Consider the following 54,618-nt stretch of genomic DNA (forward strand, 5'->3'; position numbering starts at 1 on the left):
GGCGGAGGCGCCGGTCGCCGCGGTCGCCGCGGCCGCCCCGCCGCGGGCCAACGGACACGCGGCCGCCGCCCGCCCGCCGTCGTCGCCGCTGGCGCGCCGGCTGGCCCGCGACCACGGCATCGACCTGGCCACGCTCACCGGTTCCGGCCCGGGCGGGCGCATCGTCCGCGCCGACATCGAGGCCGCCGTGCGCTCCGCCGGTCCGGCGGCGCCCGCTCCGGCCGCCGCCCAGGCCCCCGCGGCTCCCGCGCCGTCGGCGCCCGCCGTCCAGGCCCGGGCCGACGACCCGGACGTGGAGGCCGTCCCGCTGAACCGCTTCCGCAAGGTCGCGGCCCGGCGGCTGACCGAGAGCAAGCGCGAGGCGCCGCACTTCTACCTCAACCGCGAGGTGGACGCCGAGGCCCTGCTGGCGTTCCGCGCGACGCTCAACGAGGCGCTCGCCCCGGCGAAGGTCAGCGTGAACGACCTGGTCGTGAAGGCGGTGGCGACGGCCCTGCGCGAGCACCCGGCGGTGAACGTCTCCTACACCGAGGAGAACCTGCTCTTCCACAAGCGGGTGCACGTCGGCGTGGCGGTGGCGGTCGAGGACGGCCTGGTCGTGCCGGTCGTCCGCGACGCCGACCGCATGAGCGTCTCGCAGATCGGCCGGGAGACCCGCGAGCTCGCCGCCAAGGCCCGCGACGGCAAGCTGTCCGCCCGGGAGATGAGCGGCGGCACGTTCAGCGTCAGCAACCTCGGCATGTTCGGCGTCGACTCGTTCTCCGCGGTGATCAACCCGCCGGAGGCCGCCATCCTCGCGGTGGGCGCCGTCCGCGACGAACCCGTCGTCCGCGACGGGCAGGTCGTCCCCGGCAAGCGCATGACGGTCACCCTGTCGGTCGACCACCGTGCCACCGACGGCGCGACGGCCGCGAAGTTCCTGGCCCGGCTCGCCGAGCTGCTCCAGAACCCGCTGCTCATCGTCGCGTAGCCGCGCACGGAACGCGGAAGGGCCCTCGCCGGGGTGGCGAGGGCCCTTCCGCGTTCCGCGGGTCAGAGCATGACGCGGCCGCCGGTGACGTCGAGGGTGAGGCCCGTCAGCCAGGCGGACTGGGACGAGGCCAGGAAGAGCGCGGTGGCCGCCACGTCGCCCGGCTCGCCGAGGCGGGCGAGCGGGTGGGAGGCGGCCACGGCGGCCTGGGTCTCCTCGGGCATGAACCGCGCGGTGCGCTCGGTGCGGATCGTTCCCGGGGCGACGCAGTTGACGCGGACGCCGTCCCGCCCGGCTTCGGCGGCGGCGTGGCGGGTGAGGGCCTGGACGCCCGCCTTGGCGGCCTCGTAGGCGACGGGGGCGCCCCACGGGTTGCCCAGTTCGCGGCCGCCGCCGCCCGGCAGGTTCGTCGGCAGCCGCCCGGCCGAGGACGACATCGTGATGATCGACCCCGCCTTCCGCTCCTGCATGCCGGGCAGGAACGCCTTCAGGGTGAGGAAGGTCGCGGTGAGGTTGCCGTCCAGGACCGACCGCCACTCCTGCTCGGTCATGGCCGCGGTCGGGCCCGGGCGCGCGATGCCGCCGCCCGCGAAGGCGCACAGGACGCCGGCCGGGCCGAGCTCGTCCTCGATCCGCAGGCGCGCGGCCTCGACGGCGGCCAGGTCGGTGACGTCGGCCGCGACGCCGATCCCGCCGGTCTCCCCGGCCACCCGGTCGAGCGCCGCCCGGTCTCGTCCGAGGACCGCGACCCTGGCGCCCTCGGCGGCGAACGCGCGTGCCGTGGCGGCGCCGATGCCGCGCGAGCCGCCGGTGACGACCGCGACCATGCCGTTGAGCTCGGGATACATCGGTGCCTCCTCGTCGGGTGCCATGCCCCCGATTCTGAGTGAGCGCTCACTCATTTGTCAAGCGAGCGCCGCCTCCCGCCCCTTGATCCACTTGTCGTCGGACTGACGATATGTGATCATTGCGCTCATGTCGGTGAACGTCCCGCTCGGTCCGCTGCTCGACCCCGCCTTCCATCTCGGGTCGGTCCCCACCACGTGGGCGGAGCTGCTCGGCTTCGCGACCGGCGCCGTCAACGTGTGGCTCGTCGTCCGGCAGAACATCCTCAACTGGCCGATCGGCATCGCGAACGTGATCCTGCTCGGCCTGGTGTTCCTGGACGGCGGCCTCTACGCCGACGCCGGCCTCCAGGTCGTCTACGTCGCGCTCCAGCTCTACGGCTGGTGGGTGTGGCTGTACGGCGGGGACGGCCGCGACCGGCTCCCGGTGCGGCGCACGCGGGGCGCGGAGTGGGCCGCCCTGATCGCCGCGGGCGCCGCCGGCACCGCGTTCCTGACCTGGGCGCTGTCGGCATGGACGGACTCCACAGTCCCGTTCTGGGACGCCCTCACCACCGCGCTCTCCCTCATGGCGACCTACGGGCAGTCGCGCAAGCTGCTGGAGTCGTGGTGGCTGTGGATCGCCGCCGACCTCGTCTACATCCCGCTGTACTTCGCCAAGGACCTCAAGCTCACCAGCGCCCTCTACGTCGTGTTCCTGGCGCTGTGCGTGTCCGGGCTGCTGGCGTGGCGCCGCGACCTGCGCGCGCGGCCCCTCGCCCCGGCGGTGGCCGCGTGAAGCACGAGCACGGCCTGGTCATCGGCAAGTTCTATCCGCCGCACGCCGGGCACCACCATCTGATCGACACGGCCGCCGCGACCTGCGCCCGGGTGAGCGTCGTCGTGGCGGCGTCCACGGCGGAGAGCATCCCGCTGGCGCTGCGCACGGCGTGGCTGCGCGAGGCGCACCGGCAGCCGCACGTGGAGATCGTCCCGGTGGTGGACGACGCGGAGATCGACTACGAGTCCGACGAGGCCTGGTCGGCGCACGTCGCGGCGTTCCGGGCGGGCCTGGCGATGCGGTCGGGGCTCGGCGCGTCCGTCCCGCCGGTGGACGCGGTGTTCAGCTCGGAGGCGTACGGACCGGAACTGGCCGAGCGCTTCTCGGCCGCGCACGTCCCGGTCGACCCGCCGCGCGAGCGCTTCCCGGTGAGCGGCACCGCCGTGCGGGAGGACCCCGCAGCCCACTGGGAGTACCTCTCGCCGCCCGTCCGGGCGTACCTGGCGCGGCGGGTGGTGGTCGTGGGCGCCGAGTCGACCGGCACGACCACGCTGGCCCGCGCGCTCGCGGCCCACTACGCGCGGCGGGGCGGGGTGTGGGAGGCGACCCGGTGGGTGCCGGAGTACGGCCGGACGTTCACCGAGGAGAAGCTGGCCGCCGTCCGGCGGCGGGAGGGCGACCCGTCCCTGCGCCTGGAGGACCTGGTGTGGGAGTCGGCCGAGTTCACCCGGATCGCCGAGCACCACGCGGCCCTGGAGGACGCGGCGGCCCGGTCGGGCTCGCCGCTGCTGGTCTGCGACACCGACGCGTTCGCCACGGTGATCTGGCACGAGCGCTACGTCGGCGCGTCGGCTCCCGAGGTCGAGGCGGTCCACGGGCGGACGCCGCACCACCTGTGGATCGTGACCGATCACACGGGCGTCCCCTTCGAGCAGGACGGCTGGCGCGACGGCGAGCGGATCAGGTCGTGGATGTCGGGGCGCTTCCAGGAGGAACTGGAGAAGCAGGGCCTCCCCCACCTCACCGTGACGGGCCCCCACGAGCGGCGCCTGGCCGCCGCCGTCGAGGCGATCGACGCCCTGCTCGCCGAGGGCTGGCACTTCGACCCCCCGCTCACCCCCTAGCCCCCGCCCACCGAGCCAACCGGCGTCAGGTCAGGCGACGTCGGGTCAGCCGGCCCAGCTGATATCGGTGATGTGGAACTCCTTGATATCGCGGACGACCAGATACTCGATGGACGCGTCGATGTCGTCGAGCGAGACCGCATAAGCGACTCCGGCCTCGTCGAGCGGCTTCCCTGGCGGCGGTAACCCCAGGTCGACCGCGGCACCACCCTGCCAGGCCAGCTCGCAGAGGTACTCGACAAGGCGGTCTTCGATCTGTTTCGGGAGGGAGGAGTGGAGGATCAGGCCCGCCGTCTCAGAGCAGAAGACCGTCCAGCCGCTCTTGCGAGCGGTCACTCGTTTCCGCTGCGAAAGCGGCGTCCGGCCCTGATCTCCTCCAGGGAGATCTTTCTTCCCGCCCTCATCTCCTCGGTCGCCCTCGCGCGACGCTCCTCGCGGTCGGGCACCTGGCCGAACATCGCTTCCGCATGCCATCCCGACAGCAGGTTCGTCAGTTCAGAGCCGAACCTGGCGTCCATGACCTCGCCGAGAAACTGATCCCGCTTCTCCCGGGGCAGGCAGTCGGCGATGCCCTTGATCGTTCTCGGGACGCGGTGGACCTGCCCGGGGAGGAGTGGCTCTACGGGTTGTGCGCTCATGTCGCTCCTGTCCGTTCGTCGTCCCCTCTCCACCAGTACACCGGAGACCTTACCGGGCCCCTCCGACAGCACAGAGGGTCATTTCGCGGTACGCAGCGTCCTGATCTCCTAAGAACTCAAGGGGCGCAAAAGCGGTTTGTAGGCACAGGTTCGTTTCGGGCGGTTTTATCATTCGCGCCGGTCAGCCCTTCACGCCGATGCGGGCGGGCGGGCCCGGGGCTCCTCGCCGGGGTCGGACGGGGGCGCGAGACGGAACAGGTCCTCGTCGATCCTGTCGAGGGCGAGGCGGACGGCGCCGAGGGCCACCGACTCGTCCCCGAGTTCGGAGCCCTCGATCCGGACCGGGCTCAGGGACAGCGGGGCGACCCGCTCGCGCAGCGCGGCGACCAGCGGCGCGCCGGCCCCGGCCAGGGGGCCGCCGACCACGATCGTCTCCGGGTCGAGGGCGAGGGCCATCGCCGCGACGCCGCGCGCCATCCGGGCGGCGAGCCGCTCCACCCGGTCCCGCGCCTCGGCGGACCCGCGCCCGGCCGCGTCCAGGACGCGCTCCGCCTCCTCGACGAGGAGGGGGCCGGATCCGGCGTCCGGCACCAGGGAGGCGGCCGTGTCCCGCAGGCCCAGCTCGTCCAGCATGCCAATCTCGCCCGCCGCCCCCCAGCGGCCCCGGTGCAGGCGGCCGCCGATGATCGCGCCCATGCCGGTGTGCAGGGCGGCGTAGACGCAGACGACGTCGTCGGCGTCGCGGGCGGCGCCGCGCCACCGCTCGGCCATGGCGGCGAGGTTGGCGTCGTTCTCGACGAGGACGGGGCAGGAGAACGAGCGGCCCAGCTCGCGCGCCAGGTGGACGCCCTCCCACCCGGGCACGACCGTGCAGGACGTGATCGTCCCGTCGGGGGCGACGACGCCGGGGGTGCCGACCGCGACGGCCCGCAGCGACCGCCGGTCGACGCCCGCCCCGGCCAGGCACGCCCTGACCGCGGCGCGCACCGCCGCGATCCGCTCGCCGGGCTCCGCGCCCCCGGGGAGGCCGGCGCGGTGCCCGCCGACGACCTCGCCGGAGAGGTCGGCGAGGAGCAGCCGCACCCGGTGCGCGTCGACGTCGACGCCGAGGGCGTGCCCGGCCTCCGCACGGAACCGGTAGCGGCGGGCGGGACGGCCGAGCCCGCCGCCCGGGCGCGGCGCGTCCTCGGCGGCCAGGCCGCGGTCGATCAGCTCGCCCAGCACGCCCTCGGTGGTGGGCCGGGACAGCCCGACGCGCCGGGCCAGCTCCGACAGCGTCGCCTCGCCGCCGTCGCGCAGCGCCCGCAGCGTCGCGGCGGAGTTGAGCCGGCGGAGCACCGAGGGGTCGCCTCCGTGGAGAGAGTGGTGCGGCACGGGTACCCCTTGACAGCGTTCGGCGGACGGACGACATTATGGCCAGACTACTTATGAAAGCACCTTGCGTAAGTCGGCCCCCGGTTCCCCGGCGGCGCGGACGGCCAGGTCGGAAGGGCGCGGCGATGCAGCGGACGGGGCCAACGATCGCGGTGGCCGGAGCGGGGCTGCGCGGCCGCGCTTACGCGGCACGGATCCGGGAGGCCGGGATCGGCCGGATCGTCGCGGTCGCCGAGCCCGACCCCGCGCGGCGCGCCCGGTTCGCGGCCGAGCACGGCCTCGCACCGGATCAGGTCTTTCCCGGCTGGCGGGAGATGGCCGCCGGGGGCCGCCCCGCCGACGGAGTGATCATCGCGACGCAGGACGCCGAGCACGCCGAGCCCGCGATCCGGTTCGCCGGCCTCGGCTGCCACATCCTGCTGGAGAAACCCATGGCGACGTCCGAGGCGGACGCGCTGCGCATCGTCGACGCCGTCGAGCGCGCCGGGGTGATGCTCGCCGTCTGCCACGTGATGCGCTACAGCCGGTACACCCGCGCGTTCAGGAGGCTGATCGAGGACGGCCGGATCGGCGCCCCGGTCAGCGTCCAGCACCTCGAACCGGTCGGCTGGTGGCACCACGCCCATTCCTACGTGCGCGGCAACTGGCGGCGGGCGGACGAGTCCGGGCCGATGCTGATGACGAAGTCGTGCCACGACCTCGACTGGCTGATCCACGTGATGGGCGAGGTCCCCGCGCGGGTGTCCTCGTTCGGGCGGCTGTCGCACTTCCGCCCGCGGGAGCGGCCGCCCGGCGCCGCCGACCGCTGCGTCGACTGCGCCGTGGAGCCCCGCTGCCCCTACTCCGCGACCCGGCTGTACCTGGCGTGCCTCGGCGATCCCGCCCGCGAGAGGTGGCCGCTCGGCGCGGTCACCGACGACCGCACCGAGGCGGGCGTCCTGCGGGCGCTGCGCGAGGGCCCGTACGGGCGCTGCGTCTACGCCTGCGACAACGACGTGGTCGACCACCAGGTCGTGAACATGGAGTTCCCGTCCGGCGCGACCGGCGTGTTCACCATGACCGCGTTCGCGGCGGCCGCCCCGCGCCAGACGCGCGTCTTCGGGACGTCCGGCTCCCTGGAGGGCGACGGCCTCCGCATCACGGTCCGCGACTTCGTCACCGGCGAGAGCGAGACCTTCGAGCCCGGCGCCGCCCCTCCCGGCGGCGCGTCCGACGGACGGCACGACGATGACGACGACGCGCTGGCCGACGCGTTCGTCGCCGCGCTGGCGGCGGGCGACCCCGCCCCGCTCAGCACCGGTCCCCGGGAGAGCCTCGCCTCGCACCGCGTCGTGTGGGCGGCCGAACGGGCCCGGCGGGACGGCGCCGTCATCGAACTGGACCCGCGGTCGTCCCCGGCGAAAGGCGCGGTGAGCCCATGACCACCAGACTCCTGCCGGCCGTCGCCGCGGCGCTGTCCCTGGCCCTCGCGGCGGCCGCGTGCGGCGGCTCGTCCGGCGGGTCGTCGCCCGCGCGCAACGACGGCCGGGGGCCCATCACGGTCGCCACCGGCAAGGACCTCACCGGGACCGTGCAGCGGCTCGTCGCCGCGTGGAACGACGGCCACCCGAAGGAGAGAGTCCGGCTCGTCGAGCTGCCCGAGGACGGCGACCAGGCGCGGCAGCAGCTCGTCCAGAACATGCGGATCGAGTCGGACGCCTACGACGTCGTCCGGCTGGACGCGGTGTGGACGGCGGAGTTCGCCGCGCGCCGCTGGATCCTGCCATTGCCGGACGGGCTGGTCGACGCCTCCTCGTTCGTCCCGGCGGCCCTGGAGACCGGGAAGTACCGCGGCAGGCTGTACGCGGCGCCGTGGCTGACCGGGACCGGCGTCCTCTACTACCGCGAGGACCTCCTCGCCGAGGCCGGGGTGAAGGGTCCGCCGAAGACGTGGGCCGAGCTGCGCGACGCCTGCGCGAAGGTCCGCCGGACGCCCGGGGGCCGGGGCGTCGACTGCTACGCGGGCCAGTACGGGAAGTACGAGGGGCTCACGGTCAACTACTCCGAGGCCGTCCAGTCCGCGGGCGGAGAGGTCTTCGACTCGTCGGGCAGGCCGCGGGTGGACACCCCGCAGGCCAAGGCCGGGCTGAGGTTCCTCGTGGACGCTTTCCGGAACGGCACCGTCCCGCGGAAGGCCATCACCTTCAAGGAGGAGGAGGGCCGCCGCGCGTTCCAGGAGGGGCATCTCGTCTTCCACCGCAACTGGGCCTACGTCTACGCCCTCGCGGCCGGGAAGGACGGCTCGGAGGTGGCCGGGAAGTTCGGCGTCGCGCCGATCCCGGGAGAGGACGGGCCGGGCTCGGGGACGCTCGGCGGCAACAACCTGGCCGTGTCGGCGTTCTCCAGGCACCAGGCCACCGCCCGCGACTTCGTCGCCCACATCGTCAGCCCGGCCGTCCAGAGGGAGTACGGCAGGGCCCAGTCCTTCCCGCTGTCCCTCGCCGCCCTCTACGGCGACCCCGAAATGATCAAGCGGTACCCGTACCTGCCGGTGCTGAGGCAGGGCATGGACAAGGCGCGGCCGCGCCCGGTCGTCGTCCGCTACAGCGAGGTCAGCGCCGCCGTCCAGGAGCACGTCACCGCGGCGCTCACCGGGAAGAAGCCGGCAGACCAGGCGTCCGAGGACCTCCAGAGGGCACTGGCCGCGCTCGCCGACTAGCGGAGCGGTAGGCGCTCGGGGTCACGCCGAGCCTGCGGACGAAGTGCAGGCGCAGGGAGTCGGCGCTGCCGAGGCCGCAGCGGCGGGCGACCTGCTCCATCGGGAGCGCGGTGCCCTCCAGCAGCTCGCGGGCCCGGTCGATCCGCTGGTGCAGCAGCCACTGCAACGGGCTGTGGCCCGTCTCCGCGTGGAACCGGCGCGTCAGCGTGCGGGTGCTGACGCGCGCGTGCCGGGCCAGGTCGGCGAGGGTGAGCGGTTCCCCCAGGCGCCGCACGGCCCAGGCGCGGGTCTCGGCGAGCGACACGTCCGGTCCGGCGGGCAGCGGGTCTTCGAGGCGCTGGACCTGGCCGGCGGGACGCGGGGGCGCCGCGACCGTCAGCCGCGCCGCCCCGGCCGCCACCGCGGCGCCGTGGTCCTCGCGGATCAGGTGCAGGCACAGCTCGATCCCGGCGGCGGCCCCGGCCGAGGTCAGCACGGTTCCGTCCGTGACGTACAGGACGTCGGGGACGACCTTCGCGGCGGGGAAGCGGCGGGCCAGGTCGCCGGTGAGGCCCCAGTGCGTCGTGGCGCGGCGCCCGTCCAGCAGGCCCGCCTCGCCCAGCACGAAGGCCCCCGTGCAGATGGCCGCGACGCGTTTCCCCGTGCCCTCCGCGGCGCGCAGGGCGTCCAGGACGGGCCGCTCGATGCCGGTGCGGCCCCCGCTGCCCACCACGATGACGCTGTCCGCGCCGCGCACGGCGTCCAGCCCGTGCGGGGCGACGACGTCCAGGCCGCCGACGGTCTCCAGCGGACGCCCCGGCTCGGCGGCGCAGAGCAGCAGCTCGTAAGCGGGACCGCCATCCTCCTCGGCGGCGCCCAGCACCATCTCCGGGATCGTCACATCGAAGCTCATCACCGGCGGGACGACGACGACCGCGACCCTGTGCATCTGGCCAGAACCTCCGGACGATTGGCGATCGGGCCCCTGCCGCCCGGGGGCGGCGGACCGCAGAGTGGAGCGTGCGACGGCCGGATGCCCGGCCGCTACCTCACTGGAGTGAATCATGCCGTTTCATGTCGTCGTCGGCAGGGGAGCCACCGCCACCGCCACCGCTCTCCTCCTCGCCGGCGCGGGCGACCGCGTCCGGATGGTGTCCCGCAGCGGAGCGGGGCCGGAGCACCCGCTCATCGAGCGGCTCGCGCTGGACGCCACCGACACCGGCGCGCTCAGCCGGCTCGCCGAGGGCGCCGCGACCGTGTTCAACGCGGCGGCGCCCGCCTACCACACGTGGCCGGACCTGCTGCCCGCGCTGTTCGGCTCGATCCTGACCGCCGCCGAACGGTCCGGCGCGGGGTACGTCATGCTGGGCAACCTCTACGGATACGGGCCGGTGGACGGCCCGGTCACCGAGGAGCGCCCGCTGGAGGCGACCGGGTCCAAGGGGCGGGTGCGCGCCGAGATGTGGCTTCGGGCCAAGGAGGCGCACGACGCCGGTCGGGTGCGGGCCGCGGAGGTGCGCGCCGGCCAGTTCATCGGCGCCGGGGCCTACTCCGTCTTCACGCTCATGGTGCAGCCGAAGGTGCTCGCCGGACGCCCGGCGCTCGTCCCGGCGGAGCTCGACGTCCCGCACGCCTACTCGGCGATCGGCGACACCGCCCGCGCGCTCGTCGCCGTCGCCCGCGACGCGCGCGGATGGGGCCGGCCGTGGCACGCCCCGACGATCACCGCGTCGGTGCGCGAGGTCGCCGGACGCCTCGCCGCGCTCGCCGGCGTCCCCGAACCGCGCCTGGACACCATGACGGACCGCGAACTGACCCTGCTGAGCCTCACGGACCCGTTCTGGGAGGAGATGTGGGAGACGCAGCACATGTCGCACCGGCCGTTCACCGCCGACTCCTCAGCGATCGAGGAGACGTTCGGGGTCGCCGCGTCCCCGCTGGACGACGTCCTGAAGGAGGCGCTCACTCGTACGTGAGGCCGTAGCCGAAGGGGAACAGGGGCTTCTTGCCGTCGCCCCTGTTGATGGGCTGCTGGGAGGCCGCTCGCATCCACGTCACGGGAAGCCTGCCGGTGGGTGCGGCGGCCCCGTACAGGACGTCGGCGACGCCCGCCCCCTCGCTGCCCGGCAGCCACGCCTCGACGAGCGCGCTCCACTTCGGCAGCTGCGAGGCGATGTCCAGCGGACGTCCCGACACCAGCACCACGACCACCGGGACGCCGGACGCCCGCAGCCGGTCGATCGTCTTCAGGTCGGCGTCGTCGAGGCCCATGCCGCCGGTGAGGTCGCCGTGGTACTCGGCGTACGGCTTCTCGCCGACGACCGCGATCGCCGCGTCGTAGGACCTGTCGATGCCCGTCCCGTCCCTGCTGTAGGCGACGGTCGCGGACGGGTCCGCCGCCCTGCGGATGCCCTGCAGGATCGTCGTGCCCTTCGTGACCGGGCCCGGCGCGCCCTGCCAGGTGATCGTCCAGCCGCCCGACTGCATGCCGATGTCGTCGGCGCTGCGGCCCGCGACGAAGACCTTGTCGTCGTCGTCCAGGGGCAGGACGCCGCCGGCGTTCTTCAGCAGCACCTGCGACCGGGCGACCGCGCGCCGGGCGAGCGCGCGGTGCGCGGTGCTCCCCACCGTCCTCAGGTACGAGCGGTCGGCCAGCGGCCGCTCGAACAGGCCCAGCTCGAACTTCTTCGTCAGGATGCGGCGGTTCGCGTCGTCGACACGGGACATCGGGACGGCGCCGTCCTTCACAGCGTCCCGCAGGTGGTCGATGAACCGGCGCCACTCGGCCGGCACCATGACCATGTCGATCCCGGCGTTGACCGCGGCGGCGACCTCCTCCTCGGTGAACCCCCGCTTCCCGTCGATCTCGTCGATGCCGTTGTAGTCGGAGACGACGAAGCCCGTGAAACCCAGCTCGCGCTTGAGGACATCGCTGATCAGATACTTGTTCCGGTGCATCTTCAGCCCGTTCCACGAGCTGTAGGAGACCATCACCGAGCCGACGCCGCGCTTCACGGCCTCGCGGAACGGCGGCAGGTGGACCGCGCGGAGCTCCTTCTCCGAGATCCGGGTATCGCCGCGGTCGTCGCCGCCCTCGGTGCCGCCGTCCCCGAGGTAGTGCTTCGCCGTGGCCAGGACGGACGCGGGGCCGCCCAGCCGGTCCCCCTGGAGCCCCTCGACGAGCGTCGTCATCATCGCGGGCAGCTCGGGCACCTCGCCGAACGACTCGTACGTCCGGCCCCAGCGGTCGTCGCGGACCACGCACACGCAGGGCGCGAAGTCCCAGTCCGCGCCCGTCCCCGTCATCTCCTCCGCGGTCGCCGCGCCGATCCGGCGGACGAGGGCCGGGTCGCGGGCCGCGCCGAGCCCGATGTCGTGCGGGAAGATCGTCGCCCCGGCCACGTTGTTGTGGCCGTGCACCGCGTCGACGCCGTACATCATCGGGACGCGCAGCGGCGCGGCGAGCGCGGCCCGCCGGAGGCCGTCGGTCATGTCCGCCCAGCTCCGCGGCGTGTTCGGGCTGGGCGACGACCCTCCGCTGGACAGCACCGACCCGATCCGGTAGCGGGTGACCTCCTCCGGCGTCACGTAGCGCCGCTCCGGCTGCGTCATCTGGCCGAGCTTGTCGGCCAGGCTCATCCGGTCGAGCAGGTCGTCGACGCGGTCCTCCACCGAGAGCCGCGGGTCGAGGTAGGGCGCGGGGCCCGAGGCCGCCCGGGCGGGACCGCCGTGGACGGTCAGCGCCAGCACGGCGAGCAGGCTCAGGCCGACGACGCGGGTCCGCAACGCCTGCGGGGAGGAACAGTACATGCGGAAGGTTTTTCCAGGTTCGATCAAACGCAACGCAACCGGATACCAGCACCTGAGCAATATCTGCCGGTCACGGTCGGACAAAATACATAGGGCTCTCGGTCGGGATCGAACCGACACTTCCAGGACCACAACCTGGTGTGCAGACCACTACACCACGAAAGCCGTATCTCCGGCAGGAATCGAACCTGCGGCCTCCGGGTCCGCAACCCGGCGCGCTCTCCACTGCGCCACGGAGACGTGTTCTTGCGTGCTGAGCGCAGGAATCGAACCTGCCTGCTGCGGTTTATGAGACCGCCGGACGCACCAGCGTCCCTGCTCAGCGCGGAGGGTGCGAGATTCGAACTCGCGCAGGGGTGACCCTGACGACGGCTTAGCAAGCCGCTGCCTTTCCGCTCGGCCAACCCTCCGGAAACGAAAAAGACCGCCCGTGGTCTTCGGGCGGTCGGCGTCAGGACGTGCGGGTCACGTCCGTCGGCGGCTCCCGAGACCGGAATGGCTGCTGCGCATTCGACGTCGCATCGCGACTCCCCTTCCCGATCCCGTCTTTCCGGCTTTCTTCCCTACGACGTCCATGGTGCCGGGGCGGTTCCGCCCCGGCAACCCATTTATCGGCTCATTCCTCGAAATCGGTGCCCCGGGAGATCGGCTCCCAAGCCGCGAACTCCTTCCGCGCTCCGGCGAGGGCGGCGTCCACGGCGTCCGCGGCGTCGTTGCCCAGCGGCAGCCTGAGCGGCGTGTCATCGGCGTCGAGCGCCTTCAGGATCGCCGCGGCGGCCTTGGCCGGATCGCCCGGCTGCCTGCCGTCGCTGCCCGGCAGGTTCGCCCGGACCGGGCCGACGCTGCCCGCGTACTCCGGCATCGCGGCCGTCTGGTGCAGGCCGCCGCCGGCGAACGACGTCCGGAACGCCCCCGGCTCGACCACCAGAACCTTGATCCCGAAAGGCGCGACCTCCTGCGCCAGCGCCTCCGACAGGCCCTCCAGAGCGAACTTGATCGCCGAGTAGGCGCCCACGCCGGGGAAGGAGAACCGGCCGCCCATGCTCGACATCTGCACGACGGCGCCGCTCCCCTGCCGGCGCATGTGCGGCAGCACCGCCCGGACCAGCGCCGCCGGACCGAAGAAGTGCAGGTCCATCAGCTCGCGCAGCTCACGGTCGGTGGTCTCCTCCACGGCGCCGACGACACCGCGCCCGGCGTTGTTGACCAGCACGTCGATCCGCCCGTGCCACAGCACCGCGTCCGCGACCACGTCCGCGACCCTCGCCTGGTCGGTGACGTCCAGCGCGACCGCGGCGACCCGCCCCGGGTGGCGCGCCACGAGGTCGTCCAGCGTCTCGGGCCGCCGCGCCGCCGCGACCACCGTGTCCCCGGCCGCCAGCGCCGCCTCGGCGATCGCCCTTCCGAAGCCCGAGTTCGCCCCGGTGATCAGCCAGACCCGTCCATTATCAGAAATGTTCGTCATGACCACAGTTATCGCAGCTCAGCGGCCCCGCCGTCCAAGACAGAACTTCTCCCGTCCGATAAAGAGCGTTTATGATGCCCGGATGGAGCTGCGCCAGCTGCGCTACCTCGCCGCGATCGCGGACGCGGGCAACCTCGGCCGGGCGGCCGAGGCCCTCTACGTCAGCCAGCCCGCGCTCTCCTACGCCCTGCGCAGGCTCGAAGCCGAGCTCGGCGTCCGGCTGTTCGACCGGCACGCGGGCGGCGTGACCCCCACCCCGGCCGGCCGCGACGTGATCGCCGAGGCGCGCCGCACCGTCCGGCAGGCCGACCGCGTCGCCGCCGTCGCCGAGCGGCACCGGCGCGGGCAGACCGGCGTCCTGCGCGTCGGGTTCGAGGCCAGCGGCGCCGGCGAGCTGACGACCCGGGCCCGCGCCGAGTTCGCCCGCGCCCACCCCGGCGTCCGCGTCGAGCCCAAGCGCTTCGACTGGGGCGGCGAGACCGCGGCTCTCCGCGCCGGGCAGGTGGACGTGGCGTTCGTGTGGCTCCCCGCCGACCTGGGCGGCCTGCACTCCGAGACCGTCCACACCGAGCCCCGCGTCGTGGGCCTCCCCGCGGGCCATCCGCTCGCCTCCGCCGAGGGCGTCTCCATTATGGACGTCAAGGACGAGCCCCTCATGTGGACCGAGCGCGCCCCCCGCGAGTGGGTGGACTGGTGGGCGGTCAACCCCCGCCCTGACGGGTCCGCCCCGCGCTGGGGGCCCACCAACGACAACGTCGAGGAGATGCTCGAACAGGTCGCCGAGGGCACGGCCATCTGCTTCGCGCCGTCCAGCATGGCGCTGTACTACGCGCGTCCCGGACTGTCCTGGGTGCCGCTCACGGACGTGGAGCCGCTGCGCGTCGCGCTCGCCTGGGCGGACGGAGGCCCGCTCGTCGAGGCGTTCGCCGCCATCGTCCGCAGCCTCGCGGGCGTCACGCGAACGTCCGCGGCGTCTCCACGGCCGCGCTGAGCGCCCGGAGCGCGTGGTAGACGCGGACCTTGACCACGTCGACCGGCACCCCCAGCGAGGCGGCGGCCTCGTTGACCGACCGGTCCCGGAAGACCGTCTCGGTGAGGATCTCGCGGTGCGCGGGCGGCAGCCCCTGGAAGGCCCGGGCGACCACCGCGGGGCGCATCCGCTCCCCCGGCTGACCGAGGGCGAACGAACCGGTGTCTTTGCCCATTCGCAGTGCCACACCACGAACCTCGCACCGTTCCCCGGCCCCGCCGCCCTCCTTATGGCGTCTTTAAGGAAGCGTTGAGGGTCTGGTTCAGGGGGTGGGGCGCAGGGGTTCGCCGGAGGCGAGGAGGGCGAGGGCGGCGGCGCCGTAGAGGCCGGCGTCGCGCTCCAGGGTCGTGGAGGACACGCGCAGGTCGCGCAGGTGCGGCATGCCGGCGCGGGCGGTGATCGCGGCGCGCAGCGGATCGAGGAGCAGGTCGCCCGCGGCCGCGACGCCGCCGCCGATGACGACGTCGCGGACGTCGAGGACGGAGGCGGTGTTGAGGATCGCGGTGGCGAGGGCGCCGGCGGCGCGCCGGAAGGCCGCGAGCGGGACCGGGGCGCCGGCGCGGGCGGCCGCGGCGAGGGCGCGGGCGTCGGGGCGGCCCGTCGCGGGGGCGAGCGTCCAGCCCTGGGCGAGCGCCCAGCGGACCATGCCGAGGCCCCCGGCGACCGTCTCCAGGCAGCCGCGGGCGCCGCAGACGCACGCCTCGCCGTCGAGGTCGACGACGACGTGGCCGATATGGCCCGCGTTGCCGGTGCGTCCCGTCCAGGGGCGGCCGTCCATGACGAGGCCGCCGCCGACGCCGGACGACACCACGACGCCGAGCAGGGACCCGCAGTCGTGGCCGCCGCGCCACCACTCGCCGAGCGCCATGCACTGGGCGTCGCCCGCGAGGGTGACGGGGACGCCGGGGACGAGGCGCTGGACGGCCGCGACGAGCCGGTAGCCGCGCCAGCGGGGGATGTTGCTCGGGCTGACGGTGCCGGCGGCCGCGTCGATCGGGCCGGCCGAGCCGATGCCGACGCCCGTCAGGGAGCGGCGCGTCCGGCCGTCCCCGGCGAAGTCGGCGACGAGGCCGCGCAGGGTGGCGGTGGGCGCCTGGCCGACGGGGTGCTCGGCGCGGTCGAGGAGCCTGCCGGCGGCGTCGACGCGGGCGACGGCGAACTTGGTGCCGCCGATGTCGAGGGCGAGGACGGTCATGACCCGATCCCCGGGAGCACGCGGTAGAGCGTGCCGTTTCCGGTGAGGCGGGTCGCGGGGGCGCCGGCGGGGACGAAGGCGGCCTCGCCCCGGGCGAGCGTCAGGGCCGGCTCCGCGGTGAGGCGGGCCTCGCCCTCCAGGCAGAGGAGCGTCTGCGGAAGGCCGGCGGGCAGGTCCTCGGGGACGCCCGCGAGGTCGTGGCGGACGAGGGTGAACTCCTCGGCCGTCGTGCGGTACCGGTGGTCGGCCGTGGGCTCGACGCGGTGCGGCCGGGACGGGGCGAACTCGACGACGCGCATCAGCTCGGGGACGTCGATGTGCTTGGCGGTGAGACCGCAGCGCACGACGTTGTCGGAGTTGGCCATGACCTCGATCGCGAGGCCGCCCAGGTAGGAGTGGGGCACTCCGGCGCCGAGGAAGAGGGCCTGGCCGGGCTTGAGCTCGACGTGGTCGAGCAGGAGCGCGGCGAGGACCCCCGGGTCGCCGGGGTGGGCGCGGGCGATGTCGGCGTAGACGCCCGTCAGGGCCGGCTCTACCGCGGCCTGGAGGGGGCGGGAGCGCTCGTCCAGCATCTGCGTGAGGACGGTCCGGAGCGCATCGGCGGGCGGCTCGGCGCGGAGCGTCTTGATCCACGCGTCCAGTTCGGGGACCTTCAGGTCTTCGAGGAGCGCGGCGGTCTCGGCCGGGTCGCGGAAGCCGCACAGGCCGTGGAACTCGGTGAGGGCGCAGACCATCTCGGGCTTGTGGAAAGGGTCCTTGTAGGTGCGGGCGGCGTCGTCGACGGGGATGCCCTGCGCCTCCTCACGGGCGAAGCCGGCCTCGGCCTGCGCCGTGGTCGGGTGCACCTGCAGCGACAGCGGCTTCTCGACGGCCAGCACCTTGAGCAGGTAGGGCAGCGTGGGCCCGAACCGCTCCACGCTCGGGGCGCCGAGCATCCCGATGGGGTCGCGGTCGATGAGGACGTCGAGGGGCGTCCCGTCCACGCGGGAGGGGGCGGCCGGGTGTGCGCCCGCCCACAGCTCGGCCTGCGGGCGCCCCGTCGGCTCGACGCCGAGCAGCTCGGCCAGGGCGGTCCGCGATCCCCAGTCGTAGGGACGGATCGCGGTGGTCAGCGGCAATGGCACCAACCTGCGCGATCTCCTTGCTCGGGGCACCGTGACCGGACGACGGCGCGCGTGAGGGACAGCGTACAAGCGTCGGAGGGGAAGGCGAACGCGACTCGGCGGGGCGCGCCGCGACGTCGTCCGGCCCCGGTTCGGGGGTTCGCCGGAGCTCGGGGTGAACCCGGAGGGCCCTGTCAGCGAACTGATAAGCGGGCACGGCATGCGAACTGCCGAGCCCTTAGGATGAACTCCCAGGGGGTGGTGGACTTGGGCAAGCACAACAAACCGGCGACGCGGTCGTGCCCCGGTTGCAACGGCACCGGCACCAGCACCGCCACCCACGAGCGGTGCAACGTCTGCCGCGGCACCGGCCGCATCTGACCCCGGATCACGTCCGTCCGATCTCCTGCCCGGCCTGCTCGGCCCCGGGCGCGCGGCGGCGGGCCTGCCCGGCCGCGACGGCGACGGCCCCGGCGCACGACGCCCAGGCCAGGACGGCGTACCCGCCCGCCGACAGCACCGCCGTGGACAGCAGGCTCGCGGCCGCGGCGATCGTCCAGACGGCCGCGTCGACGGCTCCCTCGACGTGCGGGCGTTCCGCCTCGGGCAGGTCGCGGGCGAGGCGTGCGCTGCCGCCGACGAAGCACAGGTTCCAGCCGTACCCGAGCAGGAAGAGCGCCGCGACGCGCCCCGGCGACCCGGCCGCGACCGCCGCGAGCGCCGTGGACAGGGCGAGCACCGCGAGGCCCGCGAGGATCACCGGGTGCGCGCCGTACCGGTCGGTCATCCGCCCCGTGAGCGGTGACAGGGCGAACATCCCGAGGGTGTGCGCGGACAGCGTCATGCCGACCGTCCCGAGGCCGTCGCCGTGCATGTGCATGTCCAGAGGCGCCGCCGTCATGACGGCCACCATCACGACCTGCGCCGTGACCATCACCGCCAGCGCGGAGCGGGCGGCCGGCGTACGGGCGAGGCGGCGCAGCGGCGGCGGCGAGCCCTGGGCCCCCGACCTGCCGCCGGGTCCGCCGGTCGCGGCGGCGGCGGCGACCGCGCAGGTCAGGACGGCCAGCAGGAACGGGCCGGTGAACGCGGGCAGGCCGGCGTCCGCGGCGGCCTCGCCGGACGGGTCGAGCAGCAGCGGCCCGCCGACCGCGCCGGCGGCCGCGCACCCCACCACGAGCCCGATGGCGAAGCCGCGCCGTCCCGCCGGGTGCAGGTCCGCCGCCGCGTACCGGGAGAGCTGGGCCCCCGCGTTGCCGAGGCCGAGCAGCAGCATCCCGAGGCACAGCCCCGCGACGTCGCCCTTCGCGACCGCGAGGGCGGCCAGGCAGGCGCCCGCCGCCGCGGCGGCGTAGCCGAGGACGAAGGCGCGGCGCCGGCTCGCCCGCGCGAGCCGGGTCAGCGCCAGGGCGCCGGCGCCCGTCCCGACGATGCCGGCGGTGTTCGGCACGCCTCCCCACGCGGCGCCGAGCCGGTCCGCGGCGACCAGGGTCGCGGTCGCGCTCGCCACCGCCATGGACGCGTTCATCAGGGCGGCGCCCGAGCAGAGGGCGGCCATCGGACGGGATCGTTTCTCCATGCCTTAACGCTAGAAAGGCCATTTCCCGGAAGGAATGGATGATCCCTGGCCTTCAGCTCTTTCGGCCTATAGATTGCAAAGCGATTCCCCGAAGGGACCTTCCACATGGACCAGACGGACTGGCGGATCCTCGCCGAGCTGCAGCGGGACGGCCGCCTGTCGTTCAACCGGCTCGCGGCCCTGGTGAACCTGTCGTCCCCGGCGGTCGCCGAGCGGGTGCGGCGCCTTGAGGAGGCCGGTGTCATCACCGGCTACCAGGCGCGCGTCGATCCGGCCAGGGTCGGCCAGCCGCTGACGGCCTTCGTGCAGATGCGGTGCGCCCTCGGCCGCTGCCTGCTCAAGACGTCCGCCGCCGAGGACCTGCCCGAGGTCACCGAGGTCCACAAGCTGAGCGGCGGCTGGTGCTCGATGCTGAAGGTGCGGGTGGCGTCGATGCAGCACCTGGAGGGGCTCCTGGAACGCCTCGGGGAGCACGGGGAGATGAACTCGCACATCGTCCTGTCGACCGCCTACGAGGGCCGCGCGGTGGAGCCGCCCGCCCCCGGCGCCCGTACCGTCACCCGCTCGGAGGGCTGGACGCGCTGAACCGGCGCGCCCGGCGGCCCGCGGGTTCGCGTTTCTTCGCCCGGCGCGACGGTGCCGGAGATGATTCAATCGGGCGTTATGTGGCACTCGTCACTGCGCTCCTCGCCCTGGCACCAGTGGTATCAGCCCGGGGTCCCCCGGGAGGTCGACATCCCGGACGTGCCCGTCACGCGCCTGCTCGACGACGCCGCGGACCGGTTCCCCCGCAACCACGCGCTGATCTTCTTCGGCCGGCGGATCTGCTACCGGGACCTGCGCGAGGCCGTGGACCGGTTCGCCGATGGCCTGCACCGGCTGGGAGTGCAGCCCGGCGACCGGGTGGCGCTGATCCTCCCGAACTGCCCGCAGCAGGTCATCGCGTTCTTCGGCGTGCTGCGCAGGGGCGCGATCGCGGTCCAGCACAACCCCCTCTACACCGAGGAGGAGATGCTCAGGCAGCTCGCCGACTGCGGCGCGCGCGTCGCCGTGGTGCTGGATCGTTCCTACGAGACGGTGAAGGCCGTGCGGTCCCGGGCGGGTCTGGAACACGTCATCGTGACGTCCCTGGCCGACTTCCTCCCGGCCACCAGGCGGCTCGCCCTGCGGCTCCCGCTCGTGCAGATGCAGCGGCGGCGCGCGGCCATCACCGCCGACGTGCCGCGGGAACCCGGCGTCGTCCCGTTCAAGGAGTTGCAGAGGCCGCCCGCGCGCCGCGTCCGGCAACTGCCCCTGGACCCGTCGAGGCATCTTGCCGCCATCCAGTACACCGGCGGGACGGAGGGGCGGCCCAAGGGCGCGATGCTGACGCACCGCAACCTCGTCGCGAACGCCTGCCAGCAGCACGCGTGGGACCTCGAAGGGCGTCCCGGCGAGGACGTGACGCTGGCGGTGCTTCCGCTGTTCCACTCGTTCGGGCTGATGAGCTGCCTCGTCGCGCCCGTCATGACCGCCGGGGCGGTGGTGCTGCTCCCCCGCTACGACGGCGACCGCGTGGTCCGCGCGATACGCAGGTACCGGCCGACGATCTTCCCCGGGGTGTCGACGCTGTACGAGCAGGTGCTCGACAGCCCGCGGTTCCGGCCGGACGACCTGCGCTCCCTGCGCATCTTCATCTCCGGGGCGATGGGGCTGTCGCAGAGCACGATCGACCGGCTCGCCGAGGTCGGGGCCAAGGGCCTGATCAACTGCTACGGGCTGACCGAGGCGTCCCCGGCCGTCACCGCGAACCCGCTGGGCGGCGGGGCGCGCAACCTCACCGTCGGGCTGCCGCTGCCCATGACCGATGCCGTCATCGTCGACCAGGACGAGCCGACGAAGGTCCTGCCGCCGGGCGGGACGGGAGAGGTCGTCGTGCGCGGGCCGCAGGTGTTCGCGGGCTATTGGAACGCGCCGCTCGCCACCGCGCAGACCCTGTCGAAGGGCTGGCTCCGCACGGGTGACATAGGCGTGATGGACGAGAAGGGCTTCATCACCATCGTGGACCGCCAGCGGGACATGATCAAGGTGAGCGGCTTCACCGTGTCCCCGTCCGAGGTGGAGAAGGTGCTGCGCCGCCATTCCGCCGTGCACGACTGCGCCGTGGTCGGCGTGCCGGACGCCCGGCGGGGCGAGCGCATCATCGCCCACGTGGTGGAACACCCCGCCTACCCGTTCTCGGCGGACGAGCTGCGCCGGCATTGCGAACGCTTTCTGTCGCACTACAAGGTGCCCTCCGAGTTCCTGCCCCGGACGGAGCTGCCCCGGAACATGCTGGGCAAAGTCGTCCGGCAGCGGCTGCGGGACGAGTTCGCCGCCTCGTCGGCGCAGCGGATGGGCCCCGCGCGGAGTGGTTGACTGGTCGCGTGCAAACCGAGACCGTCCAGTCAGGGCTCTTCACGCGGCTCGCCGAGATCGGGCGTCAGAGGGCCACCCAGGACGGACGGCCGGAGACCTTGTACGACCGGCACGGTGTGCTCGTCGTCCGCGTCGGCGACGTGGTCGTGAAGGCGCACCAGGCCGACCGGGAACACGGCTCCCCCCTCCTCGCCCGGATAGCGCTGGCGGAGGCGCTGCCCGATCTGGTCGTCGGCGCCTTGGGGCCGCCGCTCACCGTGGACGGCCGCACGGTCACGCTCTCGGCGTTCGGTGAGCCGGTGGATCCGGCCGGCAAACTCCCCTGGGAGGAGGGCGCCCGGCTCCTGGCGGCGCTGCACGCGGTGCCCGTCCCGGCCGACGCGCCGCCGTGGGGACGTCCGACCCGCGTGGCGCGCCTGGTCTCCCGCCTGCAGGACGGCTCCGCCGCGGACGCGGTGCGCCGCGCGTTCACCACTCTCCCCGCCTGGATACGCGGCGAGGAGAAGGAGCCCGAGGAGCGCGCCCGCTGCCTCATCCACGGCGACTGGCATCTGGGCCAGATGGTCCGCGCACCGGACGGGCGGTGGCGGCTCATCGACATCGAGGACCTCGGCGCGGGCGACCCCGCATGGGACCTCGCGCGGCCCGCGGCGCTCTACTCCGGCGGGGTTCTCCCGCCGCGGGACTGGGAGCGCTTCCTGGGCGCGTACAGGGAGACGGGCGGCCCGGCCGTGCCCGCGCAGGGCGATCCCTGGACGGCCCTGGACGTACCCGCGCGAAGTCTTGCGATCCAGATCGCGGCCACGTGCGTCATATCCGCGGGGAGGGAAGGTCGGCCGCTCGACGGCGCGGAGCAGGCGATGGTCGACGCCTGCGTGAGAATATCCGCGGCGGGGGACGCGGCATGACGTGGCGCCCAACCTGTCCTACATTTAGCCTCTACCTGGGGATCCATACCGGAAGGATGACAAGGCGATGCACTGCCCTAAATGTCGTGGCGTGATGCGGACCTACACCCGCAGCGGCGTCCACATCGAGCAATGTGACAGCTGCCGGGGCATCTTCCTCGACTACGGCGAGCTCGAGGCCCTGAGCCAGATGGAGTCGCAGTACCGGGCGGCGCCCCCGCCCGCCGCGGCGCCCGGCTGGGGCGCCCCGGCGCCGGCGGTCCACCACCATCACCACGGCGGGCACCACCGCCCGCACCACGGCAGCGTGTTCCACATGCTCTTCTCGACCTGACCCGCGGCCACGGCCCGCCCCGAGGGCGGCGGGCCGTGGCGCGCGGAACGGTCACAGGCGCGGGTCCACCGGCTCCGACTCCAGCGCCAGGACGGCGAAGACCGCCTGGTGGACGCGCCACAGCGGCTCCCCGCCGGCGAGCCGGTCGAGGGCCTCGACGCCCAGCGCGTGCTCCCGCATCGCCAGCGACCGCTTGCGCCCGAGCGACCTGCGGCGCAGCCGTTCGAGGTGCTCGGGCTCGCGGTAGTCGGGCCCGTAGATGATGCGCAGGTACTCCGGCCCCCGGCACTTGACGCCGGGCTGCACCTTGGCGCCCTCCGGAAGCGGCCCCAGCGGCTTGACGACCATGCCCTCGCCGCCCGCCGCGGTGAGCTTCTCCCACCACTCGGCGGCCGCGGCCTCCGACTCCGGCGACCCCAGGTCGACGGTCATCGACCCCGTCCGCTGGACGAGCCCGCTCACGTCGCCGTCCGCCAGCCGCCCGGCCACGGACATGTGCCACTCGTGGTCGCGCAGGACCGCCCACGAGCGGCCCTCCCCCGCGAGGACCTGGAACGGCGCGAACCGCACGCCGGTCAGCCCGTCCACCGGCCAGCAGTAGCGCGCGTACGCGTCGCGGAACCGGAACGCGTTCGCGGCCCGCCGGTCGACGCGCTCGCGCAGCCCGCCGAGGTCGAGCCCCCGCCCGTCCGCCCGCGCGAGCGCGTCGGCCGCCACGGGCAGGGCGGCCCGGGCCGCCGCGCCGGTCGCCGCGTACTGGGTGCGGATGAGGTCCATCGCCTTCGCCGACCACGGCAGCATCTCGCCGTCGAGGACGAGCCATCCGGTGTCCAGTTCGTCCCAGAGCCCCGCCGCGCCGACGGCGGCGCGGAGCCGGTCCAGGACCTCGGCCGTGCGGGACGGGTCGCGGAAGAAGGACCGCCCGGTGCGGGTGTAGACGGCGCCGGTCGTCCCGTCGTCCACGCCGAACCGCTCGGCGGCCACCGAGGCGTCGCGGCACACGACCGCCACGGCGCGCGAGCCCATGTGCTTCTCCTCGCACACCACGCGCAGGACGCCCTTGTCCCGGTACGCGGCGAGGGCCTCGGCCGGATGCTCCAGGTATCCCGGCAGGGGCGACGTCTCGGCGGGGGCCATGGTGGGCGGCAGGTAGACGAGCCAGCGCGGGTCCACCGCGAACCGGCTCATCACCTCCAGCGCGGCCAGCGCGTTCTCCTCCCGGACCGAGACGCGGCCCATCAGGCGGGTCTCGACGCCCTGGTTCCCGAGGATGTCCCCGATGTTGAGGACGTCGTTCTCCCGGTGGCCGCCCGCGCTCGCCTTGGCCGGCGCCTCCAGCGGACGCGTCGGCTCGTACCAGACCTGCCGCGCCCGAACCGACACCAGCTCGCGCTCCGGATACCGCAGCGCCGTCAGTTTCCCGCCGAACACCGCGCCGGTGTCCAGGCAGATGGTGTTGTTCACCCACTCCGCCTCCGGGACGGGCGTGTGGCCGTACACGACCATCGCCTTGCCCCGGTAGTCGCGCGCCCACGGGTAGCGCACCGGAAGGCCGTACTCGTCGGTCTCCCCGGTCGTGTCGCCGTACAGCGCGAACGAGCGGACCCGTCCGGACGCGCGGCCGTGGTAGTCCTCCTTGAGCCCGGCGTGGGCCACGACCAGGCGTCCGCCGTCCAGGACGTAGTGGCTGATGAGGCCGTCCATGAACCGCAGCGCGCCGTCGCGGAAGTCCTCGTCCTCGGCGGCGAGCTGCTCCAGCGACTCGGCGAGCCCGTGCGCGAGCCGCACCTTGCGCCCGCGCAGCGCGCGGACGAGCTTGGCCTCGTGGTTGCCCGAGACGCACAGCGCGTCGCCAGCGGCCACCATGCCCATCACCAGGCGCAGCACGCCCGGCGAGTCGGGGCCGCGGTCGACCAGGTCGCCGACGAAGACGGCGGTCCGCCCGCCGGGGTGGCTCGCGCCGGCGGCGCGCCCCCGCGCGTCCCGGAGGATCTCGTAGCCGAGGTCGGCGAGGAGGTCCTCCAGCTCCGCGCGGCAGCCGTGCACGTCGCCGATGACGTCGAACGGGCCGGTCAGCTCGCGCCTGTCGTTCCAGGCCTTCTCGTACCGGATCGTCGCGGCGTCGATCTCGTCGGGACCGGTCAGGACGTGGACGCGGCGGAACTCGCGGCCCAGCGAGCGCATGCCGCGCCGCAGCTCGCGGCGCTGGCGCGGGATGACGTGGGGGGCCAGGTCGCGCTCCGGGCGCCCGGCGTTGCGCTCGGCGGCGAGGGCCTCGGGGACGTCCAGCACGATCGCCACCGACAGGACGTCGTGCTCCTTGGCCAGCTTGAGCAGCGACTCCCGCGCCTTGGTCTGCACGTTGGTCGCGTCCACCACGGTCAGCAGTCCGCGCCGCAGGCGCTTGCCCACGATGTAGTGCAGCAGGTCGAACGCGTCGCCGGTGGCCGACTGGTCGTTCTCGTCGTCCGACACGACCCCGCGGCAGAAGTCCGACGACACCACCTGGGTCGGCTTGAAGTGCTTGCGCGCGAAGTGCGACTTGCCCGACCCGGACACGCCGACGAGCACGACGAGCCCCATCTCCGGGACCTTGATCTCGGTCATCTGGATTCCTCCATGGATGCCCCGGCCGTCAGGCCAGGGAGAAAACGCGCCTCTGCGGAGCAGAGCGGCGAAGCCGGGGCGTTACGACTTCCGTCAGGTCGGCTCGCACCGAAGCTGTTAGAACGTGTGGCATGGCGCGGCAGGTCAAGCGGGCGTTCAAATACCGCTTCTACCCGACCGGCGAGCAGGCGGCTGAGCTGTCTCGCACGTTCGGCTGCGTGCGCATGGTCTACAACAAGGCACTGGAGGAGCGGACCCGGGCCTGGTACGGCGAGGGGCGCCGGATCTCCTACCCGCAGTCGTCCGCTCTTCTGACGCAATGGAAGAAGACCGAAGAACTCGCCTTCCTGGCCGAAGTGTCGTGCGTCCCGCTCCAGCAGGCGCTGCGCCATCTGCAGACGGCGTTCGCCAACTTTTTCGCCAAGCGGGCCGCCTATCCGCGGTTCAAGTCGCGCAAGCGGTCGCGTGCGTCGGCCGAGTACACCCGCAGCGCCTTCACCTGGCGCGACGGGCGCCTTACCCTGGCGAAGATGTCCGCGCCGCTGGATATCCGCTGGTCGCGTCCGCTGCCCGAGGGTGTGGAGCCGTCCACGGTGACGGTGTCGCGCGACAGTGCGGGCCGCTGGTTCGTGTCCCTGCTGTGCCAGGACTGCGTCGCCTCCGCCCCCGCCACGGACGCGGCGGTCGGGATCGACGCCGGAATCACTTCGCTGGTGACCCTGTCGACCGGGGAGAAGATCGCCAACCCCCGGCACGAGCGGCGTGACCGCGCCCGCCTGGCCACGGCGCAGCGCGAGCTTGCCCGCAAGGCCCCCGGCTCGGCGAACCGCGACAAGGCCCGCCGCAAACTCGCCCGCTTGCACGCGCGAATCAGCGACCGGCGCCGCGACTTCCTGCACAAGCTGTCGACTCGTCTCGTCCGTGAGAACCAAACGGTCGTGATCGAAGACCTCGCCGTCCACAACCTGCTCAGGAACCGCACGCTCGCGCGCGCCATCTCCGACACGGCGTGGGCGGAACTGCGCGCGATGCTGGAGTACAAGTGCGCCTGGTACGGCCGCGAACTCGTGGTGGTCGACCGCTGGTTCCCCTCCTCCAAGCTGTGCGGAACCTGCGGAACCATCCGCGCCAAGCTGCCGCTGGACGTCCGCGAATGGACGTGCGGCTGCGGCAGCGTGCATGACCGCGACGTCAACGCCGCGCGCAACATCCTGGCCGCCGGGCTGGCGGTGACCGCCTGTGGAGACGGTGTAAGACCTCAACGGGACACCTCCCGGACGAGGCGGTCGTCGGCGAAGCAGGAAACCCAGCGAGCAAACGCTGGAACCCCCTGCCTCTAGGCCGGGGGAGGAAGTCAACGGGTGAACACTCCCATCTGCGTCGGCGCGCCGACCTCGGGGTCGTCGTCGCCGACGGGAACGTGGCGGACGCGGTAGCCGTGCTCGGCGGCGACCCGGTCCGCCCATGCGCGGAACTCCGGGCGCGTCCATTCGAAACGGTGGTCGGGGTGGCGCATCGCCCCGGGCGCCAGCCCCTCGTAGCGGACGTTGTGCTCGGCGTTCGGAGTCGTGACGACCACGACGCGGGGCGCGGCGTGGCCGAACACGACCCGCTCGACGGCGCCGAGGCGCGGCGGGTCGACGTGCTCGATGACCTCCATCAGCACGGCCGCCTCGTACCCGCGGAACCGGTCGTCGGCGTAGGTGAGCGCGCCCTGGAAGACGTCCCGCACGCGGTCGTTCTCGCGGCGCGGCTGCTTGTCCAGCCGCAGGCGGCGGGTGGCGTGGCCGAGCGCGCGGTACGAGACGTCCGAGCCGGAGATCTCGCTGAAGAACTCGTCCTTGGCCAGCCGCGCCATGAGCTTGCCCGAGCCGCAGCCGAGGTCGATGACCCGGCGGGCGTCCTCGTCGTGCAGCGCCTGCACCACCGACCGCAGCCGCAGCTCCGCGAGCGAGACGGGCGCCTCCTCGGGCGCCTCCGCCCGCCCGTCCTCGGCGGCGGCCTCTTCCTCCTCGACCTCCACCGGGTCGAGCTCCTCGTCGGACGCGTCCTCGGCGTCGGCGAGACGGCCCAGCGCGGACTGCACGAGGCTGCGCCGGTTGGCCAGGTACCGGCGCGTGATGGCGCCGCGGTCGGGATGCGCGGCCAGCCAGCCCTCCCCCGCCCGGATGAGCTTGTCGACCTCGTCGGGCGCCATCCAGTAGTGCTTGGCGTCGTCGAGGACAGGCAGCAGGACGTACAGCTGGTTGAGGGCGTCGGCGAGCCGCAGCATCCCGGTCAGGGTGAGCGTCACGTACCGGGAGTCGCCCCACTCGGGGAAGTCGGGGTCGAGCGGCACGGGCACCGCCGACACGTCCCAGCCGAGCGGAGCGAAGAACCGCTCGGCCTGGCCGGGCCCGCCCCTGCACGGGAGGGCGGGCAGGACGATCTCCAGCGGGACGGGCGTCTCCGCCAGTTCGGGGCGCAGGTCGCAGCGTCCCCGCATGGCGGTGCGGAACACGTTCGCCATGGCCGACGCCAGGAGCGACGACGCCGCGTACGGGCGGTCGTTCACGTACTGGCCGAGAGAGAAGTCGGGCGTGCCTCTGCCGCGCGTGCGCACGAGCTGGACCGGGTCGACGTCCAGCAGCAGGGCCGCCGTGCAGCGCCCCTCCTCCGCGTCCGGGTAGAAGACGTGCGCCGTGCCGTAGGACTGCTCGAAGCGCTGCACCCGGTCCGGATGCTTGTGCAGGAGGAACCCCAGGTCGGTCGCCTGGCTCATCGTCGTGGTGATCGTCAGAAGCACGTCCCAAGTGTGGCGGAACGCGCCGAACGCCCCCATCCATTTTCCGGAACGCCGGACTTAAAGGGTTTGCGCCCGGTTCGCCTGACCAGCAGAATCCGGAGCGACATGAGCAGACACCCCCGCCGGATGACCGCGCAGGAGACCGTGGCCATCCTCGAACGCGGCGACTACACCGCGCCGTCCGGCCGCACCGTCCCGATCGCGGACGACCTGGCCGAGGCCGTCCGCCGCACCGTCCTCTACCGGCCGGGCGAGCTGGACACGCTGCTGGAGAACCTTCCTCCGGCCGGCCCCGGCACGCGCACGCGGATCGAGGTGACCGGCGAGACGACGCTCGCCGCCGCGCGACGGCTGCGCGCCCCCGGGACGACGCCGTTCGCGCTCAACTTCGCCTCCGCGAAGAACCCGGGCGGCGGCTTCCTCAACGGGGCGCACGCCCAGGAGGAGGGGCTGGCGCGCTCGTCGGGCCTGTACGAGTCGCTGCGCTCGGCCAGGGAGTACTACGACTTCCACCGCGCCCAGGGCGACCTCCTCTACAGCGACCACATGATCTACTCGCCGGACGTGCCGGTGTTCCGGGACGACTCCGGGCGGCTGCTGGAGGAGCCCTACGGCGTCACGTTCCTGACGTCGCCCGCGCCGAACCGCGGCGCGATCAGGGACGCCGCCAAGGCCGAGCGGGTTCCGGCGGCGCTGCGGCTGCGCGCCCGCAAGGTCCTCGCCGTGGCGCTGGCCAACGGGCACACCCGGATCGTTCTCGGCGCCTGGGGCTGCGGCGTCTTCCGCAACGACCCCGCCGAGGTCGCCGAGGTGTTCGCCGAGGCGCTGCGTCCGGGCGGAGAGTTCGCCGACCGGTTCGAGCACGTGGTCTTCGCCGTCTGGGACACCGCCAAGGGCGCCCCCAGGCACGCGGCCTTCGAGCGCGCCTTCGCCTAACCGTCCTCCTCGGGGCGGGACGCCTCCGCGGCGTAGGAGGCGATTCCCCGGACGAGCATGTCGAGGCCGAACTCGAAGCGCCCGTCGCCGCTCTCCGCGGTGAGCTCGTCCACCATGCCGGAGATCGTCGGGTAGCGGTCCTCGGGCAGGGCGGCGAAGTACTCGCGGATCTGGTCGAGGTACTTCTGGAAGTACGTCCACGGGTCGCCCGCTCCCGGGGGCGTCTTGGCGTGGTGGAGCGTGTCCTCGATGGCGTCGGCGTCGAGGAACATGCCGAGGGTGCTCACGGCCAGCCCGGCGATCCGCTTCGGGACGCCGCCGGCGCGCATGAGGGCGAGCTGCGTCTCGGCGACGTCCAGCAGGTGGGGTCCGGTGGGAATGAGCGCCATCGACACCACCGCGATGTCGCGGTGCGAGGTGTAGACGCGGCGGATCTCGCGCGCCAGCTCCTTCAGCTGCTCCTGCCAGCGCGCCGGGTCGGGGACGGGGAGCCGGATCTCGGCGGCCACCCGGTCGAGCATCAGCTCGCGCAGCTCCTCCTTGCCCGAGACGTGGGCGTAGAGGGACGCCGGACCCGTGCCGAGCTCCTGCGCGACGCGGCGCATGGTCACGGCGTCCAGCCCCTCGGCGTCCAGGACGCGGATCGCCGTGTCGACGACGAGCTCCTGCGTGAGCGGCTGGCGGGCGGGCGCGGCCCTGCGCGGCCTGCGGCCGGGCGGCGTCGGCATGTCCGGGCGTGCGGTGACCACGTCAGGACCTCCTGATCTCGCGATGCATCTTGACTATCGCGAATCGCGATATATCTTCTCTATCGGAGAGAGGATTTCTCGTACACGAACATCGTACTTGACACGAACAGCGTTCGCCCGTAGAACACTGTTCGTAGACAACGAACACTGTTCTCCCGGAGTGACCATGACCGAAACACTGACCTCCCCCGCCCGGGGCACCGCCGACGGCGGCTACCGCTGGCGCTGGGTCGCCCTGTTCGTGATCCTCGCCGGCGAGGTCATGGACATGCTGGACGCCCTGATCACGGCCATCGCCGCCCCCACGATCCGCGCCGAGCTCGGCGGGTCGGCGGCCACCATCCAGTGGCTCGCCGCCGCCTACACCCTCGCCATGGCCGTCGGGCTCATCACCGGCGGACGCCTCGGCGACCTCTACGGCCGCAAGCGGATGTTCCTCATCGGCGCGGCCGGCTTCACGCTCGGCTCGCTGCTGTGCGGCATCGCCGGCTCCCCCGGGATGCTGGTCGGCGCCCGCGGCATGCAGGGCCTGTTCGGCGCGCTGATGCTGCCCCAGGGCATCGGAATGATCAAGCAGATGTTCTCGGCGAAGGAGATGGGCGCCGCGTTCGCCATGTTCGGGCCGGTCATGGGGCTGTCGTCGGTCGGCGGCCCGGTGCTGGCCGGCTGGCTGATCGACGCCGACCTGTTCGGCACCGGCTGGCGGATGATCTTCCTGATCAACCTGCCGCTGGGCGCCGCCGCCGTGCTCGCCGGGCTGAGGTTCCTGCCCGAGGGGCGCGCCGAGCACGCCTCCCGGCTCGACCTCACCGGCGCGGTCCTGGCCTCCCTCGGCGCCGGGCTGCTGATCTACCCCCTCGTCCAGGGCCGCGAGCACGACTGGCCCGCCTGGACGTTCGCCATGATGGCCGCCTCCCTCGTCGTGTGGGGCGTGTTCGCCTGGTACGAGACCCGCAAGCAGCGCCTCGGCGGCGACCCGCTGATCGTGCCGAGCCTGTTCCGCAAGCGGGGCTTCACCGGCGGCCTCGTCGTCGGCCTGGTGTTCTTCTCCGGCGTCGCCGGCCTCGGCCTGGTGCTGGCGCTGTTCTTCCAGCTCGGGCTGGGCTACTCCCCGCTCAAGGCCGGCCTCGCGCAGATCCCGTGGTCGGTCGGCATCGTCATCGGCTTCGGCCTCATGCAGGCCGTGCAGGGCCTCGGCCGCAAGGTGATCCACGCGGGCGCCGTCGTCATGGCCGCCGGGATCGCCGGGCTGTACTTCACCCTCCGGTACGCCGGGACCGACGTCACCCCCTGGCAGCTCATCCCCGCGCTGACCGTCACCGGGATCGGCATGGGCCTGCTGATGGGGCCCTTCTTCGACACCGTGCTGGCGGGCGTCGAACCCGAGGAGACCGGCTCGGCGGGCGGCACGCTCACCGCCGTCCAGCAGCTCGGCAGCGCGCTCGGCGCGGCCGTCCTCGGCACGGTCTTCTTCGGGCTGCTCGGCGGGCACGTCGCGTCCGCCGCCGACGACGGCGCCGCCGCCCTGCGCCGCGACCTCGCCACCGCGTCCGTCCCGGCCGCGCAGCGGGACCGCGTCGTGGACGGCCTGCGCGACTGCGGCCGCGACCGCGCCACCGCCAAGGACGCCGCCGCCGTGCCCGCGTCCTGCGGCCGCCTGGAAAACGCCGTCGGGGCCGCCGTCGCCGCCGCGCCGCAGTCGGCTCCCGCCGTCCAGAAGGCGGTCGCCGGGGCGGGCGAGCACGCGGCCAAGGTCGGGTTCGGCGACGCCATGAAGTTCACGCTGTGGGTCGAGGTCGGGCTCCTCGGCCTGACCTTCCTGGTGACGTTCCTGCTGCCGATGCACGCGCGCCCGGAGGAGGAGACCGCCTGACGTGACGCACGGGGCCCGCGCCCAGGGGACTCCCCCGGGCGCGGGCCCCGCCTCGCCGTCAGAGCTTGCTCATCACCTCGGAGGCCAGCAGCTCCACGTGCTCCAGGTCGCTCATGTCGAGGACCTGGAGGTACAGGCACTCCGCGCCCAGCTCGCCGAACTGGCCGATCTTGTCGACCAGCTCCTGCGGGGTCCCGGCCAGCCCGTTCTCGCGCAGCTCCGGCACCTTCCGCCCGATGGCGTCGGCGCGCCGCTTCAGCTCCGCCTCGTCCCGTCCGCAGCACACGACCTGCGCGGCCGAGTACACCAGCGGCCTCGTCCGGCCCGCCTCGGCGACCGCCGCGCGGACCCGGTCGAACGCGCCGCCGGTGTCCTTGACCTGGTGGAACGGGACGTTGTACTCGTCGGCGTAGCGGGCGGCCAGCCGCGGCGTCCGCTTCGCCCCCGCGCCGCCGATGATGATCGGCGGCCCGCCCGGCCGCACCGGCTTGGGCAGCGCGGGCGACTCGGTCAGGGTGTAGTGCCGCCCGCTGAAGGAGAACGTCTCGCCGGACGGCGTCCCCCACAGCCCGGTGAGGATCTGCAACTGCTCCTCGAGCCGGTCGAAGCGCTCGCCGAGGCTCGGGAACGGGATGCCGTAGGCGGCGTGCTCCTCCTCGAACCACCCCGTCCCGAGGCCCAGGTCGACACGCCCGCCGCTCATCTGGTCGACCTGCGCGACGGAGATCGCCAGCGGCCCCGGATAGCGGAACGTTCCCGCCGTCACCAGCGTGCCGAGCCTGATCCGGCTGGTCTCCCGCGCCAGCGCGCCCAGCGTGATCCAGGAGTCCGTCGGGCCCGGCTCGCCCGAGACGTCCCCCATCTTGACGAAGTGGTCGGAACGGAAGAACGCGTCGAAGCCGAGCTCCTCGGCCGCCTTGGCGACGGCGAGCTGTGTCTCATACGTCGCCCCCTGCTGGGGCTCGGTGAAGATTCGAAGTCGCATGTCCCCATCCTCGTACGAACCGGGCGGCGGTCGCGCGGCGGGTCAGCCCCCGCCCGGCGTCACCCCGAGCGACCGACCCTCCGCACCGCCGCCGGCACCTTCGCCTTGGGCTTCTTGGCCGTCGGCTTTTTCACATGCGGCTTCTTGGCCGTCGGCTTCTTCGCGTCCGGCTTCTTCGCATGCGACTTCTTGGCTTCCGACTTCTTCGCATGCGGCTTCTTGACCGTCGGCTTCTTGGCTTCCGGCTTCTTCGCTTCGGACTCCTTCGCGTCCGGCACCTTCGCCTTGGGCTTCTTGGCGTCCGGCTTCTTCGCCTCGGGCTTCTTCGGGGACGCCTTGGAGTGTCCTTCCTGGGCGGACGTGGCGATGCGGACGGCTGGGAACATGCGCGCCGCGTGGGCGGCGCCCCACGTCACGGTTCCGCGCAGGCGGATCCGCTGACCGGGCCTGGCGTCGTCCGACACCTTGGCCTTGATCGCGCCGGTGACGGTCCCCCCGTCCCGCACGGCGCCGAGCTCGCACTCGACCGTCCACCCGGCGGCAGCGCAGTCCCTGTTCCCCGAGACGAACGCCAGCGATCTCGGCAGCGTCGTCCTGAACACCGCCTTGCCGGACTTGCCCGGCCCCTTGGCGGCCATCTTGAACGTCCACTCGTAGGTGCGCCCGGGGACGACGGCGCTCGCGGGCCCGCCCGTGCGGAGCGCCACGCCCGCGGCCTGCTTGCCGTGCTGCTTGGATTTCGGCTTCGGGCCGGGCCCGTCGGCCTGCGCTGCGGCAGGCAGGAGAACGCCTCCCAGCACCGGCGCGGCGATCGCCAGCACCATGCCCTGCACCCTCAACGTCCGGATCACTACGAACCCCCCGTGGCCTGCGGTTTTGTTGCGGTCACCGTCCGTTCTAGTGATCCGGAGGCGCGGCCGCCAACGCCGTGTCGGCGTGTCGCCACGCACGGTGACTCTTGACCGTCCACCCCCTTACGGACGGTCAACCTCCGCAATCTCCTGCGCCACAAAGGACAAAGCCTGTTAAATCGCCAAGACCCCGACAACCCGACACATGGAGCTGACATGGCTGTCTTCGGCGTCGACTACGCGTGGGGCCGCCCCGGCGCGTCCGCGCTGGAACGCGCCGGGGCGAAGTTCGCGTGCCGTTACCTGTCGCACGACACGAGCGGCAAGAACCTGACCCGCAAGGAGGCCGACGAGCTGTCAGCCGCGGGCATCTGGCTGGTGGTCGTGTGGGAGTCGACCGCCAAGCGCCCCCTCGCCGGCCGGTCCGCCGGCGCGGCCGACGCCCGGGACGCCGCCGCCCAGGCCAGGGCGTGCGGCATGCCGGACGACCGGCCGATCTACTTCGCCGCCGACTGGGACGCCACCTCCGGGCAGCAGGACGAGATCAACGCCTATCTGGACGGCGCGGCGAGCGTCCTCGGCCGCGACCGGGTCGGCCTCTACGGCGGCTACGGCCCGGTCAAGCGCGCCTTCGACGCCAAGAAGATCACCTTCGGCTGGCAGACGTACGCCTGGTCGGGCGGCAAATGGGACCCCCGCGCCCAGCTCCGGCAGTACTCCAACGACCACACGATCAACGGCGTCGGCGTCGACTACGACCGCGCCGTCAAGAGCGACTACGGGCAGTGGCGCGTCGGCGTCTCGCCCGAGGGAGAGGACGACATGCCCGACTACGTGTCCGTCGGCACCGGTGGCGACCACCAGGAGCTTCCTCCCGGCAAGTGGACCGAGGTCACCTGGAGCAAGGAGTACTCCGACAAGGAGCACCAGCACGGCGACTCGGGCGGCCCCGGCCTGCTGACCGGCTCGGCCCGCTACAGCGTGTCGGTGAGCGCGACGCTCAGCGGCGTCCCCGCGGGCACGCTCATCCAGGCCCGCGTGGTCGAGATGGCGGACGGCGACTCCTCCAGCCTGCAGATCGGCCCCGTCCAGGACTTCATCTCCGTCGGCGAACCCACCAACCTCCTCTACGGCCTCGCCGCCGACACCGTCGAGGCGGGCAAGCGCGTGCGCTTCCAGCTCCTCCACCAGGGCGCCGCCGCCGCGACGATCGCCAAGGCCAGCGCCAAGGTCTTCTTCTGGCGGTGACTCAGAAGTCGTCGTTGATGTAGGGCGCCAGCGGAACGGCCAGCGCGGCCTCCAGACGCGCGGCCGCACCCGGCGTGTGCTCGGTGACGGCGCCGATCCGGACCAGGGTGACCGGGCTCTGGCCGCCCAGGTAGACGGCCGCGAGATCGGCGGCGCTCAGGCTGAGGTCCGGTGGCCCGGAGGCCGGTTCGCAGGCAGGCGTCGCCCCGGTCGTGAGGCGCCAGCGGCCGGCGTTCGCCGGGATGCGCGGGTCCTCGATCTCCAGGACGAAGGCGTCCTCGGCGGCCCAGGAGCGGGCGCGAAGAGCGGCCGGCACGTCGATCAACCGCAGCCAGAGGGCGCCGAAGTCCCTCGTGACGTTGACCCGGTCGGGGTCGGCGACCATGTGCGGCAGCAGGTCGTCCACCGGACGGCCCAGCGCCTCGATGCGGGACGTCAGGTCGATCGACGCCAGGAACTTCCAGAGCGCGGCCTCCGCCTGCGGGGTGTCGGCGACGAGGTCGACCACCCGGACCGTCCCCTCGCGGACCCGGTAGACCACGTAGCCGGCGGGATGGACGACGATGCGCGGCGCGGTGTAACCGGGTGACTCCCGGTCGACCGGCCGCAGGATCGCCTTGGCCCACCACTCGGGATCGCGCACGAGCCCGCCCGGGCGCAGCGATCGCCGGTGGATCGGATCGACCAGCTCGGGCGCGGACGCGGCGTCGACGAGCCGCAGCGGCCGGTCGTCCGGGGTCGTGCGGAACTCCAGCGGACGCGACGTGCTCACTTCCAGGTCGATCGCCCGCGTGGCCAGCCCGAAACCGTACCGGCCGTAGATGGCGCCCTGCGAAGCCCAGAGCGCGGCCACCGGACGCCCCGCCGCGATGGCGTCGGCGTCCATCCGGTCCATCATGGACGTCAGGATTCCCCGGCGCCGATGCGTGGGCAGCACCCCGACGAACGTGACCGCCGAGCAGTCGAGCAGCCCGCCCGGAACCGCAAGCCGCATCGGCATGGCCGCGAGCTGCCCGACCCTCGTGTCGCCGTCATAGGCGCCGATCCGCTCGGCACGGGTGAGCGGCCACCCGTCCCGGTCGCGGTCGCCGTCCTCCATGGGCAGGTGGAACACCATCCCGGCGAAGTCGACCATGAGCGCGGCGTCGGCCTCCGGCACGTCCCTGATCTCGATCACACGTCCACGCTATGCGGCCGCGCAACAGGTTTTCCAAGGTCACGGGAGTCGGCCGGGGCATCCGGCTCAGTTCGCCCGCCGGGCGCCGTGGCGCAGGCCGTCGAAGAGGAGAGCGGTGATCTGCCGGGCCTCGACCTGCCAGCCTTCCGTGGCGCGCATCCCGCAGATGCCACCCAGCGCGCGCAGCAGGGTGGAGCCCGTGACGTCGCCGCGGACGGCGCCGGCCTCGGCGCCCGCGGCGAGCAGCCGGTCGAGAGCGTTCGCCATCTGGGTGCGGGCGGTCCCGAAGACCGGTGAGTCCGTGGCCATGATGCTCTCCAGGGCGACGGACATCCCCTTGCCGACGGCCGCGTGGTCCACGAGCAGCAGCAGGAAGCGCCGCAGGGCCTCGTCGGGGGCGTGCCGGTCCAGAAGCTCCACGGGTGCGGCGCACAGTTCGTCGACCTCCTTGCGATAGACCTCCTCGATGAGGACCTCGCGTGTCTCGAAGTGGCGGTAGAACGTCCCGACCGCCACGCCAGCACTACGGGCGATCTCCTCGACATGCGCGTCGGTGTCGCCGCCGAGGAACGCCTCTCGCGCCGCGGCGAGGAGCGCCTCGCGGTTGCGTCGCGCGTCGGCGCGCAGCGGGCGTGATGACGACAACGGGACCTCCATAAGGTGAGTCCGGTTCCGTTTGTGTACTACTGTTTCCGGAGTCGGGTTCATGTTACGAGGGAGATTCCCATGACGATCACAGAAGAAGGACTGGGCGGCCTCCGAGTGCTGGTCACCGGCGGCAGCCGCGGCCTGGGCCAGGCCACCGTCCGCCGGTTCGCCGCCGCGGGCGCGACCGTGCTGACGGCGTCCCGGAGCAGGCCGAAGGAGGGGGACGGCGCCACGTTCATTCCGGCGGACCTCTCGACGGAGGAGGGCGTGACGGAACTCGGCCGCCGGGTCGTCGACCGCGTGGGCGGAGTGGACGTCCTGGTGAACAACGCGGGTGCCGCGAGCGCCCCGGCCCCGACCCTGAGCCGCTCGGAGGAGTCCTGGCGGGCGGATCTGGAGATGAACCTCCTCAGCGCCGTGCGCCTGGACCGGGCGCTGGTGCCGGGAATGGTCGAACGCGGCTCCGGCGTCGTCGTGCACGTCTCCTCGATCGCCAGCCGGCTCCCGCAGCGCACCGAGGCGTCCTACGCCGCCGCCAAGGCGGCGCTCAACGCCTACAGCCGCGAACTGGCGACCGAGGTCGGCGAGCACGGGGTACGTGTGGTGTGCGTCCTTCCGGGCTTCGTCGTCACCGACGGCGCGGCCGCCCACCTCCAGCGCATGGCCGACCAGCAGGGCATCAGCCCAGAGGAGATCGAGCAGCGGATCGTGGACCACCTGAAGGTCCCGATGGGCCGCGCGGGAGACCCCGAGGACGTCGCCGACCTGATCGCGTTCCTCGCCTCCCGGCGCGCGAAGTGGCTCACCGGAGCACAGTTCCGCGTCGACGGCGGCATCATCCCGACCGTCTGAGCACCGCCCGACTCGAAGAACGGGAAACCCGTGATCGTCAACCTGAGTTCCGTGGTCATCGACGCCGCCGAACCGGAGCCGGAAGGCGCCTTCTGGCACCGGCTGCTCGGCGGCTCGATCACCCGCACGCCGAGCCACCACTTCGTCCAGGCCCCCGGCCTGCCCGTGCTCGTCATCCAGTCGGCCCCAGGACAGGTCGCCCCGAACTGGCCGGACGGCCTCCAGCAGATGCACCTCGACTTCACCGTCGACGACCTCGCGGCCGCGGACCGCACGGCGCTCGAAGCCGGTGCCACCAGGCTCCGGCCCGCAGACGACGTCCACCCGGAAACCCAGAACGGCAGCCGGGTCTACGCCAGTCCGGCCGGACACCCCTTCTGCCTGCGATCAGCCTAAGAGGGCGGCACACCGCCCGCCCGACCGAGCTGCTTGACCAGGAACCGCGCGGGGTCGACTACTTCATGGCGGGTCCCGTGGTCGTCGATGTAGTGGTACCGATCGAGGTAGCGGCAGCCGGTCTCCTGGTAACCGAGCCGGAGGTAGAGATCGGCTGCCCGCTGGTTGTCGTCGTCCACACCCAGCCCGATCCGGTCGTGACCGCGTTGGCGGACGAGGGCTTCGGCCGTGCCGATGAGCGCGCGCCCGATGCCCTGGGACCTCAGTTCGGGCGGCCAGACCCCCAGACCGTTGAGCTCGGGACAGTTCGGATAAAGCCGCCTCACCTCGGGAGCGGCGCAGCCGTGCCACAGGATCTGCCCGGTTCCGACGGGAACGGCTTCGGCCCAGGCGATCAGAAACGTGGTGAGCCCGCGCCGCTGCTGCTCGAACCGTGCCGCATGCCTCCTGGTCCGACCGGGCGAGGGAATGCAGGACTCCAGCAGCTCAAGATCTTCCTCCCTGCACTCTCGGATACCGACCATCCACCAAGCCCTCTCCAGAAGCCGACCTGCCAGCCCGCACGAACACCCCCGCCCCCAACCTCCCGAAGCAGGACGTTTCGTCCTACCAGAACGCCGATGACCCCCGCACGCGACTTCGCCCAGGCTGCTACTTCAAGTTCCGGGCCGGACTCTCATTCACACCTCCTTCCCCTGCTGGAAACCACCCCCGCCGAGCGAGGCACCGGCAGGCGCCAGGCTTCGGAACACGCCGAAGATGTCGGCACCGCTGTGCATGCGCACGATGACGCAGCACGGCCGCAGGCCGGCTTCCGCGCGGGTCGACTTCCGCTCGACCGCCCGGATCTCCGGGTTCCCCTCGTTGACGATGAGCGCGGCGAGGTGCTGCTCGATCAGGCGGATTGACGTCCGGCCCGAACTCGGCATTTCCGGCAGGGTCACCGGCACGGGCGGATCCCCAGTGACCGGGACCTCATCGTGCTCATCGCCCGACGACGGACTGGTCCGTACCCATTGCAGTTCGATCTGGGCGCCCGTGGTCAGAGTAATGATGTGCCCGAACCGGGGATCGGTGATCCCCGCGTCGCCGAAGGGCTTCACGCTGGTGATGGCCGGAGAATCGCTCAACACGCCCCCGACCCAAGGAGCCCATCGGGGCAGTCGCATATCCCCTCCTGTCATCGCGCCACTCACACGCGCGAGTCACGCTACAGGGTCAAGCGGACACACTCTGTGTTGTATTCGCCCAGGCCTCAGCCGCTGTGGCATGGGTGGGCCCGGGTCATGGCTGGCGCCGATGTCCACGGCGTAACCGCGCACGCCCATGCGCCGGACGAGCACCGACAGTTGCGGGTGCGGCTCCAGGCCGAGCAGCCGCACGATCTTCCCGGCGCCCTCGCCCACGTCGCCGGTCGGGCCGAGATCGAGCCCGGAGTCCCAGACGAACCGGCCCCGCAGCGCACCGACCGAACGAGCGACCCCGGTCCGCGTCCTGGTGACGATGCTGCCGTCGTGCTCGATGACCGTCGCCCCGCGCTCCACCAGCGCCTTGCCCAGCGCCAGAAGCGCGCGTCCGCTTTCAGCGGCGTCCTGCTGGGACAGCAGGTTCCACAGCGCGTCGGCGGAACCGGCACCCAGAATGATCGCCTTCTCGCCGCCCCCTTCCCGAACGGCGCGAAACGGGAGGGACGGCAAGTCACTCCCCTCAATCCTCCACCCGGGGAACTCGTCGCGCAGCGCGGCGAGGCGCGCTGCCGGATCCTCGGGTGGCATTGGGTTGGGCGCCTCGCTCATATCCGGGCCTCGTTTCCGGTCAGGCCCGAGAGCAACCGGTGTTCGCGCACCGCCCGGGCCGTCATTGATCGCTCCAGGTCAGCTCGGCCCACATGGTCTGCCCGTCAGCGTCGGCGTCGTGGCCCACCCTGTCGGCCAAGGAGTAGACGATGAGCAGTCCGCGGCCATGGCCGTCCTCGTCCTCGGGAATGCACGGGACCGGATGCCACTGCCTGCCGTCGCCGGAGTCGTGGACGGCGATGCGGGCGCGGCCGGGCGTCACCTTCACGAGCACCGTGACCTCGCCGCCGTCGCCACTGGGCGTGTGCCGCAGGCTGTTGACGACGAGCTCGGCTGCGATGAGCTCGGCGTCCTCACGGCGCGGCGACTTTCTGACCATCGCTCGAACGAAGGCCCGGGCGACCGGCACCATGGAGACGCAGCCGGGGTAGGGCTGGCTCCACTCCACGGATCCCTCCTACGGAACGTGACCATGCCGTCCCCCAACCTGTGTCCGAGCATTCGCACCCAGCGGTCGGAGGCGCCGTGACCCAGCCCGCCTACCAGCGCATAGCCGATGATCTACGGCGCCAGGTCATCGACGGCACCCTCGCGCCGGGCGACCGCGTCCCCTCGCGGGCCCAGCTCCGCGAGCGCTACGAGGTTTCCGATCAGGTCGCCCTCGGCGCCGTCCGGCTGCTCACCACCGAAGGCTTCCTCGAAGCGCGGTCCGGCTCGGGGACGTACGTGCGGCGCAAGCCGGAGCTCAAGCGCCTCGCCCGGTCCTGGTACGGCTCCTCCGGCCGGGACGGGTCGCCGTTCCGCACGGAGATGCAGCGGCAGGGCCGCGCCGGCACGTGGCGCGTCGCATCGGAGAGCGGTCCCGCGTCCCCGGCCGTGGCGGAGCGGCTCGACATCACGGCGGGCGACCCCGTCATGTGCAGCCGCTACACCTTTCTGGCCGACGAGCAACCCGTGATGCTGTCCACGAGCTGGGAGCCGCTCGACCTGACGCACGGCACGCCGGTGATGTTCCCGGAGGAGGGCCCGCACGCCGGCGCCGGAGTGGTCGCGCGGATGCGGGCGATCGGGCAGAACGTCGAGTCGGTGCAGGAGGTCGTGTCGGCGCGGCCGGTACTCCAGTCCGAGGCGGAGTTGCTCGGTGGGGCGCTCGGGGCCGTGGTCATGGTCATCCAGCGGACCTATCGCACGGCGGAGCGGGCGGTGGAGACGGCCGACATCGTGGTGCCCACGGACCGCTACGAGGTGGAGTACGTCCTGCCGGTGGAATGACGCCCGCCCACCGAGGGCCGATGTGTGCCGTGCGGGATCAGATGCGGGCGAGCACCTCGGACTTCAAAGCGGACACCACGGCGCCCGCCGACCAGGGGCCGACGGGCGGGTGAACGGGGGCCTACTCTCCGATCTTCTTGGAGTACAGGGTGATCGTCGCCTCCGGCGCGACGCTCGTCCCGGCCCTCGGGTTCTGGCGGACCACCTGCCAGTTGCGGTCCAGGATGAGCATCCGTCCCTGTCCGGTCGCGTCCTCCTCCCGCAGCATCCAGAGGCCGGCCGCCTGCATGAGGTCCTGCGCGGCCTGGTGGTTCTTCCCGACCACATTCGGGGCGCGGATCTTCTTCGCGGCCGGAGGCTTCGCGCTGCTCGGAGGGACCGTCGGCGTGCTCGCGGGCGCGGTCGCGCTGGGCGGTGCGACGGTCACGGTCTTGGTCGGGGCGGCATTGTCCGCGGTGCCGCCGCACGCGGTGAGGGCCAGAGCGTCCGCGGGAAGTGCGGCAATGATGGTGAGGCTGCGCATGGACGGTCCTGTCGTGATCTGCCGACGGCTGAGGAACGCGTGTTGGACGCCTCACCTTCGGTGAACGGTTCACACGAGATAGCTCGCTGTCACCATCCGGCCACGCTCGTCTCACAGGCGCAGCCCGGTTCAGCCCGGATTCGGGCCGGGAGATGGCGCGGCCCTGACGTTCACGCGTTCATGACCGTGCGCGATCCATGCGCCATGATCTTGAAATACAGGGGGTCGCACTGACCCGCACTGAAACGCACCCAAGAGAATCCGTGCAGGTCAGCGCCACTCCTACCCCTTGACGAGGGTGGCGAGGCACTCTACGTGGTGGGTCATGGGGAAGGCGTCGAAGGCGCGGAAGGTCTCCAGGGTCCAGCCGCGTTCGCTGAAGTAGGCGAGGTCGCGGGCGAGGGTGGCCGGGTCGCAGGAGACGTAGGCGATCTTGCGGCCGGCGAGGCGGGTGATGTGGTCGACGACCTCGCGGCCCGCGCCGGTGCGGGGCGGGTCGAGGACGACCAGGTCGGCCTTGCGGACCCGGGAACCGCCGTGGTGGCCCGTGCCGCGCTTGTTCTGCGTGCGGGAGCCCGAGGACGCGCGGCCGAACTCCAGGTCGGCGATGACCTCCTCGACGGGGCCGCGCTCGATCGAGACGTTCGAGAGGTCGCGCAGGTTGTAGCGGGCGTCGCGGACGGCCTGGCCGTCCGACTCGACGCCGACGACGAGGCCCTCGTCGCCGACGCGGTCGGCGAGGACGCCGGCGAACAGGCCGACGCCGCAGTACAGGTCGAGGGCGATATCGCCGGGCTTCGGTTCGAGGGCGTCCAGGACGGCGTCGGCGAGCAGCTGCGCCGCGCCCGGGTGCACCTGCCAGAAGCCGCTGCCGCTGACCTGGTAGAGCCGCCCGGAGACCTCTTCACGCACGTACGGGAGCCCGGCGCCGGGTTCGGGCTTGCCGCGCACGAGCCGGACCGGCACGTCCAGCCGGGGGACGCGGATCTTGCGGCGGTCGCGGCCGCGCAGCACGACGAGGCGGTCGCCCGTGCTCGCCGAGACCACGCCCTCGACGCCGGACGCGCCCGGCCACCGCTTGCGCTCGATGCCCATCAGCTCCACGCCGGGGTGGGCGATCAGGCACTCGTCCACGGGCTCGATGTCGTGCGACCGGTGCTTGCGCAGGCCGACGACGCCGGAGGAGACCGAGAACTGGACGCGGGTGCGCCAGCCGAGCCCCGGCGGCGGCACCACCTCGCCGTCGACCGGGTACGGGACCTCCTCGACGACGACCGTGCGGGTGATCCCGGCGAGCCGCTCCAGCTGCTCCTGGACGACCGCGGCCTTCAGCGCCCGCTGGGCGGGCAGGGAGGCGTGCTGCCAGTCGCAGCCGCCGCACCGTCCGGGGCCGGCGAACGGGCAGGGCGCCTGCACGCGGTCGGGCGACGCCTCGATGATCTCCACGGCGTCGGCGCGGAGGAAGTTCTTGGTGCGGTCGGTGACGCGGGCCCTCACCCGTTCGCCGGGCAGGGCGTGCCGGACGAAGACCACGCGCCCCTCGTGCCGGGCGACGCAGAAACCGCCGTTGGCGACGTTGCCGACCTCCAGTTCGAGGACGTCGGGTTCGAGTTCAGTCACGGTCCGAAACACTACCGGCACCGGGGCGTGCCCCGGTCCGCGGCGGGCGCCGGGACGAGCCGGGGCCCGGGGGCTCCTTGCGCCCCTTGAGCCGGTCGGAGGACTGCAGCTGCCACGCGACGCTCGTCACCATCACGCCCGGCTGGAACAGCAGCCGCCCCTTCAGCCGCAGCGCGCTCTGGTTGTGCAGGAGGTGCTCCCACCAGTGGCCGACGACGTACTCGGGGATGAACACGGTGACGACGTCGCGGGGGCTCTTGCGCCGGACGCTCTTGACGTAGGACAGCACCGGGCGCGTGATCTCCCGGTACGGCGAGTCGAGGATCTTCAGCGGGACGGGGATGTCGAGGGCGTCCCACTCCTGCTGGAGGCGCTGCGACTCCTCGGCGTCCACCGCCACCGTCACCGCCTCCAGCGTGGACGGTCGGGTGGCGCGGGCGTAGGCCAGGGCCCGCAGCGTCGGCTTGTGGATCTTGGAGACGAGCACGATGCCGTGGTTGCGGGCGGGCAGCGCGACGTCCTCGCCGGAGGGAACCAGCTCGGCGGCGACCCGGTCGTAGTGCCGCCTGATGCCCTTCATCAGCAGGTAGAGCAGCGGCATCGCGATGCAGACGATGTAGGCGCCGAGCGCGAACTTGGTGATCAGCACGACGACCAGGACGATGCCGGTGAGGGTGGCGCCGAAGGCGTTGATCCCGCGGGAGGTGCGCATCCGGCGGCGCTGCGCCGGGTCCGGCTCGGTGGCCAGGAGCCGGTTCCAGTGCCGGACCATGCCGACCTGGCTGACGGTGAACGACACGAAGACGCCGACGGTGTACAGCGGGATCAGCCGGCTGACGGACGCGTCGTAGGCGTAGATCAGCAGCCCGGCCATGGTGGCCAGGATGATGATGCCGTTGCTGTAGGCGAGGCGGTCGCCGCGGGTGTGGAGCTGGCGCGGCAGGTAGCGGTTCTGCGCGAGCACCGAGCCGAGCACCGGGAACCCGTTGAACGCGGTGTTGGCGGCGAGGAACAGGATCAGCGCGGTCATCGCGGTGACCAGCGCGAACCCGGGGGTGAAGTTGCTGAACACCGTGTGCGCGACCTGCGCGATCACCGGGTCGGCGTCGGTCACGGGCCTGCCGGTGGACGGGTCGATCAGCTGGCTGCCCTGGTCGGGCTCGGCGAACTTGGCGTCGGTGATGTAGGCGAACGCGGTCACGCCGCCGAACAGCGTCATCGCGACGAGCCCGAGCATCAGCAGGGTCGTGGCGGCGTTCTCGCCCTTGGGCTTCTTGAACGCGGGCACGCCGTTGCTGATCGCCTCGACCCCGGTCAGCGCGGCGCAGCCCGAGGAGAAGGCCCTTAGCAGCAGGAACACCAGGGCGAACCCGGCGATGCCCATCTCGTCGCCGCGGACCTCGTAGTGCGCCGTCTCGGCCTGCAGGTGGGTGCCCGAGACCAGCCGGACCAGGCCCCACGCCAGCATGCCGAAGACCGCGAACATGAACAGGTAGGTGGGGATCGCGAAGGCGACCCCGGCCTCCTTGAGGCCGCGCAGGTTCCCGAGGGTGAGCAGCACGACGATGACGATCGCGACGACGACCTCGTGCGGCTGCATGAACTTCAGCAGCGCGCCGAGGTTCTCGACCCCCGACGACACCGACACCGCCACGGTGAGGACGTAGTCGACCAGCAGCGCGCTGGCCACGACGACGCCCCAGTTGCCGCCGAGGTTGGTGGTGGCGACCTCGAAGTCGCCGCCGCCGCTCTGGTAGGCCCGGACGTTCTGCCGGTAGGAGGCGACCACGGTCAGCAGGATGATCACGACGGCCGCGGCGATCCACGGGGTGTAGTGGTACATCACGAGACCGCCCGCGCCGAGCGCGAGCAGGATCTCCTGCGGAGCGTAGGCGACCGACGACAGCGCGTCGCTCGCGAAAACGGGCAGCGCGATGCGCTTCTTCAGCAGCTGCTCGCTCTGCTGGGCGCTACTGAGCGCGCGGCCGAGGAGGAGCCGCTTCGCGAGGTCGGGAACCTTTGACACGCAACGAGACTCTAGCCCCTGCGGACCGCTGCGCAGCGCCCGGCCGCCACCCGTTCCGCGGGCGCCTCGCCGCCCCGGCGGATAGCTGGTTGAGTAGTACTCGCCTGGGCGGATGTGTAGGTTTGCAGCCCGCAGGGATCATTCACAGGAAACGGTCCTCGGGTGCGGCGCGGTGTCGGCGGCGAATGCCGTGCCCGGCGCGGGGGGTAGAGGGGGAGCGTCCCCCTATGGAAGAGGGAACGGCCGTGCATATCGTGATCATGGGATGCGGGCGGGTCGGCTCGACGCTCGCCCACATCCTGGAGGACAAGGGTCACTCGGTGGCCATCATCGACCAGAGCCCGGAGGCGTTCCGCCGGCTGCGCAGCGGGTTCCGGGGCCGCCGCATCACCGGGTTCGGGTTCGACCGGGAGGTCATCGCCGAGGCGGGCATCGAGCGCGCGTCGGCGTTCGTGGCCGTCAGCAGCGGCGACAACTCCAACATCATCTCCGCGCGCGTCGCGCGCGAGACGTTCGGGGTCGACAACGTGGTGGCCCGGATCTACGACCCGCGCCGGGCGGAGGTCTACCAGCGCCTCGGCATCCCCACGGTCGCGACCGTGCGGTGGACGGCCGACCAGATCCTGCGCCGCCTGCTCCCCGAGGGCGCCGAGCCGCTGTGGCGCGACCCGACGGGCGCGGTCGTCCTCGCCGAGCTGGACTCCGGCCACCTGTGGGTGGGAGAGAAGGTCGGCGAGCTGGAGGAGCACGCGGGGACCCGGGTGGCGTTCCTGTCCCGGATGGGCGAGGCGCTCGTCCCCGAGCGGGACACGGTGATCCAGGACGGCGACATCGTGCACATCATGGCGGGGGCCGACGACCTGGAGCGGGTCAACGCCGCGGTCGCGGCGCGGAACGGGGAGGACGCGTGATGCGGGTCGCGATCGCCGGGGCCGGCGCGGTGGGCCGGTCCATCGCCCAGGAGCTGCTGGAGAACGGGCACGAGGTTCTCCTGATCGACAAGAACCCCAAGGCCATCAAGGTGGAGATGGTGCCGCGCGCGGAGTGGCTGCTGGCCGACGCGTGCGAGATCGCCGCCCTGGACGACGCGGCGCTGGAGCGCTGCCAGGTGGTGGTCGCCTCCTCCGGCGACGACAAGGTCAACCTGGTGGTGTCGCTGCTGGCCAAGACCGAGTACGGGGTTCCGCGCGTGGTGGCGCGGATCAACCACCCGAACAACGAGTGGCTGTTCAACGAGTCGTGGGGCGTGGACGTGGCGGTCTCCACACCGCGGCTGCTGTCGGCGCTGGTGGAGGAGGCCGTCAGCGTCGGCGACCTCGTCCGGCTGATGACGTTCCGGCAGGGCGAGGCCAACCTGGTGGAGCTGACGCTGCCCGAGGACGCGCCCCTCGGCGGCGAGCGCGTCGGATCGGTGGCCTGGCCGCGCGACACCGCCCTGGTGGCGATCCTGCGCGAGGGCCGGGTCCTGGTCCCCACCGCCGACGACACCCTGGAGCCGGGCGACGAGCTGATGTTCGTGGCCAGCCAGGACGTCGAAGACGAACTCGCCGAACTCCTCGGCGGACGGTAGAGCTACGCGGGTTCTTGGCCCTTGGCCGGGGCCCCCGGGGTGATGGGGGTTCGGCCGCGGGCGAGGAGCCAGGCCATGGCGGCCAGCGCGGCGACCTGGAGCGGCCAGCCCATCGCGATCTTGGCGGTGCCGAGCAGGCCGCTCTGGTCGCCGTCCGCGAGGTAGATCGGGTACTGGACGGCGACGCGCACGATGCAGGGCAGCACGAGCAGCCAGGTGAGCCGGGAGCACAGCCGGACGATCCCGGGGTCGGCCCGCCAGGCGGTCGGGTCGCCGGTGACCGAGCCGATGATGAAGCCGACGACCGGCCAGCGCACCGCGATCGAGAAGATCATCGCGGCGGCGTAGCCGGCGTTCAGCATGATGCCGGGCAGGAAGGCGTTCTCGGCCTTGCCCGAGCGCAGCGCGAAGAACGCCGCGATGGCGATGCCGAACAGGCTGTTCAGGACGAACTGCGGGCTGGAGCGCTGCGCGAGCCGGACCAGCAGGAGCAGCACCGCGGCGCCGACCCCGGCGCCGACGGCGAGCTTGACGTCCTTCGCGGCGACGTAGGTCGCGGTGAAGGCGATCGTCGGCACCGCCGCCTCGACCATGCCGCGCACGCCGCCGAGCGCCTTGTTGAGCTGGGCGCGGACGGCCGCCTCGACGGTGTCGTGCGCGGCGGTCTCCCGCGCGGTGCCCGTTTCCGTTTCGCTCACGTCGCTCTCCCGGCGGCTCGCCGCGGCCTCACGCGCCGCCGCGCAACTCGTATCGCGGATTGAACATGACCTTGCGCCCGTCCTGCTCGCTCACCAGTCCCTCGGCGCGCAGCCGGCGCCCCGGGTCGATCCCGGCGATCTTGCGGCGGCCGAGCCAGACCAGGTTGATCACGTCGGTGCCGTCGTAGAGCTCGGCCTCCAGGGCGGGGGCGCCGCCCCGCGGACGGAGTGTCACCGTACGTAGCGTACCCGCCACGCAGTGCCGCTTGCGCGCGGCGCAGTCGGTGATCGGCGTCGCGCCCTCGTCGCCGGTGGTCTTCTGCAGCTCCTCGGCCTCGAGCTCGGCCTTGGTGGACGCCATGCGCCGCAGGAAGCGCCGAAGCCCGCCCTTGCCGCGCTCGCGCCCGCCGGGCCCCGCCCCGGGCGGAGTGCTGGCCGAAACCTCGTCCATACCTCGAAGCGTATGGCATCCCCGGACGAAGCGGACCCCTTGCGCCGCCGCCGAAATCCACGCCGACTCATTGTGGAATGAAGCGTTCCGTTCTGCTACTATCGGAACAGAGCATTCCGCTCCGTGAAGGAAGGACGGACCATGACCGCCACCCTCGAAATCCCGGCCCCCGCGGCCGGGACGACGCGCCCCGGCGACGGCGCGGCGCCCGCCCCGCGCCGCTGGCTCGGCCTGTCGGCGATCCTGGCCGCCACGCTGCTGAACCTGCTCGACTCCACCGTGGTGAACGTGGCCGCGCCCGCGATCCGCGCGGACCTCGGGGGCTCGTTCTCCGCGCTGCAGTGGACGGCCGCCGGCTACACGCTCGCCCTCGCGGTGGCGCTGCTGACCGGCGGTCGGCTCGGCGACATGTTCGGGCGGCGGCCCGTCCTGCTGGCGGGCGCGGCCGCGTTCACGGTGATGTCGGCGGCCTGCGCGTTCGCCTGGTCGCCGGAGAGCCTGATCGCCGCCCGGGTCGCGCAGGGCCTGTGCGCCGCGGTGATGATCCCGCAGGGCTTCGGGCTGATCCGCGACCTGTTCGGCACCGACACCGGCAAGGCGTTCGCCCTGTTCGGGCCGGTGATCGGCCTGGCCACGATCCTCGGCCCGGTGGTGGCCGGCCTGCTGATCGACGCCGACCTGTTCGGCACCGGCTGGCGCGCGATCTTCCTGGTGAACGTGCCGGTCGGCGTCTACGCGCTGGTCGTGGGCGCCCGGGCGCTGCCCGCGCCGGTGTCGGCCGACCGCTCGGGCGGCCTGGACGCGGGCGGCATGCTGCTCGGCGGCCTCGGGATGAGCATGCTGGTCCACCCGCTCGTCCAGGGCCGCGAGCTGGGCTGGCCCGCCTGGTCGCTCGCGCTGCTCGCCGGCTCGGTCCCGGTCCTCGCCCTGTTCGTCCTGCACCAGCTGCGCCGCACCCGCCGGGGGCGGACCCCGCTGCTCCGGCTGAGCGTGTTCGCCAACCGGGCCTTCGGCTCCGGCGTCCTGTTCGTCGTCGTCTTCTTCGGCGCGATCGCCGGGTTCTCCCTCGCCACCGGCCTGTTCCTCCAGCTCGGCCTCGGCTACACGCCGCTGGCCGCGAGCCTGGCGATGTCGTCCTGGGCGGTCGGGGCGTTCGCCGGGTCGGCGTTCAGCGGCATGACGATGGCCAGGCTGGGCCGCAGGATCCTGCACCTCGGCCTGGTGCTCATGGTCGCCGGGCTGGCCGCGCTCTACGCGGTGTTCGAGGCCGCCGGGACGGGCGTCGGCGGCTGGCACCTGGCCGCGCCGCTGCTGCTGTTCGGCGCCGGCATGGGCATGATCTTCGTCCCGCTGTTCGACGTGATCGTGGCGGGCATCGCCGACCACGAGGTGGGCTCGGGCTCGGCCGCGCTGGAGTCGGTCCAGCAGCTCGGCGCGTCGCTCGGCGTCGCGGTGCTCGGCACGGTCTTCTTCGGGGCGGTCGGCGCGCCGGTGGCCGGGCGGTTCGCCGCGCCGGCCGCGCTGGAGGCCGCGAAGCAGGTCACCGCCCTGACCGCCGGGCTCACCGTCGCCGCGTTCCTGGTCGCCTTCCTCCTCCCCCGCCGCCCCCGCGCGCACTGACCCTCCCCCGCCGAACTCGCCGTCCGCGAAGGGCGGCGAGTTCGGCGTCGGCGGGGCAGGGCTCAGGCCGCGGCGAAGCGCACGGCGGCGACCGCGATGACCAGCGCCGCCACCGCCCAGTAGGCGCCGGAGGCGAGGGCGACCACCCGGACGCGGCGGGCCTCGGGCAGACCGGTGAAGGTGAGCAGCCAGGCCAGCAGCGGCAGGACGAGGATCGCGTGCATGGTCACGAAGTGCGCGGGCTTCAGCGCGGCGACCACGTGGTAGGCGGCCTGCTGGTCGCCGGAGCGCACCGTGGCGACCCCGCGGGCGATCATCGCCGCGCCGGAGGCCAGCGCGAGCATCAGCGCGGCGAAGCCGGACCGGACGGCCAGCCGCATGCTCGGCGCGGTCCCCGCGTCGCGGCGGAAGGCGGCGACCGCGAGCGCGACCAGCGTGACGATCAGGATCCCGCCGCCCGCCGCGAGCATCCGGGTGACGACCGTGTCGAACGCCGTCTCCTCGTTGAAGTGGGACGGCGCCCTGCGCCACGCCTGCAGGGTGATGAGGGAGACCTCCGCGACGCAGTCGGCGGCGAACACGCCGAGGATCGCGGTCCGCGCGCGGTCGCCCAGCCGGACGAACCCGCTGACCCACGCGATCGTGATGAGCGTCAGGCCGAACGAGAGCCCGAACGTGACGGGCTTGCGCCAGGAGACCGGTCCCGTCCAGGGCCCGCCGTCCACGGCGAACACCACCAGGTGCAGCAGGCCCGAGGCGATGAGCGCGGCGCCGACGGCGTAGGCGGCGCGCTCGACCCGGCGGCCGCCCGTCCAGAACGCCCCCAGGCCCCGGACGGCGGCCGCCGCCGGAAACCTGCCGCGCGAAGTCTCCACCGATCCCGCCATGACCGCTCCTCCAAAAATGAGTGAGTGCTCACCCAGTATGGGCGAGCACCCACGCGAAGACAAGCCGTGCGGTCAGCGGAGGGCGGCCTCCACGGCGGGGACGCCGATCGCGCGGCGGGTGGCCGCCCACGTCGTGGCGCCGGTCAGCGCGGCGGCGAGCGCGACGACCGCGAGGTAGGTCCACACGTCCCCGGCCGGGACGGCGGAGTCGCGGCGGGCCAGCCCGAAGGGCACGATCGTGAACACCGAGGCGACCGTTCCGCAGGCCGCGCCGGTGACCGTCAGCACCGCCGACTCCAGCGCCACCGAGGCGAGCACCTGGCGCGGGGTCGCGCCGGCGAGCCGCGTCTGCCCGAACTCGCGGCGCCGGTGCGCGGTCGCCGCCACCAGCGTGTTGACCAGCATGATCGCCGTGAACAGCACCACCATGCCGATGACGACGAAGTTGAGCGTCTCGATGCTCTTCTGCTCGGCCGTCTTGGCCAGCCCGGCGGCCTCCATCGCCGCGTTCTCGGTGGCCTGGAGGTAGAGCGTCCCGACGGCGGTGCCGACGAACAGGATGACCGGGGTGACCGCGGACGCCAGCGCGCCCGTCCGGCGGCGCATGGTGGCGGCCGCCAGTTCGCCGGCCGCGCCGAACGCGCGCAGCGGCCGGGCCAGCAGGGACGTCGCCCGCCGCATGATCGCCGGAGCCAGCAGCGCCAGCCCGATCGCGGCGAGGATGTCGGCCTGCCCGGACGTCGCCATCACGTCGCTGCCCTTGCCGTCCATCAGCGTGACCGTGATGACCGCCTCGTCCAGCGCCAGCAGCAGGAACAGGACCGCGAAGACGATGCGCTTCCTGCTCAGCCTCCCGGTGTCCACCGCCGCGGACCGCATCGAGTCGGCGACGCCGGCGCGGGTGGCGCGCCGGGCGGTGATCAGCGCGGCGGCGGTCGCGGAGACCGTCGTGATGCCGATCCCCATCGACAGCGCGACCGGGCCGAAGCTGTGGCCGATCTCCGCGGGCACCTGGCCGGTGTCGTGCAGCAGGCCGAGCACGCCCCGGCCGGCCAGCATCCCGGGGACGATCGCGAGCAGCGCCGCGGCCACCGCCAGCACGGCCGCCTCACCGACGATCATCCGGGAGAGCTGCGCCGGGGTCGCGCCGACGCTCTTGAGCAGCGCGATCTCCGACGCCCGCTGCCGCACCGACAGGGTCAGCGTGGAGGTGACCGCGAACACCACGAGCAGCAGCCCCCAGCCGCCGACGACGTTCGCCATGACGACCAGCGTGCTCCGGGCCTCCCCGGTCGCGCCGCCCGACGCGGCGGTGTCCAGCATCGAGGCGAACGCCATGATGATCGTCGAGCCGAGGAACAGGGCGAGGAAGCTCGCCGTGAACGCGCCCGCGCGCCTGCGCAGGGAACCGATCGCCAGTGCGAACATGTCACGCCCCCGCCGTCATGCGCTGGCGCTCGACCTCGTCGGCCAGGTGCGTCATCCGCTCCGCGACGGACTCGGCGGTCGGCGCGGGCTGGTGGCCGACGATCCGCCCGTCGGCCAGGTACAGCACGGCGTCGGCGAACGACGCGGCGACCGGGTCGTGGGTCACCATCACCACCGTCTGCCCGAACGCGGCCACCGACTCGCGCAGCAGGCCGAGCACGTCGCGGGCGCTGCGGGTGTCGAGGGCTCCGGTCGGCTCGTCGGCGAACAGCACCCGCGGCCGGGCCAGCAGCGCCCGCGCGATCGCCACCCGCTGCTGCTGCCCGCCGGACAGCTCCGCGGGCAGGTGCCCGAGCCGCTCGCCGAGGCCCACCCGCTCGAGGACGGCTCGCGCCCGGTCCTTGTCGACCTTGCGGCCGGCGAGCTTCAGCGGGAGCACCGTGTTCTGCACGACCGACAGCGTCGGCAGCAGGTTGAACTGCTGGAAGACGAAACCGATCCGCTCCCGCCGGAACTTCGTCAGCTCCGCCTCCCCGTCGCCCGTCAGCTCCGCGCCGTCGACGAAGACGCGGCCCCCGGTCGGACGGTCCAGGCCCGCGGCGCACTGGAGCAGCGTGCTCTTGCCGGACCCGGACGGGCCCATGACCGCGGTGAACGACCCGGTCGGCAGCGACAGCGACACCCCGTCCAGCGCGACGACCCGGTTGCCCTCGGGGCCGTACACCCGGCGCACGTTCTCCAGCCGGAGCGCCTCACCCGGGGCCTGGCGCCCCGGTTCCGGTCCCCTGCGTCCGAACATCGTCCTCACCTCCGCCCGGGCGCCCCCTCGCGGAGCGCCTCCGGACACGAAACTACGGACGCGCGGGGCCGGCGAGGATGGGTCCAGCACTCCGATCGGGGTAGGCAAAACCCCACCATCGCCCGGCCCCGGTCTCGCCCGCGGCGTGCCGTGACGGTTAGAGTCGCCCGTGGTGCGCCGGGAAGTCTGGTCGGCAGGTCCCGTCATCCGCATGCCGTCCGGGAGGTTCCGTGCAGGCCACCGCCGCGATCGTCATCTTCGTCTGCGCGTACGTGCTGATCGCGTCGGAGAAGGTGCACCGGACGGCGGTGGCGCTCGGCGGCGCGGGCCTGATGCTCCTGCTGCACATCACCGACGCCCGGGGCGCGTTCTTCTCCTCCGAGTCCGGGATCGACTGGAACGTCATCTTCCTGCTGCTCGGCATGATGGTCATCGTCTCGGTGCTGCGCCGGACGGGCGTGTTCGAGTACGTGGCGATCTGGGCCGCCAAGCGCGCGCGGGGACGCCCCTACCGGCTCATGGTGATGCTGGTCGTGCTCACGGCGGGGGCGTCGGCGCTGCTCGACAACGTCACCACCGTCCTGCTGGTCGCGCCCGTGACGTTCCTCGTCTGCGAGCGGCTCGCCCTCGCGCCCGAGCCGTACCTCATCGCCGAGGTCATGGCGTCCAACATCGGCGGCACCGCGACCCTCGTCGGCGACCCGCCCAACATCATCATCGCCAGCCGGGGCGGCCTGTCGTTCAACGACTTCCTGGTCCACCTGGCCCCGCTGGTCGTGGTGCTGATGATCGTGTTCTGCGTGCTGTGCCGGTGGCTGTTCCGCTCGGCGTTCCGCTACGACCCGGAGCTCGCCGCCGAGGTCATGGAGCTGGAGGAGCGGGAGGCCATCACCGACCGCCGCCTGCTCGCGCAGGGGCTCGCCGTCCTCGCCGTCGTGATCGCGGCGTTCGTGCTGCACCCCGTCCTGCACTACGAGCCGTCCGTGGTGGCGCTGCTCGGCGCCGGTCTGCTCGTCGCCGCGACCAAGGTGACGACCGAGGAGGCGCTCAGCGAGGTCGAGTGGCCCACGCTGGTGTTCTTCGCCGGCCTGTTCGTGATGGTCGGCGGCCTCGTCGAGACCGGCGTCATCGGCGAGATCTCCCGGGCGGCGGCGGACGCCACCGACGGCCGCCTCGGCGTGGCCGCGATGCTGCTGCTGTGGGCGTCCGCCGGGCTGTCGGCGATCGTGGACAACATCCCCTACGTGGCGACGATGAGCCCGATCGTCTCCGACCTCGTCCAGCAGCACCCCGGCACGGACGGGCACGTGCTGTGGTGGGCCCTCGCCCTCGGCGCCGACCTCGGCGGGAACGCCACCGCCGTCGGGGCCAGCGCCAACGTGGTCGTCCTCGGCATCGCAGCCCGCAACGGCACGCCCATCAGCTTCTGGCGCTTCACCCGCTACGGCATCGTCGTCACCCTCGTGACGGTCGCCCTGGCCACCCCGTACCTCTGGCTCCGCTACCTGTGACGGTCCACCGCCCCGTCCGGGAGGATGGGGGGATGGACGAGGTGCCTGAGGACTGGGAACGCGCGCTCGCGATCGTGGCGCACCCCGACGACCTGGAGTACGGGACGTCGGCGGCGGTCGCCAAGTGGACGGGGCAGGGCAAGACCGTGACGGAGGTGCTGGCCACCCGCGGGGAGGCCGGGATCGACTCGATGGACCCCGCCGAGGTGCGGCGGATCCGCAGCGCCGAGCAGGTCGAGGCGGCGCGGATCGTCGGCGTCCGCGAGGTCGAGTTCCTCGACCTGCCGGACGGCACTCTGGAGTACGGGCTGCCGCTGCGGCGGACGCTCGCCGCGGCGATCCGGCGGCACCGGCCCGAGGTGGTGCTGTCCATCAACTTCCGCGAGACCTTCCCCGGCGGCGGCTTCAACATGGCCGACCACCGGGCCCTCGGCCTCGCGGTCGCGGACGCGGTCCGGGACGCGGCCAACCGGTGGGTGTTCCGCGACCTCGGCCTCGAACCGTGGCGGGGCGTCCGGTTCGCGCTGTTCGGCGGGTCGCCGCAGCCCACCCACTACGTGGACGTCACCGGCCATCTGCGGGCCGGCATCGACTCGCTGCTCGCGCACCGCGTGTACTTCGCCGAACTCGGCGCCGGTTTCGACGCGGAGGCGTTCCTCACCGGCGCGGCCGAGGCGGGCGGGAAGCAGGCGGGCGTCGAGCACGCGATGACGTTCGAGATGATCGAGAGTTAGCGGCGGGCGTTGGGCCGCTTGCCCTTGTTGTGCTTGCTCCGCTTGCGGGCCCGGCGTTTGCGCGTCTTCTTCGACATGCACTGATTGACCGCCCGGAGGCCGGTGCAGGGCAAGCGATGGGCCGGGCGCAGACGCCGCGAACCCGCCCGGCCGCACGTCCGAAAAGCGTGCGGCCGGACGGGTCCGGTGTGCGTGCGGTCAGCGGACCTCGGTGATCTCGGGACCGCGCTCGAAGGGGTCGAAGGTCTCCACGGCCCCGTCCTCGCCGTCCTCGCCGGCCTCGCTGAACTCCTGCGGGATCTGCAGTTCCAGCAGCTCGCGGGGCGGCATCGGGGCGTCGCCGCGGTGCACCACCACGCCGCGCAGC

At 73.0% G+C, this 54,618-nt stretch carries 54 protein-coding genes and 4 tRNA genes (1 of these 58 only partly in view); 23 read left to right on the forward strand and 35 right to left on the reverse strand.

The genetic code is table 11. The features are described from left to right. The coding region (locus AB0C87_RS40535; RefSeq protein WP_360581845.1) for a dihydrolipoamide acetyltransferase family protein at positions 1-970 on the forward strand (970 nt) is incomplete at its 5' end. 62 nt (positions 971-1,032) lie between these two features. Here AB0C87_RS40535 and AB0C87_RS40540 read toward each other — a convergent pair. Beyond that, on the reverse strand, positions 1,033-1,842 hold the full coding sequence (locus AB0C87_RS40540) for an SDR family NAD(P)-dependent oxidoreductase (protein ID WP_360581847.1): 810 nt from the start codon (positions 1,840-1,842) through the stop codon (positions 1,033-1,035). A 103-nt stretch (positions 1,843-1,945) separates the two neighbouring features. Here AB0C87_RS40540 and pnuC point away from each other — a divergent pair, with 103 nt between their 5' ends. Both pnuC and AB0C87_RS40550 read left to right on the forward strand, forming a co-directional pair. Continuing rightward, positions 1,946-2,593 (forward strand): nicotinamide riboside transporter PnuC, encoded by a 648-nt coding sequence (pnuC, locus tag AB0C87_RS40545; protein WP_345184914.1) that lies wholly within the window; start codon positions 1,946-1,948, stop codon positions 2,591-2,593. After that, a complete protein-coding gene (locus tag AB0C87_RS40550; RefSeq protein WP_360581849.1) occupies positions 2,590-3,699 on the forward strand; it encodes an AAA family ATPase in 1,110 nt (369 codons plus the stop codon). Before pnuC ends, AB0C87_RS40550 begins: the two co-directional genes overlap by 4 nt. Before the next feature lie 45 nt (positions 3,700-3,744). Here AB0C87_RS40550 and AB0C87_RS40555 read toward each other — a convergent pair whose 3' ends face one another. From AB0C87_RS40555 to AB0C87_RS40565, 3 genes are all read right to left on the reverse strand, one after another. Further along, positions 3,745-4,035 carry a hypothetical protein gene (locus AB0C87_RS40555; protein WP_345184910.1) on the reverse strand — a complete coding sequence of 97 codons (291 nt, stop codon included), beginning with the start codon at positions 4,033-4,035 and terminating at the stop codon, positions 3,745-3,747. Further along, entirely contained in the window at positions 4,032-4,409 is a 378-nt protein-coding gene (locus AB0C87_RS40560; protein ID WP_360581851.1) for a hypothetical protein, read from the reverse strand. Before AB0C87_RS40560 ends, AB0C87_RS40555 begins: the two co-directional genes overlap by 4 nt. A 117-nt stretch (positions 4,410-4,526) precedes the next feature. Next, entirely contained in the window at positions 4,527-5,711 is a 1,185-nt protein-coding gene (locus tag AB0C87_RS40565; protein WP_360581853.1) for an ROK family transcriptional regulator, read from the reverse strand. A gap of 125 nt (positions 5,712-5,836) precedes the next feature. Here AB0C87_RS40565 and AB0C87_RS40570 point away from each other — a divergent pair, with 125 nt between their 5' ends. Continuing rightward, a complete protein-coding gene (locus AB0C87_RS40570) occupies positions 5,837-7,132 on the forward strand; it encodes a Gfo/Idh/MocA family oxidoreductase (protein WP_360581855.1) in 1,296 nt (431 codons plus the stop codon). Further along, positions 7,129-8,409, forward strand: a complete 1,281-nt coding sequence (locus AB0C87_RS40575; protein ID WP_345184899.1) for an ABC transporter substrate-binding protein — start codon at positions 7,129-7,131, stop codon at positions 8,407-8,409. Before AB0C87_RS40570 ends, AB0C87_RS40575 begins: the two co-directional genes overlap by 4 nt. On the opposite strand, the gene AB0C87_RS40580 is transcribed toward AB0C87_RS40575, so the two are convergent. After that, positions 8,339-9,337 carry a helix-turn-helix domain-containing protein gene (locus AB0C87_RS40580; protein ID WP_360581857.1) on the reverse strand — a complete coding sequence of 333 codons (999 nt, stop codon included), beginning with the start codon at positions 9,335-9,337 and terminating at the stop codon, positions 8,339-8,341. The two genes, AB0C87_RS40575 and AB0C87_RS40580, sit on opposite strands and share 71 nt — an antisense overlap. Before the next feature lie 115 nt (positions 9,338-9,452). Between AB0C87_RS40580 and AB0C87_RS40585 the strand changes: the two genes are divergently transcribed. Next, positions 9,453-10,364 (forward strand): NAD-dependent epimerase, encoded by a 912-nt coding sequence (locus AB0C87_RS40585; protein ID WP_360581859.1) that lies wholly within the window; start codon positions 9,453-9,455, stop codon positions 10,362-10,364. Here the strand turns inward: AB0C87_RS40585 and AB0C87_RS40590 are convergent. The 6 genes from AB0C87_RS40590 to AB0C87_RS40615 form a co-directional block, all read right to left on the reverse strand. Further along, positions 10,351-12,198, reverse strand: coding sequence for a glycoside hydrolase family 3 N-terminal domain-containing protein (locus tag AB0C87_RS40590; protein ID WP_353835007.1), 1,848 nt, complete (start codon positions 12,196-12,198; stop codon positions 10,351-10,353). The two genes, AB0C87_RS40585 and AB0C87_RS40590, sit on opposite strands and share 14 nt — an antisense overlap. Before the next feature lie 93 nt (positions 12,199-12,291). Then, positions 12,292-12,363: transfer RNA gene (locus AB0C87_RS40595), tRNA-His, on the reverse strand. Between the two features lie 2 nt (positions 12,364-12,365). Then, positions 12,366-12,438, reverse strand: a tRNA-Arg gene (locus AB0C87_RS40600). 11 nt (positions 12,439-12,449) lie between these two features. Next, positions 12,450-12,522, reverse strand: a tRNA-Met gene (locus AB0C87_RS40605). Between the two features lies 1 nt (position 12,523). Then, positions 12,524-12,608, reverse strand: a tRNA-Ser gene (locus AB0C87_RS40610). A gap of 206 nt (positions 12,609-12,814) precedes the next feature. Continuing rightward, the gene (locus AB0C87_RS40615) at positions 12,815-13,663 is read right to left on the reverse strand and encodes an oxidoreductase (RefSeq protein ID WP_360581861.1); all 849 of its coding nucleotides are present in this window, start codon (positions 13,661-13,663) and stop codon (positions 12,815-12,817) included. Between the two features lie 82 nt (positions 13,664-13,745). Here AB0C87_RS40615 and AB0C87_RS40620 point away from each other — a divergent pair, with 82 nt between their 5' ends. Further along, positions 13,746-14,654 (forward strand): LysR family transcriptional regulator, encoded by a 909-nt coding sequence (locus AB0C87_RS40620; RefSeq protein WP_345184888.1) that lies wholly within the window; start codon positions 13,746-13,748, stop codon positions 14,652-14,654. Here AB0C87_RS40620 and AB0C87_RS40625 read toward each other — a convergent pair. The 4 genes from AB0C87_RS40625 to AB0C87_RS40640 form a co-directional block, all read right to left on the reverse strand. Continuing rightward, a complete protein-coding gene (locus AB0C87_RS40625) occupies positions 14,617-14,880 on the reverse strand; it encodes a sigma factor-like helix-turn-helix DNA-binding protein (protein ID WP_345184885.1) in 264 nt (87 codons plus the stop codon). The genes AB0C87_RS40620 and AB0C87_RS40625 overlap by 38 nt on opposite strands. A gap of 75 nt (positions 14,881-14,955) precedes the next feature. Next, a complete protein-coding gene (locus AB0C87_RS40630) occupies positions 14,956-15,888 on the reverse strand; it encodes an ROK family protein (protein ID WP_353835006.1) in 933 nt (310 codons plus the stop codon). After that, positions 15,885-17,012, reverse strand: a complete 1,128-nt coding sequence (gene manA, locus AB0C87_RS40635; RefSeq protein WP_360581863.1) for a mannose-6-phosphate isomerase, class I — start codon at positions 17,010-17,012, stop codon at positions 15,885-15,887. The genes AB0C87_RS40630 and manA overlap by 4 nt, the downstream gene beginning before the upstream one ends. A 367-nt stretch (positions 17,013-17,379) precedes the next feature. Continuing rightward, positions 17,380-18,570 carry an MFS transporter gene (locus tag AB0C87_RS40640; RefSeq protein WP_353835004.1) on the reverse strand — a complete coding sequence of 397 codons (1,191 nt, stop codon included), beginning with the start codon at positions 18,568-18,570 and terminating at the stop codon, positions 17,380-17,382. Between the two features lie 105 nt (positions 18,571-18,675). Between AB0C87_RS40640 and AB0C87_RS40645 the strand changes: the two genes are divergently transcribed. From AB0C87_RS40645 to AB0C87_RS40660, 4 genes are all read left to right on the forward strand, one after another. Beyond that, positions 18,676-19,155, forward strand: a complete 480-nt coding sequence (locus tag AB0C87_RS40645; RefSeq protein WP_345184876.1) for an Lrp/AsnC family transcriptional regulator — start codon at positions 18,676-18,678, stop codon at positions 19,153-19,155. A 78-nt stretch (positions 19,156-19,233) separates the two neighbouring features. Further along, entirely contained in the window at positions 19,234-20,967 is a 1,734-nt protein-coding gene (locus AB0C87_RS40650; RefSeq protein ID WP_345184874.1) for an AMP-binding protein, read from the forward strand. Between the two features lie 8 nt (positions 20,968-20,975). Continuing rightward, a complete protein-coding gene (locus AB0C87_RS40655; RefSeq protein WP_360581866.1) occupies positions 20,976-21,875 on the forward strand; it encodes an aminoglycoside phosphotransferase family protein in 900 nt (299 codons plus the stop codon). Positions 21,876-21,942: 67 nt separating this feature from the next. Next, on the forward strand, positions 21,943-22,209 hold the full coding sequence (locus AB0C87_RS40660; RefSeq protein WP_345184869.1) for a zf-TFIIB domain-containing protein: 267 nt from the start codon (positions 21,943-21,945) through the stop codon (positions 22,207-22,209). A 51-nt stretch (positions 22,210-22,260) separates the two neighbouring features. On the opposite strand, the gene AB0C87_RS40665 is transcribed toward AB0C87_RS40660, so the two are convergent. After that, positions 22,261-24,816 carry a polynucleotide kinase-phosphatase gene (locus AB0C87_RS40665; RefSeq protein ID WP_360581868.1) on the reverse strand — a complete coding sequence of 852 codons (2,556 nt, stop codon included), beginning with the start codon at positions 24,814-24,816 and terminating at the stop codon, positions 22,261-22,263. Between the two features lie 131 nt (positions 24,817-24,947). Here AB0C87_RS40665 and AB0C87_RS40670 point away from each other — a divergent pair, with 131 nt between their 5' ends. Then, positions 24,948-26,156, forward strand: coding sequence for an RNA-guided endonuclease TnpB family protein (locus AB0C87_RS40670; RefSeq protein WP_360581870.1), 1,209 nt, complete (start codon positions 24,948-24,950; stop codon positions 26,154-26,156). A gap of 14 nt (positions 26,157-26,170) precedes the next feature. On the opposite strand, the gene AB0C87_RS40675 is transcribed toward AB0C87_RS40670, so the two are convergent. Beyond that, on the reverse strand, positions 26,171-27,601 hold the full coding sequence (locus AB0C87_RS40675) for a 3' terminal RNA ribose 2'-O-methyltransferase Hen1 (RefSeq protein ID WP_360581872.1): 1,431 nt from the start codon (positions 27,599-27,601) through the stop codon (positions 26,171-26,173). A gap of 105 nt (positions 27,602-27,706) precedes the next feature. Here AB0C87_RS40675 and AB0C87_RS40680 point away from each other — a divergent pair, with 105 nt between their 5' ends. Next, the gene (locus AB0C87_RS40680) at positions 27,707-28,537 is read left to right on the forward strand and encodes a TIGR02452 family protein (RefSeq protein WP_360581874.1); all 831 of its coding nucleotides are present in this window, start codon (positions 27,707-27,709) and stop codon (positions 28,535-28,537) included. Here the strand turns inward: AB0C87_RS40680 and AB0C87_RS40685 are convergent. Beyond that, positions 28,534-29,286, reverse strand: coding sequence for a TetR/AcrR family transcriptional regulator C-terminal domain-containing protein (locus AB0C87_RS40685; protein WP_345184858.1), 753 nt, complete (start codon positions 29,284-29,286; stop codon positions 28,534-28,536). The two genes, AB0C87_RS40680 and AB0C87_RS40685, sit on opposite strands and share 4 nt — an antisense overlap. Positions 29,287-29,452: 166 nt before the next feature. Here AB0C87_RS40685 and AB0C87_RS40690 point away from each other — a divergent pair, with 166 nt between their 5' ends. Continuing rightward, positions 29,453-31,159, forward strand: coding sequence for an MFS transporter (locus AB0C87_RS40690; protein WP_360581876.1), 1,707 nt, complete (start codon positions 29,453-29,455; stop codon positions 31,157-31,159). A gap of 58 nt (positions 31,160-31,217) precedes the next feature. Here the strand turns inward: AB0C87_RS40690 and AB0C87_RS40695 are convergent, their stop codons facing one another. Then, positions 31,218-32,144: an LLM class F420-dependent oxidoreductase gene (locus AB0C87_RS40695; protein ID WP_345184853.1), complete on the reverse strand. Its 927-nt coding sequence runs from the start codon at positions 32,142-32,144 to the stop codon at positions 31,218-31,220. 59 nt (positions 32,145-32,203) lie between these two features. Continuing rightward, positions 32,204-32,968: a hypothetical protein gene (locus AB0C87_RS40700; protein WP_360581878.1), complete on the reverse strand. Its 765-nt coding sequence runs from the start codon at positions 32,966-32,968 to the stop codon at positions 32,204-32,206. A 243-nt stretch (positions 32,969-33,211) separates the two neighbouring features. Here AB0C87_RS40700 and AB0C87_RS40705 point away from each other — a divergent pair, with 243 nt between their 5' ends. Beyond that, positions 33,212-34,243: a glycoside hydrolase domain-containing protein gene (locus AB0C87_RS40705; protein WP_345184848.1), complete on the forward strand. Its 1,032-nt coding sequence runs from the start codon at positions 33,212-33,214 to the stop codon at positions 34,241-34,243. 1 nt (position 34,244) lies between these two features. On the opposite strand, the gene AB0C87_RS40710 is transcribed toward AB0C87_RS40705, so the two are convergent. Beyond that, positions 34,245-35,420: a GNAT family N-acetyltransferase gene (locus AB0C87_RS40710; RefSeq protein WP_360581880.1), complete on the reverse strand. Its 1,176-nt coding sequence runs from the start codon at positions 35,418-35,420 to the stop codon at positions 34,245-34,247. A gap of 66 nt (positions 35,421-35,486) precedes the next feature. After that, the gene (locus tag AB0C87_RS40715) at positions 35,487-36,065 is read right to left on the reverse strand and encodes a helix-turn-helix domain-containing protein (RefSeq protein ID WP_345184844.1); all 579 of its coding nucleotides are present in this window, start codon (positions 36,063-36,065) and stop codon (positions 35,487-35,489) included. 81 nt (positions 36,066-36,146) lie between these two features. On the opposite strand from AB0C87_RS40715, the gene AB0C87_RS40720 reads away from it, so the two are divergent. Then, the gene (locus AB0C87_RS40720) at positions 36,147-36,920 is read left to right on the forward strand and encodes an oxidoreductase (RefSeq protein ID WP_360581882.1); all 774 of its coding nucleotides are present in this window, start codon (positions 36,147-36,149) and stop codon (positions 36,918-36,920) included. 30 nt (positions 36,921-36,950) lie between these two features. After that, a complete protein-coding gene (locus tag AB0C87_RS40725; protein ID WP_353834208.1) occupies positions 36,951-37,316 on the forward strand; it encodes a VOC family protein in 366 nt (121 codons plus the stop codon). On the opposite strand, the gene AB0C87_RS40730 is transcribed toward AB0C87_RS40725, so the two are convergent. From AB0C87_RS40730 to AB0C87_RS40745, 4 genes are all read right to left on the reverse strand, one after another. Next, on the reverse strand, positions 37,313-37,840 hold the full coding sequence (locus tag AB0C87_RS40730) for a GNAT family N-acetyltransferase (protein WP_353834209.1): 528 nt from the start codon (positions 37,838-37,840) through the stop codon (positions 37,313-37,315). The genes AB0C87_RS40725 and AB0C87_RS40730 overlap by 4 nt on opposite strands. A gap of 156 nt (positions 37,841-37,996) precedes the next feature. Continuing rightward, a complete protein-coding gene (locus AB0C87_RS40735; protein ID WP_360581885.1) occupies positions 37,997-38,449 on the reverse strand; it encodes a hypothetical protein in 453 nt (150 codons plus the stop codon). Positions 38,450-38,521: 72 nt separating this feature from the next. Beyond that, positions 38,522-39,112: a hypothetical protein gene (locus AB0C87_RS40740; RefSeq protein WP_360581887.1), complete on the reverse strand. Its 591-nt coding sequence runs from the start codon at positions 39,110-39,112 to the stop codon at positions 38,522-38,524. Positions 39,113-39,173: 61 nt separating this feature from the next. Further along, on the reverse strand, positions 39,174-39,560 hold the full coding sequence (locus AB0C87_RS40745) for an ATP-binding protein (protein ID WP_360581889.1): 387 nt from the start codon (positions 39,558-39,560) through the stop codon (positions 39,174-39,176). A gap of 77 nt (positions 39,561-39,637) precedes the next feature. Between AB0C87_RS40745 and AB0C87_RS40750 the strand changes: the two genes are divergently transcribed. Further along, a complete protein-coding gene (locus AB0C87_RS40750) occupies positions 39,638-40,384 on the forward strand; it encodes a GntR family transcriptional regulator (RefSeq protein WP_360581891.1) in 747 nt (248 codons plus the stop codon). Positions 40,385-40,505: 121 nt separating this feature from the next. Here AB0C87_RS40750 and AB0C87_RS40755 read toward each other — a convergent pair whose 3' ends face one another. From AB0C87_RS40755 to AB0C87_RS40765, 3 genes are all read right to left on the reverse strand, one after another. Then, positions 40,506-40,907 (reverse strand): PASTA domain-containing protein, encoded by a 402-nt coding sequence (locus tag AB0C87_RS40755; protein WP_360581893.1) that lies wholly within the window; start codon positions 40,905-40,907, stop codon positions 40,506-40,508. 282 nt (positions 40,908-41,189) lie between these two features. Continuing rightward, positions 41,190-42,527 carry a class I SAM-dependent RNA methyltransferase gene (locus tag AB0C87_RS40760; protein WP_360581895.1) on the reverse strand — a complete coding sequence of 446 codons (1,338 nt, stop codon included), beginning with the start codon at positions 42,525-42,527 and terminating at the stop codon, positions 41,190-41,192. Then, complete coding sequence (locus tag AB0C87_RS40765; RefSeq protein WP_345184824.1) at positions 42,520-44,553, reverse strand: APC family permease; 2,034 nt, start codon at positions 44,551-44,553, stop codon at positions 42,520-42,522. The genes AB0C87_RS40760 and AB0C87_RS40765 overlap by 8 nt, the downstream gene beginning before the upstream one ends. Before the next feature lie 245 nt (positions 44,554-44,798). Between AB0C87_RS40765 and AB0C87_RS40770 the strand changes: the two genes are divergently transcribed. Both AB0C87_RS40770 and AB0C87_RS40775 read left to right on the forward strand, forming a co-directional pair. Continuing rightward, positions 44,799-45,464, forward strand: a complete 666-nt coding sequence (locus AB0C87_RS40770; RefSeq protein WP_179836369.1) for a TrkA family potassium uptake protein — start codon at positions 44,799-44,801, stop codon at positions 45,462-45,464. Next, positions 45,464-46,123, forward strand: a complete 660-nt coding sequence (locus AB0C87_RS40775; RefSeq protein WP_353834214.1) for an NAD-binding protein — start codon at positions 45,464-45,466, stop codon at positions 46,121-46,123. Before AB0C87_RS40770 ends, AB0C87_RS40775 begins: the two co-directional genes overlap by 1 nt. Positions 46,124-46,125: 2 nt before the next feature. Here the strand turns inward: AB0C87_RS40775 and AB0C87_RS40780 are convergent, their stop codons facing one another. Both AB0C87_RS40780 and AB0C87_RS40785 read right to left on the reverse strand, forming a co-directional pair. Next, a complete protein-coding gene (locus AB0C87_RS40780) occupies positions 46,126-46,821 on the reverse strand; it encodes a DUF3159 domain-containing protein (protein ID WP_353834215.1) in 696 nt (231 codons plus the stop codon). A 28-nt stretch (positions 46,822-46,849) separates the two neighbouring features. Next, the gene (locus AB0C87_RS40785; RefSeq protein ID WP_179849807.1) at positions 46,850-47,182 is read right to left on the reverse strand and encodes an OB-fold nucleic acid binding domain-containing protein; all 333 of its coding nucleotides are present in this window, start codon (positions 47,180-47,182) and stop codon (positions 46,850-46,852) included. Positions 47,183-47,413: 231 nt separating this feature from the next. Between AB0C87_RS40785 and AB0C87_RS40790 the strand changes: the two genes are divergently transcribed. Then, positions 47,414-48,892, forward strand: a complete 1,479-nt coding sequence (locus AB0C87_RS40790; RefSeq protein ID WP_353834216.1) for an MFS transporter — start codon at positions 47,414-47,416, stop codon at positions 48,890-48,892. Between the two features lie 62 nt (positions 48,893-48,954). Here AB0C87_RS40790 and AB0C87_RS40795 read toward each other — a convergent pair whose 3' ends face one another. The 3 genes from AB0C87_RS40795 to AB0C87_RS40805 all read right to left on the reverse strand — a co-directional run bounded on the left by AB0C87_RS40795 (position 48,955) and on the right by AB0C87_RS40805 (position 52,006). After that, positions 48,955-49,779, reverse strand: coding sequence for a hypothetical protein (locus tag AB0C87_RS40795; RefSeq protein WP_360581898.1), 825 nt, complete (start codon positions 49,777-49,779; stop codon positions 48,955-48,957). A 72-nt stretch (positions 49,780-49,851) separates the two neighbouring features. After that, positions 49,852-51,207 carry an FtsX-like permease family protein gene (locus tag AB0C87_RS40800; RefSeq protein WP_345184812.1) on the reverse strand — a complete coding sequence of 452 codons (1,356 nt, stop codon included), beginning with the start codon at positions 51,205-51,207 and terminating at the stop codon, positions 49,852-49,854. Position 51,208: 1 nt separating this feature from the next. Further along, on the reverse strand, positions 51,209-52,006 hold the full coding sequence (locus AB0C87_RS40805; protein WP_345184808.1) for an ABC transporter ATP-binding protein: 798 nt from the start codon (positions 52,004-52,006) through the stop codon (positions 51,209-51,211). 230 nt (positions 52,007-52,236) lie between these two features. Here AB0C87_RS40805 and AB0C87_RS40810 point away from each other — a divergent pair, with 230 nt between their 5' ends. Together AB0C87_RS40810 and AB0C87_RS40815 are read left to right on the forward strand one after the other, a co-directional pair. Further along, entirely contained in the window at positions 52,237-53,517 is a 1,281-nt protein-coding gene (locus tag AB0C87_RS40810) for an ArsB/NhaD family transporter (RefSeq protein ID WP_345184806.1), read from the forward strand. A gap of 32 nt (positions 53,518-53,549) precedes the next feature. Further along, the gene (locus AB0C87_RS40815) at positions 53,550-54,251 is read left to right on the forward strand and encodes a PIG-L deacetylase family protein (RefSeq protein WP_360581900.1); all 702 of its coding nucleotides are present in this window, start codon (positions 53,550-53,552) and stop codon (positions 54,249-54,251) included. Positions 54,252-54,449: 198 nt separating this feature from the next. On the opposite strand, the gene AB0C87_RS40820 is transcribed toward AB0C87_RS40815, so the two are convergent. After that, positions 54,450-54,618: the 3' end of a DUF3710 domain-containing protein gene (locus AB0C87_RS40820; protein WP_345184801.1), read on the reverse strand. The gene runs 659 nt beyond the window's last position; only the last 169 of its 828 coding nucleotides appear in the window; its start codon lies off the right edge, out of view — the gene reads right to left on this strand; the stop codon is at positions 54,450-54,452.

Source organism: Actinomadura sp. NPDC048021 (assembly GCF_040653135.1).
In the GTDB taxonomy this organism is placed as follows: domain Bacteria; phylum Actinomycetota; class Actinomycetes; order Streptosporangiales; family Streptosporangiaceae; genus Spirillospora; species Spirillospora verrucosospora.

What these genes read in the sequence shown, in the direction of transcription:
- AB0C87_RS40645 (WP_345184876.1), top strand. Translation starts at nt 18,676, where the DNA reads ATGGACCAGACGGACTGGCGGATCCTCGCCGAGCTGCAGCGGGACGGC.
- AB0C87_RS40660 (WP_345184869.1), top strand. Translation starts at nt 21,943, where the DNA reads ATGCACTGCCCTAAATGTCGTGGCGTGATGCGGACCTACACCCGCAGC.
- AB0C87_RS40805 (WP_345184808.1), bottom strand. Translation starts at nt 52,006, where the DNA reads ATGTTCGGACGCAGGGGACCGGAACCGGGGCGCCAGGCCCCGGGTGAG.
- AB0C87_RS40730 (WP_353834209.1), bottom strand. Translation starts at nt 37,840, where the DNA reads ATGGTCGGTATCCGAGAGTGCAGGGAGGAAGATCTTGAGCTGCTGGAG.
- AB0C87_RS40720 (WP_360581882.1), top strand. Translation starts at nt 36,147, where the DNA reads ATGACGATCACAGAAGAAGGACTGGGCGGCCTCCGAGTGCTGGTCACC.
- AB0C87_RS40680 (WP_360581874.1), top strand. Translation starts at nt 27,707, where the DNA reads ATGAGCAGACACCCCCGCCGGATGACCGCGCAGGAGACCGTGGCCATC.
- AB0C87_RS40540 (WP_360581847.1), bottom strand. Translation starts at nt 1,842, where the DNA reads ATGGCACCCGACGAGGAGGCACCGATGTATCCCGAGCTCAACGGCATG.
- AB0C87_RS40785 (WP_179849807.1), bottom strand. Translation starts at nt 47,182, where the DNA reads ATGGCGTCCACCAAGGCCGAGCTCGAGGCCGAGGAGCTGCAGAAGACC.
- AB0C87_RS40795 (WP_360581898.1), bottom strand. Translation starts at nt 49,779, where the DNA reads ATGGCGGGATCGGTGGAGACTTCGCGCGGCAGGTTTCCGGCGGCGGCC.
- AB0C87_RS40705 (WP_345184848.1), top strand. Translation starts at nt 33,212, where the DNA reads ATGGCTGTCTTCGGCGTCGACTACGCGTGGGGCCGCCCCGGCGCGTCC.
- AB0C87_RS40700 (WP_360581878.1), bottom strand. Translation starts at nt 32,968, where the DNA reads ATGGTGCTGGCGATCGCCGCGCCGGTGCTGGGAGGCGTTCTCCTGCCT.
- AB0C87_RS40775 (WP_353834214.1), top strand. Translation starts at nt 45,464, where the DNA reads ATGCGGGTCGCGATCGCCGGGGCCGGCGCGGTGGGCCGGTCCATCGCC.
- AB0C87_RS40650 (WP_345184874.1), top strand. Translation starts at nt 19,234, where the DNA reads ATGTGGCACTCGTCACTGCGCTCCTCGCCCTGGCACCAGTGGTATCAG.
- AB0C87_RS40670 (WP_360581870.1), top strand. Translation starts at nt 24,948, where the DNA reads ATGGCGCGGCAGGTCAAGCGGGCGTTCAAATACCGCTTCTACCCGACC.
- AB0C87_RS40695 (WP_345184853.1), bottom strand. Translation starts at nt 32,144, where the DNA reads ATGCGACTTCGAATCTTCACCGAGCCCCAGCAGGGGGCGACGTATGAG.
- AB0C87_RS40575 (WP_345184899.1), top strand. Translation starts at nt 7,129, where the DNA reads ATGACCACCAGACTCCTGCCGGCCGTCGCCGCGGCGCTGTCCCTGGCC.
- AB0C87_RS40815 (WP_360581900.1), top strand. Translation starts at nt 53,550, where the DNA reads ATGGACGAGGTGCCTGAGGACTGGGAACGCGCGCTCGCGATCGTGGCG.
- AB0C87_RS40620 (WP_345184888.1), top strand. Translation starts at nt 13,746, where the DNA reads ATGGAGCTGCGCCAGCTGCGCTACCTCGCCGCGATCGCGGACGCGGGC.
- AB0C87_RS40800 (WP_345184812.1), bottom strand. Translation starts at nt 51,207, where the DNA reads ATGTTCGCACTGGCGATCGGTTCCCTGCGCAGGCGCGCGGGCGCGTTC.
- AB0C87_RS40640 (WP_353835004.1), bottom strand. Translation starts at nt 18,570, where the DNA reads ATGGAGAAACGATCCCGTCCGATGGCCGCCCTCTGCTCGGGCGCCGCC.
- pnuC (WP_345184914.1), top strand. Translation starts at nt 1,946, where the DNA reads ATGTCGGTGAACGTCCCGCTCGGTCCGCTGCTCGACCCCGCCTTCCAT.
- AB0C87_RS40630 (WP_353835006.1), bottom strand. Translation starts at nt 15,888, where the DNA reads ATGACCGTCCTCGCCCTCGACATCGGCGGCACCAAGTTCGCCGTCGCC.
- AB0C87_RS40570 (WP_360581855.1), top strand. Translation starts at nt 5,837, where the DNA reads ATGCAGCGGACGGGGCCAACGATCGCGGTGGCCGGAGCGGGGCTGCGC.
- AB0C87_RS40580 (WP_360581857.1), bottom strand. Translation starts at nt 9,337, where the DNA reads ATGCACAGGGTCGCGGTCGTCGTCGTCCCGCCGGTGATGAGCTTCGAT.
- AB0C87_RS40615 (WP_360581861.1), bottom strand. Translation starts at nt 13,663, where the DNA reads ATGACGAACATTTCTGATAATGGACGGGTCTGGCTGATCACCGGGGCG.
- AB0C87_RS40690 (WP_360581876.1), top strand. Translation starts at nt 29,453, where the DNA reads ATGACCGAAACACTGACCTCCCCCGCCCGGGGCACCGCCGACGGCGGC.
- AB0C87_RS40755 (WP_360581893.1), bottom strand. Translation starts at nt 40,907, where the DNA reads ATGCGCAGCCTCACCATCATTGCCGCACTTCCCGCGGACGCTCTGGCC.
- AB0C87_RS40790 (WP_353834216.1), top strand. Translation starts at nt 47,414, where the DNA reads ATGACCGCCACCCTCGAAATCCCGGCCCCCGCGGCCGGGACGACGCGC.
- AB0C87_RS40665 (WP_360581868.1), bottom strand. Translation starts at nt 24,816, where the DNA reads ATGACCGAGATCAAGGTCCCGGAGATGGGGCTCGTCGTGCTCGTCGGC.
- AB0C87_RS40740 (WP_360581887.1), bottom strand. Translation starts at nt 39,112, where the DNA reads ATGAGCGAGGCGCCCAACCCAATGCCACCCGAGGATCCGGCAGCGCGC.
- AB0C87_RS40590 (WP_353835007.1), bottom strand. Translation starts at nt 12,198, where the DNA reads ATGTACTGTTCCTCCCCGCAGGCGTTGCGGACCCGCGTCGTCGGCCTG.
- AB0C87_RS40585 (WP_360581859.1), top strand. Translation starts at nt 9,453, where the DNA reads ATGCCGTTTCATGTCGTCGTCGGCAGGGGAGCCACCGCCACCGCCACC.